This window comes from Nitrospiria bacterium, from assembly GCA_036397255.1.
GTDB lineage: Bacteria > Nitrospirota > Nitrospiria > DASWJH01 > DASWJH01 > DASWJH01.
In genome coordinates this window covers 1-47,103 of sequence record DASWJH010000054.1, presented here as the reverse complement: position 1 = coordinate 47,103, position 47,103 = coordinate 1, and the positions used below count along the sequence as shown (strand labels likewise).

Annotated in this window: 37 protein-coding genes; 11 read left to right on the top strand and 26 right to left on the bottom strand. The window is 44.1% G+C overall.

From position 1 onward, the window contains the following. A partial coding sequence (locus VGB26_07450; protein ID HEX9757623.1) for a hypothetical protein occupies positions 1-201 on the bottom strand: 201 nt, incomplete at its 3' end. 447 nt (positions 202-648) lie between these two features. Here VGB26_07450 and VGB26_07445 point away from each other — a divergent pair. Next, complete coding sequence (locus VGB26_07445) at positions 649-930, top strand: HNH endonuclease signature motif containing protein (protein ID HEX9757622.1); 282 nt, start codon at positions 649-651, stop codon at positions 928-930. Positions 931-968: 38 nt separating this feature from the next. On the opposite strand, the gene VGB26_07440 is transcribed toward VGB26_07445, so the two are convergent. From VGB26_07440 to VGB26_07325, 24 genes are all read right to left on the bottom strand, one after another. Continuing rightward, positions 969-1,700, bottom strand: a complete 732-nt coding sequence (locus VGB26_07440) for a sugar phosphate nucleotidyltransferase (GenBank protein ID HEX9757621.1) — start codon at positions 1,698-1,700, stop codon at positions 969-971. 241 nt (positions 1,701-1,941) lie between these two features. After that, positions 1,942-2,292, bottom strand: a complete 351-nt coding sequence (locus VGB26_07435) for a hypothetical protein (protein HEX9757620.1) — start codon at positions 2,290-2,292, stop codon at positions 1,942-1,944. 216 nt (positions 2,293-2,508) lie between these two features. Beyond that, a complete protein-coding gene (locus VGB26_07430) occupies positions 2,509-3,741 on the bottom strand; it encodes an NAD(P)/FAD-dependent oxidoreductase (protein ID HEX9757619.1) in 1,233 nt (410 codons plus the stop codon). Between the two features lie 165 nt (positions 3,742-3,906). Next, on the bottom strand, positions 3,907-4,602 hold the full coding sequence (locus VGB26_07425) for a hypothetical protein (GenBank protein HEX9757618.1): 696 nt from the start codon (positions 4,600-4,602) through the stop codon (positions 3,907-3,909). Positions 4,603-5,064: 462 nt separating this feature from the next. Then, positions 5,065-5,805 (bottom strand): RsmE family RNA methyltransferase, encoded by a 741-nt coding sequence (locus tag VGB26_07420; GenBank protein HEX9757617.1) that lies wholly within the window; start codon positions 5,803-5,805, stop codon positions 5,065-5,067. A gap of 139 nt (positions 5,806-5,944) precedes the next feature. Then, positions 5,945-7,063, bottom strand: coding sequence for a molecular chaperone DnaJ (gene dnaJ, locus VGB26_07415; GenBank protein ID HEX9757616.1), 1,119 nt, complete (start codon positions 7,061-7,063; stop codon positions 5,945-5,947). A gap of 251 nt (positions 7,064-7,314) precedes the next feature. Next, a complete protein-coding gene (gene dnaK / locus VGB26_07410; protein ID HEX9757615.1) occupies positions 7,315-9,243 on the bottom strand; it encodes a molecular chaperone DnaK in 1,929 nt (642 codons plus the stop codon). Between the two features lie 126 nt (positions 9,244-9,369). Beyond that, on the bottom strand, positions 9,370-9,969 hold the full coding sequence (grpE, locus tag VGB26_07405) for a nucleotide exchange factor GrpE (protein HEX9757614.1): 600 nt from the start codon (positions 9,967-9,969) through the stop codon (positions 9,370-9,372). A gap of 71 nt (positions 9,970-10,040) precedes the next feature. Next, positions 10,041-11,084, bottom strand: a complete 1,044-nt coding sequence (gene hrcA / locus VGB26_07400) for a heat-inducible transcriptional repressor HrcA (GenBank protein ID HEX9757613.1) — start codon at positions 11,082-11,084, stop codon at positions 10,041-10,043. Between the two features lie 160 nt (positions 11,085-11,244). Continuing rightward, entirely contained in the window at positions 11,245-12,009 is a 765-nt protein-coding gene (locus tag VGB26_07395; GenBank protein HEX9757612.1) for a type III pantothenate kinase, read from the bottom strand. Continuing rightward, entirely contained in the window at positions 12,006-12,821 is an 816-nt protein-coding gene (locus VGB26_07390) for a biotin--[acetyl-CoA-carboxylase] ligase (GenBank protein ID HEX9757611.1), read from the bottom strand. The genes VGB26_07395 and VGB26_07390 overlap by 4 nt, the downstream gene beginning before the upstream one ends. Positions 12,822-12,848: 27 nt before the next feature. Then, a complete protein-coding gene (gene nadC, locus VGB26_07385) occupies positions 12,849-13,691 on the bottom strand; it encodes a carboxylating nicotinate-nucleotide diphosphorylase (protein HEX9757610.1) in 843 nt (280 codons plus the stop codon). 5 nt (positions 13,692-13,696) lie between these two features. Then, complete coding sequence (locus VGB26_07380) at positions 13,697-16,531, bottom strand: valine--tRNA ligase (GenBank protein HEX9757609.1); 2,835 nt, start codon at positions 16,529-16,531, stop codon at positions 13,697-13,699. Positions 16,532-16,723: 192 nt separating this feature from the next. Continuing rightward, entirely contained in the window at positions 16,724-17,746 is a 1,023-nt protein-coding gene (locus VGB26_07375) for a response regulator (GenBank protein ID HEX9757608.1), read from the bottom strand. Between the two features lie 143 nt (positions 17,747-17,889). Beyond that, a complete protein-coding gene (locus tag VGB26_07370) occupies positions 17,890-18,678 on the bottom strand; it encodes an MBL fold metallo-hydrolase (GenBank protein ID HEX9757607.1) in 789 nt (262 codons plus the stop codon). Between the two features lie 43 nt (positions 18,679-18,721). Beyond that, positions 18,722-19,471 (bottom strand): hypothetical protein, encoded by a 750-nt coding sequence (locus VGB26_07365; GenBank protein HEX9757606.1) that lies wholly within the window; start codon positions 19,469-19,471, stop codon positions 18,722-18,724. A gap of 55 nt (positions 19,472-19,526) precedes the next feature. After that, positions 19,527-21,263 carry an adenosylcobalamin-dependent ribonucleoside-diphosphate reductase gene (locus VGB26_07360; protein ID HEX9757605.1) on the bottom strand — a complete coding sequence of 579 codons (1,737 nt, stop codon included), beginning with the start codon at positions 21,261-21,263 and terminating at the stop codon, positions 19,527-19,529. A 64-nt stretch (positions 21,264-21,327) separates the two neighbouring features. After that, positions 21,328-22,209, bottom strand: a complete 882-nt coding sequence (locus VGB26_07355) for an NAD-dependent epimerase/dehydratase family protein (protein ID HEX9757604.1) — start codon at positions 22,207-22,209, stop codon at positions 21,328-21,330. 1 nt (position 22,210) lies between these two features. Continuing rightward, positions 22,211-23,824: a GMC oxidoreductase gene (locus VGB26_07350; protein HEX9757603.1), complete on the bottom strand. Its 1,614-nt coding sequence runs from the start codon at positions 23,822-23,824 to the stop codon at positions 22,211-22,213. Further along, positions 23,821-24,261 carry a hypothetical protein gene (locus VGB26_07345; GenBank protein ID HEX9757602.1) on the bottom strand — a complete coding sequence of 147 codons (441 nt, stop codon included), beginning with the start codon at positions 24,259-24,261 and terminating at the stop codon, positions 23,821-23,823. Before VGB26_07345 ends, VGB26_07350 begins: the two co-directional genes overlap by 4 nt. A 14-nt stretch (positions 24,262-24,275) precedes the next feature. Further along, complete coding sequence (locus tag VGB26_07340; GenBank protein ID HEX9757601.1) at positions 24,276-24,965, bottom strand: glycosyltransferase family 2 protein; 690 nt, start codon at positions 24,963-24,965, stop codon at positions 24,276-24,278. A 187-nt stretch (positions 24,966-25,152) separates the two neighbouring features. Beyond that, complete coding sequence (locus VGB26_07335) at positions 25,153-27,837, bottom strand: 6-pyruvoyl-tetrahydropterin synthase-related protein (GenBank protein ID HEX9757600.1); 2,685 nt, start codon at positions 27,835-27,837, stop codon at positions 25,153-25,155. A 203-nt stretch (positions 27,838-28,040) separates the two neighbouring features. Next, on the bottom strand, positions 28,041-28,865 hold the full coding sequence (locus VGB26_07330) for a hypothetical protein (protein HEX9757599.1): 825 nt from the start codon (positions 28,863-28,865) through the stop codon (positions 28,041-28,043). Between the two features lie 143 nt (positions 28,866-29,008). After that, positions 29,009-30,250 (bottom strand): plastocyanin/azurin family copper-binding protein, encoded by a 1,242-nt coding sequence (locus tag VGB26_07325; GenBank protein ID HEX9757598.1) that lies wholly within the window; start codon positions 30,248-30,250, stop codon positions 29,009-29,011. Positions 30,251-30,744: 494 nt separating this feature from the next. On the opposite strand from VGB26_07325, the gene VGB26_07320 reads away from it, so the two are divergent. From VGB26_07320 to VGB26_07275, 10 genes are all read left to right on the top strand, one after another. Continuing rightward, complete coding sequence (locus VGB26_07320) at positions 30,745-31,719, top strand: lysylphosphatidylglycerol synthase transmembrane domain-containing protein (GenBank protein HEX9757597.1); 975 nt, start codon at positions 30,745-30,747, stop codon at positions 31,717-31,719. Between the two features lie 56 nt (positions 31,720-31,775). After that, a complete protein-coding gene (locus tag VGB26_07315) occupies positions 31,776-34,145 on the top strand; it encodes a PBP1A family penicillin-binding protein (GenBank protein HEX9757596.1) in 2,370 nt (789 codons plus the stop codon). Then, on the top strand, positions 34,146-34,676 hold the full coding sequence (locus VGB26_07310) for a hypothetical protein (GenBank protein ID HEX9757595.1): 531 nt from the start codon (positions 34,146-34,148) through the stop codon (positions 34,674-34,676). It abuts the gene before it with no gap. Beyond that, the gene (nth, locus tag VGB26_07305) at positions 34,663-35,313 is read left to right on the top strand and encodes an endonuclease III (protein HEX9757594.1); all 651 of its coding nucleotides are present in this window, start codon (positions 34,663-34,665) and stop codon (positions 35,311-35,313) included. The genes VGB26_07310 and nth overlap by 14 nt, the downstream gene beginning before the upstream one ends. Positions 35,314-35,559: 246 nt before the next feature. Then, a complete protein-coding gene (locus VGB26_07300; protein ID HEX9757593.1) occupies positions 35,560-37,473 on the top strand; it encodes an ATPase, T2SS/T4P/T4SS family in 1,914 nt (637 codons plus the stop codon). An 85-nt stretch (positions 37,474-37,558) separates the two neighbouring features. Beyond that, complete coding sequence (locus tag VGB26_07295; GenBank protein ID HEX9757592.1) at positions 37,559-41,890, top strand: DEAD/DEAH box helicase; 4,332 nt, start codon at positions 37,559-37,561, stop codon at positions 41,888-41,890. 18 nt (positions 41,891-41,908) lie between these two features. Beyond that, positions 41,909-42,211, top strand: a complete 303-nt coding sequence (locus VGB26_07290) for a Dabb family protein (protein HEX9757591.1) — start codon at positions 41,909-41,911, stop codon at positions 42,209-42,211. A 63-nt stretch (positions 42,212-42,274) separates the two neighbouring features. After that, entirely contained in the window at positions 42,275-42,925 is a 651-nt protein-coding gene (locus VGB26_07285) for a hypothetical protein (protein ID HEX9757590.1), read from the top strand. 321 nt (positions 42,926-43,246) lie between these two features. Continuing rightward, on the top strand, positions 43,247-44,515 hold the full coding sequence (locus tag VGB26_07280) for a dicarboxylate/amino acid:cation symporter (GenBank protein HEX9757589.1): 1,269 nt from the start codon (positions 43,247-43,249) through the stop codon (positions 44,513-44,515). Positions 44,516-44,567: 52 nt separating this feature from the next. Continuing rightward, a complete protein-coding gene (locus tag VGB26_07275; protein HEX9757588.1) occupies positions 44,568-45,602 on the top strand; it encodes a potassium channel family protein in 1,035 nt (344 codons plus the stop codon). A gap of 24 nt (positions 45,603-45,626) precedes the next feature. Here the strand turns inward: VGB26_07275 and VGB26_07270 are convergent, their stop codons facing one another. Next, positions 45,627-46,805 carry an aminotransferase class I/II-fold pyridoxal phosphate-dependent enzyme gene (locus VGB26_07270; protein ID HEX9757587.1) on the bottom strand — a complete coding sequence of 393 codons (1,179 nt, stop codon included), beginning with the start codon at positions 46,803-46,805 and terminating at the stop codon, positions 45,627-45,629. Between the last annotated feature and the right edge of the window lie 298 nt (positions 46,806-47,103).

Here is a 47,103-nt window from a genome sequence, read left to right as displayed (position 1 = left end):
AGGCCCGAGAATGCCCGGTCCGGGGGCTTTTATTTTCGCCTGAATTTGGGTGATGGACCCATCCGAGTTCTTAAACAGGAGCGCATAACGGTCGGTAGAATCAAATGGGTCCGGAGGAATGACTAGGGATTCACCGGATTTGGTTAAAGTGATTAAGAGAAGGAAAGGTAAAAATAGTAGAAACAGGTTTCTTTTTACCACGAAATTTCCTTTTTTATTTGAAAAAAAATAGGATAAAAAAACTAAAAAAAATTTTCTTGCTAATCCTTTTTTAAACAATATTATTTAAGTAAAATTATATTTTTAAACCTATCCTGTCAACAACTAAATATGGTGTAGGAAAGCCATTCTCACCCCAAAGTATTGTTTAACAATTTCTTGGAAAAAGAGGTTTTAATGTTTCATATCAATACAAAAACTTGAATTTAAAAGAGAATGGGGCTTTTGGTGGGATAAAGGTAAAAAAAAATCAAGTTTTGCTTTCCGGTGGAGAAAAAAAAGGAAACCTTTTGAAAAAAATATTTTTAATGAGGAATAAAATTTGGGTGACAAAATATTAATCTTATTCTTTCATTTTGTTCCAAACTTATCCTTTTTGAACCATTAAAAATTGCCTTTCAGGAGCCTGGATTTGTTATAATCCCCAATATGGATTCCCCCTTTTATCCCGAGGTTTCCGAGGAAGAAATCCAAAGGGAACGGCAAAAAGCCAGAGCACTAAGAAAAACCCCTTGGTGGAATCGAAAGCGGGGAAAAGGAATCTGTTTTTATTGTCAAAATAAATTTAAGACCACCGAGCTCACCATGGACCATAAGGTGCCCATCATCCGGGGGGGAAAAAGCGTAAAAGGAAACCTGGTTCCTTGCTGTAAGCCCTGCAATGACAAAAAAAAACACAAACTTGCTTTTGAATGGGAAGAGTATACCTAAGGAGGATAGAAAAAAGAAGAACCGAGGGAAAGAATTTTTTAACTTACATTGTTGGCCCCGGTTTTTGCCACCAAATTACAGGCTTGCAGGAGGGAATCGAAGGTTCCGGCATCGGTCCACCAACCCTCTAAATGATCCCAAGTCATTTGCCCCTTTTCAATATACATATTATTCACATCGGTAATTTCAAGCTCTCCCCGTTCGGAAGGTTTAAGGGTCTGGATCAATTTAAAAACGTCAGCATCATAAAAATAGTAACCCGTCACCGCATAGGGAGATTTTGGCACTTTGGGTTTTTCTTCGATACTCAATACCCGTTTTCCCTCCAAAATGGGAACCCCAAACCGCTGAGGGTCTTTGACCTCTTTGAGAAGGATTTTTGCCCCTTTTCCCTGCTCCTGAAACGCACGGGCGGCATGAATAATGTTCTTTTCAATGATGTTGTCTCCTAACACCACACAAACGGGATGGTCACCCACAAAAAATTCAGCCAGCCTTAAGGCATCAGCAATCCCCCCCTCACCCTCTTGATAGGTGTAATTAAGATGTTGGAGCCCAAACTCTTTTCCGTTCCCTAATAGTTTTAGAAAATCTCCCGCATTATTACCCCCTGTCACTATCAGGATATCGGTAATCCCAGCCGCCACCAGAGATTCAATAGGATAATAAATCATCGGACGGTTATATACCTGTAACAAATGTTTATTGGTCACCTTTGTAAGCGGATAAAGACGGGTGCCAAGACCACCCGCAAGAATCACTCCCTTCATCGCTCTTCCTTACGTTTTAAAGAATTCACAAAAATTTCATCATCCAAATTCATGAAAGCAGGTATTCAAGCCCACGGGTCAAAAACATTTAGAGCAAAAAATAAATATAACATTTTTAGACCATTATTAGCAAATGGACACGAGACAGATTCTTTAGAGAAGGGACTGTGTCGGATAAAAAAAATCCCCTTTATAAACTAAGGGGATTTTTAAAAAAACAACTTTTACCGAATTGGGCAGTTTATGTTTTATAAACCATCGAGGCATCCCGATAGGCGTCAAAAATACTCCAAACGGCAAATCCTAGAAGAACAACCAAGGCAATCACCACATAAAGGGAATAGGTTAACCCTGCGACAGAGGTAGCCCCTGTTTCAATCATTTCCCGTCTTAACCACCCACTAAAGAGCATGACAACGGCAATAAAAATTCCCCCCTTGACCCAATGGCGATTATATAACTGGCCCGCACCAGGTATTACTAAAGAGAGCAATGGAGCAACAATTCGTCCCGCCAGGGACTCCCTTTTCTGTTGGGGCGAGCGGGGCTCTCCAGTCTCAAAAACATGACCCTCTACTTCACCATCCATCATTTTTAAATCCTCCTTCGATCAGAGATTTAAAACCCTCAAAAAGCACCGTTCTATTCTCTTAAAATGATAGTTTGCATTTTACCTCAATTCAGGGGTTGTGTCCAGATTGAGAAAGGGTTTTCAAAAAAAACAGGAGTAAAAACGATGGCCAAGAAAAGGGGGGTGGATACTTAACCCATTGATAATTAACATTTTTAATTACAAATCCGGCCTCCTTTAGGAAGGGATCACACCCAACACCTTTAACCGATCCATGAATGAATAACGCTTTGAATGGATCCCTGCAACCGTTGCCAGGGTCTTATATAAAAGGTCAGGGTTTCCTTGGATTTTTCGAAAAATTCTTTCCCGCAACCATACCATCGGGGGGAACCCAGAATTCCAGACCAGGTTCAATTCATCGCCTAAACGCTGAAGGCATTCCGTTTGAGGTCTTCTGAAACGTTCATAAGACTGAAGTGCCTTTTTGGAGAAATCGCCTTTTTCAAAGCAATCCTGAATCACTTGGAACAAAACCAGGGCATCTTCCATGGCCTGATTTCTCCCTTGAGCCACATGAGGGTTCATGGCGTGAGCCGAATCTCCAATTAAAGCAACTCCTTTCTCAACCCAAGAAGATGCGTGAAGACGGCTACAGGGCATGATACCGATTTGATCCCAATCATTCACTTGAAGGAGGAATTCTTGAACAGAAGGATCAATGGAAAGTATGGAATGATGCAGATATTGAATCCCTTTGGATTGAAAAACCTCTCTTTTTTTTAAAGGAATTAAATAAAAAAGGTATAGCTGTTTTTCTGAAACGGGAAATAATGCTAATATTTTTTTTCTCCCGATATAATAACGTCCCTCCCCTTTAAATCCCCGGGGGCGCCTGATCATCATTGTCAGGTAGGCATCTTTATACCGATGGTAACGGCAGGAAATTCCTGCAAACTCTCTGACTTTCGAAAAAACCCCATCCCCACCAACCACCAAACGCGCATCCCATTCAACAACCCGATCCTTTTGACTCCCGGTTACTTTCCAGGAATTTCCATTCCGGACCATCCCTTTCAAACGCACCCCTAAACATAGGTCAATACGATCCAAACGGGAAATTTCCTTTAACAATACATCATGAATCACTTTGGGAAGGACAATTAGCGAATAGTTAAAAGGTTCTGGCAACAGGCGGTAATCGATACTAAGAAGGGGATATCCATCGGTATTGTAAAAATGGAAAAGGTGATTTTTATGCACATCTTGGGTCTCAATCTCCTTCAACAACCCCAAATCCTCCAAAACCCTCAAGCCGTTGGGCTGGATGATCTCACCACGCAACGGGTTGGAAAGAACGGACTGAGCATCTATTACACAAACCCGAAACCCTTTGCGTCCTAATGCAAGAGCGAGGACCAATCCTCCCACACCCGCCCCTACAATTAAAATGTCGGCTTGGTTACTCACGAATGCAACTTTATCGAAAATACCATTAGAGGGTCAAGGTGAATGATCACCTTTCTTTTTTGAGGGTTGAGAACAAATTTTTTTCTTGTAAAATTTTTAACACAGGAAGGCACCGAACCGGCCCAAACCGATGGAGAGAGAAGGTTTTCAGCGCTTTTAATCGAATCAGGGAAAGGATTGATTCACCCGAATTTCTGCCTTTGCCCTGAGTTTTGAAATATATTCTTTTCTTCTTTTTTTGGCTTTTTGTTGGATGAGTTTTTCTTCAATCACTTTCTGGATTTCATCGTCTATTTCCCGCAAACCAAATTCCTCTGGGTTGCTTTCATAATAACGGGTAACCTCTTCTGGAAGCACCAAAACAAAAAAATCAACTCTTTGATTTAAAAATCGGTTAATCCAAATTTGCCGTTGAATGCCACCTTTTAAAATTTCAGGGGTGGTTCCTTTTTTTCGGAGGAAATCTTGAAATGACGCCTCATTGGAAAACTTTTCTTTAAATTTCAATAAGGCGGTCAAAACCTCTTCCTCTGAAGGAGGTTTGATTTCAAAACGCTCAGCCTCTTTTACCAGAAGGGCTTCATCAATCAGGTGTTCAAGCAGTTCTTCCTTCGTTAATGGAGAGTCCTTGGAGTGAAGGATTTCAGTGGCTCGCAAATCGCTGGCTGTAATCACATCGCGATTGACCACAGCCAGGATTTGATCAATGACAAATGTAAAACCCGTAAATGGAAACAAAAATCCCAATGTCAAAAAAAGAAGAAAAAATAACTGCTTGATATTCATAAAAGGCGAACCACCCGGGTTCTGGATATCCAGTCGTGTAAGGACCGCCTCTTTGAGGAGAACAGGACAAGCCAAAAACCCCACCCTCCTGTCAGGAACGACAAGAAATATCCTAGTGAACGGCCCAAGGCTTGGATCGGGGAAATCTTCCCTCCGGATTGAGCGATAATCCTAAGACCAAATATCTTTTTCCCAGGGGTTTGGCCTCCCCAATACGTAAAAAATGAAAAATAAAAAAGAAAGAGAGCAGGCCAAAGCAAAAAAACTGTGAATAAAAAAGATTTTTGAAACGCCCCCATTTGGCCTGTAAGGTCTTGGCCAAAATAGGCCAAACGAACCGCAGAAATAGACAACCAGAGAAAAAAAAGACAAATAATAAAAACAACTGAAAGGTCAAGGAAAAAGGCACTACTTCTTCTGAAAAATCCCCCCAGAGTCAACCGGTTTGAAACCTGTTGACTGTTTTCGAGGCCAGGGGAAATCCCCTGTGAATTCATACCCTCTTGGGGAAAATGACCCTCTTCTTTACCAAGAGCTTTATGGAATATCGCCCCACTCATATTGCAACAACCCTACCAAAAATGGCCCCACGGTTTCCGTTCTTAAGACGCGTTCTCCCAAGGATACTGAAACAAACCCCTTGTTGACAACACCCTCAACCTCTTTTTCGGAAAACCCCCCTTCAGGCCCGATTAAAATCAAGACCTTTTTTTGAATTGGTTTTTTACGAAGATAGGAACGAATTCCGGTCTTTTTTTCTTTTTCATAAAGAAGCAACCCCAAATCAAAATCAAGATGGTTTTCCAGAAAAAGTTCCAAGGAACAAGGTTGCGATAAACTGGGAGGGGCCAAGCGCTGGGACTGTTGAGAAGCTTCGATGACAATATTTTGCCATCTTTGCATATCATGTTGGATACGTTTTTCTCGAAATTGAACAATGCTCCGCTCACAAAAAAGGGGAAAAATAGACCCCACTCCCAATTCGGTTGCTTTTTGTAAAACAGTCTCGAACTTTTTCCCCTTGGGAATTCCCTGGCCCAATAAAATCTCTACCCCGGGGTCCAAGGGGGGAGGGGTTACCTCTTCAACCTCCCCCCTAATTCCCCGGGGGGTCAAATGTGTAATGACCACACTGTATTTGTTCCGGGATGAGTCCACCACCGTAATTCTCTCCCCAATCCGGCAGCGCAGTGTCCTTCGCAGGTGAAAACCCAAAGGACCTTCAATATAAATTTCCCCATCACAGATTGCTTGCTGCTCAATATAAAAAAAAGCCATTTTGGGAATCTCTAATTTAGAAAATTAGGTTTGAGGAGAGTTAGCCAATGGGTAAGAATTTCCATCGAATCGGTCATGTAAGCTGAGAGAAGCGGTTTGAAGAACGTCGGAGGGGGCAACCATAAAAAGGCGGCCGCATTTATGTATCAAAAAAATTCTTTACTTTTCCCAAAATTCCTTCAGAATTTTGATCCACTTTTTCCCCCGTCTCTTGGGCAAATTCCTCAAGTAGTTCCCTTTGGCGTTGGGTTAATTTGGTAGGAATCTCAACTTCAACACGAACCAATTGATCCCCGGTGTGATGACCCCTGACATTGGAAACCCCCAAACCTTTAAGGCGAAAGATTTTGCCTGACGGAGTCCCCGGTGTTATTTTAAGTATCGCTTTATCCTTCAAAGTGGGGACTTCCACTTTTGCCCCCAAGGTGGCCTGTGCAAAGGAAATTTTAATTTCACAAAGAACATCATCCCCCTCACGAATAAAATAGGGATGTTCTCGAACGGATAAAAACACATAAAGATCTCCTGGAGGCCCACCATTGTTTCCGGGTTCTCCCTCGCCCATTAACCGCAAGCGAGACCCCGTTTCAACGCCGGGTGGAATTTTTAAAGAAAGCGTTCGCTCTTCCTGAAACCGCCCGGCACCTTGGCAGGAAGAACATGGTTTGGTAATAACCGTTCCCTGCCCCCCGCATTGGTTACAGGTTCGGCTCACGGTGAAAAAACCTTGTTGAAAACGAAGCTGCCCACTACCCTGGCAATTGGAACAGGTTTTGAGGCTGGTTCCTTGTTTCGCCCCATTTCCCCCGCATTCCGAGCAAGTCTTCCATCGGGGAATTTTTACTTTCGTCTCCTTACCTTGAATGGCCTCCTCAAAAGAGATTTCTAGATTAAACCGAAGGTCGGAACCCTGTTGTGCCCGGCTACGGGTTTTGGTTCCCGTTCCCCCTCCGAAAAAATCCTCAAAAATATCCCCAAAGATATCGCCAAAACCTCCTGCCCCAAAATCAGAACCTTGCCCCCCTCTTCCGCCATCTACACCCGCGTGCCCGAATAAGTCGTACTGCCGCCGCTTCTGGGAATCACTCAGAACTTCATGGGCTTCGGAGGCCTCTTTAAATTTTTCCTCCGCTGGTTTATTTCCTGGGTTACGGTCAGGGTGATATTTAAGAGCAAGCTTACGGTAGGCTTTTTTGATTTGATCGATGGAAGCGTTCTTCTCCACTTCCAAGACATCATAATAATCCCTTTTGCTCAATTTACTCTTCTCCTCAGAATATGAAAAATGCCGTAAATTAAGTGGGGTTTCAGGGTTAGTAAAAACCCCAAAACCGATAAACTCTCTAGTAATTTTATCAAGAACCAGTCCGGATGACAAATTATAAGTTTTTATTTGCCCCGTAAAAAAACCAAATGCTCCTCAATGGCCTCCGGAAAAAGAGACGGGCATAAAAAAAAGCCGACAGCTTTTAAAAAACTCTTTCTCTATTCAGCTGCCGGCGAAAGGGATTATTTCTTATCCTTATCCACTTCTTCAAAATCTGCATCGACCACATTATCATTGGACTTTGCGCCTTCCCCAGTTCCCTCCCCGCTAGCCTGAGCCCCGGCCTCCGGTCCTGCTTGTCCCTTGGATGTTTGTTTATACATTTCCTCCGCAAATTTATGAGAGGTCTTGTTCAACTCTTGGATCTTCCCGCGAATAACCTCTACATCCTCTCCCTCCAGGGCTTTTCGCGTTTCGGTAATACCTTCCTGAATGGTATTTCTCTCCGATTCGGAAACTTTATCACCCATTTCGGAAAGAGACTTTTCAATGCTGTAAATTAAGGTATCCGCCTCATTTCTAACCTCAGCCAACTCTTTCTTTTTTTTATCCTCATCGGAATGACTTTGGGCGTCCTTTACCATGCGATCAATTTCTTCTTTGCTGAGTCCACCGGATGCGGTAATTCGAATGGATTGCTCTTTCCCCGTAGCCATATCCTTGGCAGAAACGTGAACAATTCCATTGGCATCGATATCAAAGGAAACCTCGATTTGGGGAACACCACGGGGGGCAGGAGGAATTCCCACCAATTCAAACCGTCCCAGGGTTTTATTATAGGAAGCCATTTCGCGTTCCCCTTGGAGGACATGGATACTCACTGCTGTTTGGTTATCCGCCGCGGTAGAAAAGGTTTGGCTTTTTTTGGTTGGAATGGTAGTGTTTCGCTCGATAAGTTTTGTCGCCACACCGCCTAATGTTTCGATTCCAAGAGAGAGGGGGGTAACGTCCAAAAGGAGCACGTCTTTCACATCTCCCTTAAGAACACCACCTTGAATGGTTGCGCCCACCGCAACCACTTCATCTGGGTTCACTCCTTTGTGAGGTTCTTTTCCAAAAAACTCCCGAACCACTTTTTGAACCCTCGGCATCCGTGTTTGGCCACCCACCAACACCACCTCATCCATTTCCTTGGAACTTAATCCCGCATCACTCAAAGCTCTTTTACAAGGTTCAATGGTCCGTTGAACCAAGTCATCCACCAACTGCTCCAACTTTGCCCGGGACAATTTCAGGTTTAAATGTTTAGGACCCGAAGCATCTGCTGTGATAAAGGGAAGGTTAATATCGGTTTCCTGTGATGAAGAAAGTTCGATTTTTGCCTTCTCTGCGGCTTCCTTTAAACGTTGGAGAGCCATCTTATCATTTCTCAAATCGATCCCCTGGTCTCGTTTAAATTCATCGACCAACCAATCCATCACCTTTAAATCAAAATCATCTCCTCCCAAAAAGGTATCCCCATTGGTGGACTTAACTTCAAAAACCCCTTCCCCGATTTCGAGAATAGAGACATCAAATGTCCCCCCGCCCAAATCATAAACGACAATCCGTTCATCTTTTTTCTTATCCAATCCGTAGGCCAGGGAAGCGGCTGTGGGTTCGTTGATAATTCTTAATACATTCAGACCTGCAATCGCTCCCGCATCTTTTGTCGCCTGCCGTTGACTATCATCAAAATAAGCGGGAACCGTAACGACCGCTTCGGTCACCGTTTGACCTAAATAATCCTCTGCGGTCTGCTTCATTTTCTGAAGGATCATGGCAGAAACCTCTGCGGGGCTATAGGTTTTCCCTCGGATTTCTACATGAGCATCCCCATTGGACGATTCTACGATTTTATAAGGAAGCTTTTTAACCGCATCCGCTACCTGACTACTACTAAATTTCCTTCCAATTAAACGTTTAATGGAGAAAATCGTATTTTCCGGGTTGGTAATGGCCTGCCGTTTTGCGATCTGACCCACCAACCGTTCTCCTTTTTCGGTAATCGCAACCACTGAAGGGGTAATTCGACTTCCCTCTGAATTCGCGATCACTACGGGGTCACTACCTTCCATGACCGCCACGCAGGAGTTGGTCGTCCCCAAATCGATTCCAATAACTTTTCCCATTTCCTCCTCCTTCTTCAAAACCCCTTTTTTTCGCCTAGGGCTTTATTGGGGGTTACCATTTTTTTTATTTAAAGGGTTCAAAAACCAAAAGATAATGAGACAAATTTTTCGGTAAAAACGGAAAAACTATTCCTGTGGTTTTTGCTCCTCCGAACCGGAATTTTTTCTTTTAGCAACCGTAACCATAGCGGGCCTTAATACACGATCATGCAGCATATACCCTTTTTGATACTCTTCCACCACTGTATTGTCTTCATGGATTTCGGTTTCTACTTGGGCCATGGCCTGTTGTCGGTTAGGATCAAAAGGCAACCCCACGCATTGAATGGGCGTTACCCCCGATTTGGAAAGAATTTCCGAAAACTGTTTAAACGTTAACTCAACTCCCTCCACCCAACTTTTCAGGTCAGAGGACCCATCGGTATGTTGTAATGCCCGCTCCAGATTATCCAAGACGCCCAATAACTCTTTCAAAAGTTTTTCAGTTGCAAATTTGGTGTATTCATTTTGATCCCTGGAAACCCGTTTTCGATAATTTTCGAACTCGGCATAAACCCTCAAATATTTACCTTCAAAGGCTTTTTTCTCTCCTTCAAGTTGAGCCACCCGCTCTTTTAATTTCTCCATTTCGGATGATTGAATTTCCTCAACACCCCCGTTTCCTGTTGAAGACTCTCCCTCTATGGGGCCACCTTCCTGTTCTTGAATGTTCTCATCCTCTTTCATAATAATCCGGAAATTATTCTTGCTGGGAACCCTAATCTTTAATGGACAACCGGTTGGAAAAAATAAATAAATTAACCCGCTTTCAAGATACGGCTCAACAAATGTGCGGTATGTTTCACCAATGGAATCACCCTGGAATAATCCATACGGGTGGGACCTATTACTCCCAAACTGCCCAAGGTATGGTCTCCACTTTTAAAAGAGGAAACGACCAGGCTAATGTCTTGAAAAACCACGTTGACATTTTCAGACCCGATAAAAACCTGAACCCCCTCTTCCTCCATGCAACGATCCAACAGTTTAACAATTTGAAACTTTTCCTCAAAGGTTTTAAAAAGAGCTTTCATCCGGTCCACATCCGAATATTCCGGAAGGTCTAAAATATGGCTGGTCCCCCCTAAAAAAACTTCCCCTTCTTGAGATTGGCTAAAAACCCCTTTTTCTTTATCCAAAACTTTTTCCAAAAGCTCATCATAAATTTGTTTTTCAGCACGCATTTCAACCAATATTTTCCCGCGGACCTTTTGCAAATTTGATCCTTTCAGCCTTTCATTAAGCTTTTGGCTGATAAAATCCAGGCCTTTCTGATCGTACTCCTCTTCAACATCAAAAACCTTATTTTGAATCAACCCCCCTTGAGCAACAATCACTGCCAAGATTTGATTATTAACCAGCTTAATAAACTTGATATGGGTCAAATTCGTTTCCGAAAGCCGAGGGGCTAAAACAACGCCGGTTAATTGGGACTGCTCAGAAAGAAGATAAGAGGTCTCCTGTAATAGATCCTTTAAATTATCTTTTTTTTGAACAATAACCCTTTCCTGACCAAAATTCCCACTTTTCCATTTATTGGGTTCACTTTCTAAGAGAAAATCTACATAGAATCGATAACCCTTTTCGGTGGGAACCCGTCCGGCAGAGGTATGGGGTTGGGTCAAATAACCAAAATCCTCCAAATCCGCCATAATATTTCGGACGGTAGCCGCGCTAAACCCAAAATCAAAAATTTTAGTAATGTAACGGGAACCAACGGGAAATGCAGAACGGATATAAGAAAGCACAACGGCCTTTAGAATCCGCTGAGCCCGTTCATCTATATCAACTTTTTCCCCCATGCATTACCCCCTTTACAATGCTTAAACAAAGAGGAAAATTAGCACTCACTTGGCAAGAGTGCTAATAAATTAGCAATTCTCTGATTTAAAGTCAAGGGAAAAAGGCGATTTTATTCATTGAAAAAATTAAAAAAATAAGGGAGGGAGGAACCCTTCTTTTTTATAGGTTAAATTCATACAACTTTCTTAAACCCTCCAGGGTTAAAAAAGGCCTAATTTCTTGAATCATAAGAGATTCCTTAGAGATCAATGAAACCAACCCCCCCGTAGCAATCACTTTAGGAGTTCCCCCTAACTCGTTGATCATGCGTTTCACAAGTTCGTCCACTAAACCAGCAAACCCATAAATTAAACCGGACTGAATGCTGCTCACCGTGTTTTTTCCAATCACTTGGGGGGGTTTTAACAATTCCACTTTTGGAAGCTTTGAGGCTCGCTGAAAAAGGGCATCGGAAGAAACTTGAATACCGGGGGCAATAATTCCTCCCAAATATTCCCCATGCTCACTGACCGCACAAATGGTAATAGCGGTTCCAAAATCAACAATAATCACCGGCCCTCCGAACTCCTCAAAGGCCGCAACCGCATTCACCAAACGGTCCGCCCCAACTTCTTCGGGCGCCTTATATCCATTTCGGATAGGCATCTTCATCTCACTCGAAACCACCATCGCCTTTTGTTTAAAATAGAGGCTACTGACTTCTTCAAATACGGGAAGCAGGGGTGTGACTACGCAGGAGAGAATCACCCCCCTGATCTTTTTTGGATCGATCGATTGGCTATGGAGAAGTTCAAGGGTCAGAATACCGTGTTCATCGACAGTTCGGTGGGGATGGGTGCCAAGACGCCAATGACCCAAAAGATTTTTCCCATCATAAACACCTAAAACAACATTGGTATTTCCAACGTCAACCACCAAAATCATTTTTCCATATCACCCAATTCCGTTCTTATGTGAACGATGTCTCCCGAATGGATCGTTTGTTTTTCCCCATTGCTTTTTTCTAGGATTAAAGCCCCATCCCCTTCAAGATCCTTGGCGATTCCATAAAAACATCCCTGGGGAAGATAAACCTTTACCGTTTTACCCATGGTCTCTGAGGAATTTTTCCATTGCTCTAAAATGAAACTGGCCTGACCCTCTTGAAAACAATCATACCATTTTTCCAATTGATTGATTAAAACCGATAGAAAAGCCTCTCGCTGAACAGGAGTTCCCTTAACCATGCGAAGAGACGTTACGGTATGTTGTAGTTCAACCGGAAATTGCTCTTCCAACCCATTCACATTGACCCCCACCCCAAGAATAAATCCTTTCTGAAGATTTGGGGAAATAATCATCTCAGAAAGAATACCCGCAACTTTTCGGCCTTTCAACAAAATATCATTGGGCCATTTCACCTTTGCCTCAATCCCGAGAACTTGTTGAACGGCATTCACAATCGCATTGGCGAAGGCCAATGACAACAAGGGGTATTGATCGGGATTTTTTTTTGGAAATAGAAGAACCGAAAAGGTCAAACCCAAAAAAGGCGGAGAAACCCAAGAACGGCCTAAACGCCCTTTTCCCTCTGTTTGATGCTCCGCTATGACCAGGGTTCCCTCTGGAAGTCCCCGATGGACAAGGTCTTTGGCAAACCGGTTGGTAGAATCCAAGGTGGGAAAGGCATAGAGGGTTCTGCCAAAACATTGGGTCAATAAATCTTTTTGAACCTCCCTGACAGATAATGGTTTCAAAAACCCTTCGATCTGAAACAATGATTTTTAATTCCTTTTGGCCACTTCCAGGGAAAGGTCTAGGGAAGGAGGAGAATGAGTTAACGCTCCTACAGAAATATAATCCACCCCTGTACTGGCTATTTCACGAACATTCTCCAAGGTCACCCCCCCGGAAGCTTCTAAAAAGACACACCCCTTAGCCCAATCCACAACGGCTTTCATATCGGCCGGGGACATATTGTCCAGCAGTAGGACCTCTGCCCCGGAATGAATAGCCTCCTTTGCCTGCTCCAGGTTTTCCACCTCCACCTCAATTTTGAGAAAGTGCGGAGAATTTTTTTTCCCCCTCCGAACCGCTTCTTCCACGGTGATTAACGCCAGGTGATTATCTTTAATTAAAATACCGTCATCCAAACCAAACCGGTGATTGGAACCTCCCCCACACCGAACCGCGTATTTATCCAATAGCCGCCAACCGGGTAGGGTTTTGCGCGTATCAACAATTTGAACCTTTTGTCCCTTAGTTGCATTAACATACTCCCGGGTCATTGTGGCAATTCCACACAACCGCTGCAAAAAATTTAAGGCAACCCGTTCTCCCGAAAGAATGCCCCGGGCGTCCCCCCGGATCCACAAAAGGTCGGACTCTTCCCCGAAAGGGTTTCCTTCCGCGATGACGCACTTCACAGAACATCCAGGATTCAAGGTCTGAAACACCAGGGCGGCAACGGGACCTCCGGCCATGACCCCGCGGCAACGGGCCCGAATCACGCCTTCCCCCGGAACCGGATAGGGAAAGAGGAGGTTTGTCGTTATATCACCCCGTCCTATATCTTCCTTCAATGCCGCTTCGACAAACGGTTTATAAATTGAAAAGTCTTCGGTCATGATGTTTACTCACCAAGCATATTCTTAATTCGATCGTAATGCTCTGAAAGACTAACACGTTCTTCATTTAATTCCGCGCGTCGAAGCTCATTATTGAGTTTAACTTCTCCAGGAGCTTTCTGTTGAAATTCCTTATCCATAAATTTCTTATCTTCCTTGTCAAATTCCGCATGAATCGTTTTCAGTTTTTTCTCCAGCCTCGCTTTTTCTTTTTCAAGATACACATCTTCCACCACAACAAATCCTTTCCCAGAAGATGTGGAAATCGGAATGGACTTACTCGGGATGGCAATGTCCGGACCGAGTTCGAACTCGGAAAGTCCCGCCAATCTCCGGATGTCCGCCTCTCCGTGTTGCACAAGGTACTTGGCTGCTTCAAATCCGGATTTGATCCGGTGGGTCGGGGGGATGCTCAGTTCACTCCTCACGGCCCGTATCGCCTTGATGATTTCGATGATCTCTTCCATGATCCCTTCGTAGGCTTCATCCTCCACCGAGATCGATCCGCCCTGCGGATAAGGCGCGATCACGATGCTTTCACCCCGGTGCGGAAATTTCTGCCAGAGTTCTTCGGTGATAAAGGGCATAAAAGGATGGAGCATCCTCAGCAAGGTTTCAAAGGTACGAACCATCGTAGCGTGTGTTGCCGAAACATCAGGCATGGTGGATTCCGGTGACAAACGGGGTTTGATCAGTTCGAGATACCAATCGCAATATTCATGCCATATAAACTGATAAAGGGTGTTGGCCGCCTCGTCAAACCGGTAGGTATCCAGCTGCCGGTTTACCGAAGCAATACAGGATTGGAGCCGAATTTCAACCCAACGGTCCGCCAGGGCGTCGCTTTTCAACGAAAGGTCAACGGAATTTTCCGGAAGGCCCGCCTGTCCGGCAGGCAGGTTCATAAGAACAAACCGAGCCGCATTCCAAATTTTATTGGCAAAATTTCGGTATCCCTCAATCCGTTGCTCTGACAGCTTGATATCCCTTCCAGGGGATGCCATGGCCGCCAAGGTAAACCGGAGGGCGTCCGTACCATATTTTTCCATTACTCCCAAGGGATCAATCACGTTGCCTTTGGATTTACTCATTTTTTGTCCGTCCGCATCCCGAACCAGGGCATGGATATAAACATCGCGGAATGGAATTTCCCCCATGAATTTCAGCCCCATCATGATCATTCGGGCAACCCAAAAAAATAAAATATCAAAACTGGTCACCAGTGCGGAGGTGGGATAAAAGGTTTTCAGGTCGGGTGTCTTCTCCGGCCATCCCAAGGTGGAGAAGGGCCACAGAGCTGAGGAAAACCAGGTATCCAGTACATCCGGGTCTTGGACAAATTCACCTCCCCCACAAGTCGAACAGCGAGCAGGTTTTTCTCTATGGACGATGGGTTCCGCATCCGATGAAATCCATTGCCAGGTTTCTTTCTGATCTTTAGGGATGTCCGATTCTTCCGACTGACCTGTCAAAGGTTTTTGTGGAAGGCCTTTATTATATTCTATCCCGTCAAGCTTACCCTTATTGCACTTTTTGCAATACCAGGCAGGGATCTGATGTCCCCACCAGATCTGACGTGAAATACACCAATCTTTAATGTTTTCCATCCATCCAAAATAATTATTTTCCCACCCTTTGGGGAGAAGACGAATTTCCCCTGAACGAACGGCCTCAATGGCGGGATCCGCCAAAGGTTGAATTTTGACAAACCATTGTGTCGATAAAAACGGCTCTACAACCGATTTACAACGATAGCATCGTCCAATGCTATGCCTATGGTCTTCGATCTTTACCAAATTCCCGCGTTCTTTCAGCCAGTATTCTATCCGTCCTCGCGCCTCTGGAACATCCATTAACATAATATCGTTTAAGACAACATCGTCTACCCTTTCTTGGTCCAGGAACGGTTGAATCTTACCCTCTTCGTCCAAAATGGAAATCCGTGGCAGGCCGTGCCGCTCACCGGCTTCAAAATCATTAAAATCATGGGCAGGAGTAATCTTGACTGCTCCAGTCCCAAATTCTCGGTCTACCAAAATGGAATCACCCACGATGGGGATCTCCCTTCGGGTCAACGGCAATAAAACATTTTTCCCGATGAAGCGGTTGTACCGCGGATCATCGGGATGGACGGCAACGGCCGTATCCCCCAGCATTGTCTCCGGTCGTGTGGTGGCCACCAACAAAAAAATTTTTGAGTCTTCGGCCAGGGGATATTTAATAAAATACATTTTTCCCTTGGTCTCTTCATGTTCCACTTCAATATCGGATAAAGCGGTTCGGCATCGAGGGCACCAGTTAATAAGACGCTCCCCTCTATAGATCAGTCCTTCCTCATATAAACGGACAAAAACCTCCCTCACCGCAGCCGATAAACCTTCATCCATGGTAAACCGTTCTCTCTCCCAGTCACATGAAGCCCCCAGGCGTTTGAGTTGTTGAATGATGGTTCGGCCCGATTCTTCCCGCCATTGCCGTACCCTTTCGATAAATTTTTCCCGACCCAGAGTTTCCCGGGTTTTTCCTTCCGATTGAATCATCCGTTCAACGACATTCTGGGTTGCAATCCCGGCATGGTCCGTTCCCGGAAGCCAGAGGGTGCAAAATCCCTGCATTCTTTTCCACCGGGCGAGGATATCTTGAAGGGTATTATTGAGAGCATGACCCAGGTGAAGGGAACCGGTCACGTTGGGGGGAGGAATGACCATGGTGTAAGACTGTTTTTTACCGCCAGATCCTTCCACGGCATGAAAATAATTTTTCTCTAGCCACAGTCTGGACCATTTTTCCTCAACCTCCTGGGGCTGATACACTTTTTCTAATTCTTCTTTTTGTTGCACAGAGCCCACCTATACTTTAGAATTGATCCGGTTTTTTTGAAATATTTTGGGAATTATAACCCCTTATATCTCTTAAATAAAAGGGGGTTATCTTAACATGTCCCCCGCTTTAAGTAAAGAAACAGCCTTCTTGAAACAAGGGAAAACATACAATGAAAGATTAAGAGGAAAAGAAAAAAGAAGGGTCCAAAATTAGGAGGGATCCTCGGCTTTTAAACGTTCAATCTCTTTTTGAATGGCAATTTCTGCAAGAGAGGGAACAACTTCCCAAACCACCTTTTCGATTATTTCCCGAGAGATTTTTGATACCATGGCTTCAATCTGTTCCTGGCTTAACTCGGGAATACCTGCCGATCCCGGTGAGGAGACGGATGGACTCACCCCCTCGGTCAAAATGGGTTTTGATACGGACGAACCTTCGGGGAAAACTGAGGGGTCTGGTTCAACATGGTGGCCCTCCACTACCGTTTGTTCGGGTTCAGGAGAAGGGAGTTCCTGAGAGAGAATTTCGGATTCAATTTCTGATACAGGAGGGGGAACATCCTGTTTTTCTGAGTAAAGATCGGTAGGGGGGGAAACATCTACCTCTTCATCCAGAACAACCCCTCCCCCTTTTTCGGCTGATTCTCCTTTTACATCTTCCAATGGAAAACTCAAATCATCGGAGGATTTTTCTTCTTCTAATTCCGAAAAAGGAGATTTTTCATCCGATGACCAACCCAAAAGATCTTCAATCTTCATCATCTCATCCTCCCCCTGGGATGCAGAGGTGGGAAAATGAGGAGGGTCGTTGGAAAACGGGGCCACCATGGTCTCCTCGGGATCCCCAATGGGAGAAGTGCTTGGAACACTTTGCAAAATGTCCACCACTCTACTTCGTAGAAGCGCTGCTTCCAAGGGTTTTTCAATGCAACCCCAAACCCCCGAAGCCCGCAAAGCTTCCGGTTCTACTAGGTCTTCAGGTTGGGTTAAAAGAAGAACAGGTGGTTGATTCACTTTTATTCCCGCCTTCATTTTCTCTAAAAAGGTTTGGATATTCATCCCCTCTAATTGAGAATCAACCATTAAAAGATCGGGGGGAACCTTGGATAAAATATCAAGGGCAGATAAACCGTTGGTGACCGTAACCACCTCAATCGCCTCTTTGGAAAGAGCCAATTCAACCAATTTTTGAATAGCCAGGCTTCTCTCCACCAAGAGTAATTTCTTTGACATAAAACCTTCTCCAGGCCTTTTAAGAACAGTATTTTGAAACTAACATACAACCCCCCCTTTGTCAAGATTCTCAATAATCTAAAGGCTTTAGGGCTCTTCTGGCCGAAAAGGAAAAGATAGCCCATCCTTTTCTTTTGTAGCCCTCAAAAAACCAATTTGGGTCCAGCAAATTCCTGATGGGCCAAATAGAGCGGAAGATTTTCATAGGGAGGAAAGGACGTTACTTTTTTGGCGGATAAATAAGCCAATTCCGGATAATTATTGGTGTGACTCAAATGAGCAAGGATTACCCCCTTAAGATTGGGGTTTAAAAGCTCAAACAAAAGGTCGGATGAATCCTCATTAGAAAGATGGCCCCGTTCGCTTAAAATCCTGTCTTTTAAATGGGGAAGATAGGGTCCATGGTGAACCAACTGGACATCATGGTTAAATTCCAAAATAAGAAGGTCACAAAATGAAAGACCTCGGATTATAGGTTTTTCAACTTTTCCAAAATCTGTGGCCACCCCAATTTTGACCCTCTCGGTCATTATCCCAAAACATACCGGGTCAACCGCATCATGGGAAAGAGGAATCGGATCCAAATGAATTTCATCAATTGAAAAGCCTTCCCCGGCCTGAAACTCCTGAATATTAACCAGGGAATCAAAGGATTTACAAACCCTCCTTGTTTTTTCAGTGAGCCAAATCGGAATACCAAAGGTTTTACATAGTTTCTTTGCGGCTTGAATATGATCTCCATGTTCGTGGCTAATGACCACAGCGTTAATTTCTTGCAGGGAGACCCCCAATCCTTGAAGCCTTTGTTGGATCTGGGCCGGTGTCAGTCCAGCATCAATGAGAAGCCGGGTTCTTCCATTTCGAATGTAAACCGCATTGCCCTGGCTTCCACTGCCTAATACACAAACCTCGGTTTTAAGAGAATTCATCATTGATTTGAAGCATACCGCTTTTGTGGGGTTTTTTTCTTTGAAATCACGATTGGCGTTCACCGTGCAGATTTTTTCTCTGGATCCATTTGCTACCATCAGGGGTTAGAAGGAGAACATCAATTGCCCCACCCACATTTTTAGGACGCGCTTGAAACCGCATGGTTTCTATTGTGGTTCGCACAGCATGAATTGAAAAATCAATGGCATCCTGAATCGACATGGCATCCCAAAGGATCGGAGGTCGTTGAACCTTTTCCATTTGGCCATTCGGTAACAGGATTTGAACGGGTTGGAGAAGCGATGCCATAATATCTCCCTGCCCCCCCCATGAGCTTCCAAAAATAATCTCCTGTTTATCAGGGTTCAAATTGACACGTATCATTTCATTTCGGGATACCTGACAATGGAAAACATAAGGCACACTAGACCTTCCTTCCTTTCTAAAACCCGATACATGGAAAGCGGTATCTGCGTTGGGAAACCGTTTTTGGAAATAATCCAACAGTTTTCGAGGAACGTTTAACACATCATCCGTTTCATCTAAATCTTCTTCAGAAAAACGTTTAATATGGCTTTCCGTGGTTACTTTTCCCAAAAGAGATTCTCCGAACGCACTGATTCCGACTTGTTGATAGCTCAAATGAAAGGTCTTAAATACAAAATCAGATAAAATGGTTTCGATCCTGGAAACATCTTTTTCGGGTTGAGCCCGCTCTTCTATATTGACCGACTGCCGGCTATCCGACGCCATGACAATGGCTTCGGGAATGTGAACTGTAATGACAAAAGACATGCTTGACCTCAAAAAAAGGTTAAACCAAAAAATTAGAAAGGAACACCCTTCCGCATTAACAATACTGGACGTTACGGCAACTCAAAACCTGGCGTTCTCGGCTTCCACTTCGATAAACCGTAATTCCTTTACAGCCTTCCTCATAGGCCAAAAGGAAAGCCCCTGCCACATCTTTAGGCGTGGCTTTTTCGGGGAAATTGATGGTTTTTGAGACTGCGTTTTCCGTAAATTTCTGAAAGGCGGCCTGAACCCGAACATGAAATTCTGGTTTAATTTCATGCGCGGTAACAAATAGGGATTGGATCTCAGGGGGGACTTCTCGTACCCCCTGAACGGTTCCCTCTTTTGAAATTTTTTTCATCAGCGTTTGTGAATGAAAACCATGGCGCTTTGCCATCGCCACAAATAAGGGATTCACCTCATACAAAAAAGTGTCATCCAAGGCCAACCGGGTGTAGGAAACTCCATAGAGGGGTTCGATTCCACTGGAACACCCTGCAATCAGACTTAGGCTACCAGTCGGAGCAACCGTGGTGGTGGTGGCATTACGTATTTTTGGAACCCCCAATTTCTCCAGCCGGCTTCCTTTAAAATTCGGAAAGACCCCCCGTTCTTTTGCTAGTTGGATTGATTTTTCCTGTGCTTTCTCTTTGACATAAGACATGATCTGGGAAGCCACCTTCAGGGCTTTTTCACTATCATAAGGGATTCCCAATTGTATTAAAAGATCCGCGAAACCCATTACCCCCACACCGATTTTCCGGTTTCCCTTAGATATTTTTTCTATTTGGGAAAGGGGATACCGATTCACATCAATCACATTGTCTAAAAAATGAACCGCCCCTCGAACCGTTTTTTTTAGTTTTGAAAAGTCAATCTGCGCGGTTCCGAAAATGGTCGAAACCATCCGGGCCAGATTAATGGACCCCAGGGTACAAGCCTCATAGGGAAGTAACGGTTGTTCCCCGCAAGGATTGGTCGTTTCAATGGGCCCCAATTGGGGTGTCGGATGATCTGAATTTATCCGATCCAAGAATAAAAGGCCCGGGTCACCTGTTTTCCAGGCTTGCTTAACGATGAGATCAAAAAGGACAAGGGAACTAACCTTTCGAATTTGCCGGCGTGTTCTTGGATTAATCAAAGAAAAGGGTTTACGTGCTTTAAGCGCCTTCATAAAAAGGTCCGTCATCCCAACGGAAAGATTAAAGTTCGTCAACTCTCGGGGATCTTCTTTCACACAAATAAAATCCAAAATGTCAGGATGATCGACTCGTAATACACCCATATTGGCCCCACGTCGCGTTCCACCTTGTTTAATAACCTCAGTTGTCAAATTATAAACTTTCATAAAGGAAAGGGGCCCACTGGCAATTCCATTGGTACTCAAAACGCGATCATTTCGTGGGCGAATTCGGCTAAAAGAAAACCCAGTACCTCCCCCACTTTGGTGAATTAAAGCGGTATGCTTCACCGTTTGAAAAATAGATTCCAATGAATCCTCGATGGGTAAAACAAAACACGCAGATAACTGTTGAAGCTCACGCCCGGCATTCATTAAAGTAGGGGAATTGGGTAAAAACTCCAAATTTGACATCAACTGATAAAAGGTGCCTGCTGTTTTCCTTTTCGTAGAGGGAGATCCATAGAACCCTTCCGCCGAAGCCACATTCCAGGCCACCCTCCGGAACATTTGATCAACCGTTTCCTTTAAATGTCCTTCCCGGTTTCTTTTCAGGTACCGTTCCCGAAGAATCGTTAAAGCGTTTTTGGAAATTTTTACCTTTTTCCTCATTTTTGTTTTTAAAAGAAAACCTTTTTATTCATTTTTCAATGAGAGAAATTCATTTGGGTTAAAATTAAATGGATGCATCGATTGCCTGTTCAACGTTTTTCACCTCAATTCCGATTTTAGCCAGATCGTGTTGAGATGGCATATGTTTCATTGTCTTTAAACCCAGCAGGTTTTCCGAAGATAAAGGAAGGCGAATTCCCAGTTTCTCAAATATTTGAAGCAAAAATAGGGTAGCACCCATCGGAAAAGGAATAAGGGAGCATCGGGTTTTTAACCGCTGGGCCAATTTTTTAAAAAACTCTTTCATTTCAATACCATCTGGATCTGCCACAACCAATAACCCAGTCAGTCTTTTTTCAAGAGCGTTCTCAATCGCCTTACACAGATCATTGATCTCAATGACTTGAAGAATCTGATGTCCCCCTCCAAAAATAGGCACCACCCCCGATTGACGGATGGTATTCTTCATACGATTAAAGGACCCCAACTCCCCTGGCCCTAAAATAAGGCCTGGACGGATGACCAAATCTCTGGAAAAATCCATCTGCTGTTCCAATGCAAATTTGCTTTTTCCATAGTAAGATTCGGCCTTTTCATGGGCGCCAGTACTTGAAATAAAGACAAATTGATCCACTCCTGCTTTTTTGCTCAATTCATAAACCTTCATGGTACCCACGTGGTTTACCCGATAGGCTAGCTTCCGATCGGTAAGCTTAGTGGTATAGGCACAATGAACCACAGTCTGAGTGCCCTCAAAGGCCTTGGGATCGATTTCATCCGGCAAACTCCCTTTAAACACCTGAATTCCAGGTTGAGAAATGGGGTGATTTTCAGGTGAACGGACCAGGGCCCGGACGGAAAATCCCCTGGCCAAAAAAAACTGACAAAGAGCGCGTCCGAGAAAACCAGCTGCCCCAGTAATCAAAATGGTTTTGGGGGATCCCATTTTATCTATTAAACTCCTTTTTGATAAGCTCCCCAATACGATCTGCATTGGCCATCATCGTAAAGGTCATGGCTTTGGCGGGAAGGTAAGGGAATCCAGAACTGTCAACAATATATACTGATTGGGTTCCCCTGAGTAACCCATCCGCCGTTGTACTCAGCTCTTTTTCCTCATGGGTCATGGGAAGGGTTCCCCCATAATGAAGGGAAGTTCCGTAACCAGGCCAAACTCTCTTCAAGGCCATGCAGCCCAATCTCCTAAAATGACTCAGAATGACCTTCTCGAATTTGAGTTGCTTTTTTCTAACTTCATCCGATAAGGAATAGACAATTTGCATTCGGTCAGGGGACTCTGCGGAACCCGGATGAAGCATACAAAACTTCTCCGAATTGGGATGATCTTCATGATCCAAGGCTAAAATAGCCAAATTGGGAACAAGAATTTTCATGACCCGCATGGCTTCCCGATAAGGAAGCGGCATTTCCTTGATCACCTTAAAATTCAAGAGGGATCGATAAGAGTGAACCCGTCCATAGATCAGAGGTTCACCCCCAGAAGGTGGCCGATACAAAACCGTTAGCTGTGCAAGGCTATGAGTCCTCTTACTGGGTTCTTTTCCAAACATGTTGAAATTAATCATCGGATAATAGGTATAAGGATTACACACAAAGGGAACCCTGACCCCGAATTGATTCAATGAACGTAGGACAATGCGGGTGGTTCCTAAAACCCCCGCCCCCAAAACCAGTTTATGGGTATGATGAGATTGAATTTCGTTTGTTTCAATATTTTTGCTGGTTACCTCGGTAACGCCATCCTTGCCTTCCTTAAAAGAATGGACAAGAAAGGGCCGAAGATATTTAAAATTCGACTGGGTTTGAATCTCTTGGAGCGTATAGGCAGGCCGCCAAACACTTTGGTCCGAATCTCCCCAAAACGCCATATCCAGATATTGCTCAGGCCCTCGGTTTCGATAGGCCTGACTCAGGGCCGCTAATCTGGTTTTACCCATATAAAACCCCATACCGTTAGAGACTTTCTTCCCCTTCAGATATTTTTTAAATATTCCCTTCCCGTTTTCATCCAAATCCAACGGAGGCAACATCCCGTTTAGTTCCCCAATCATAGGGGATAAATCATCCTCCTCTCCGCTGATGCCGATTCGCTCGGCTACCCTTTGGTAAAAAGGGAAAAGGTCCTGATAAGAAATTGGAAATTGGTTAAGATCTTCTTGGGTATATGGAAACGCCCCGGCAGACCACCCACTTGCCATCCCTCCCAAAGCCAAACTCGACATAGGAGAAAAAGTTGTGGATTCAACGGGTGTCCATTGGTTTGTTCCCCGGGTAATATATTGCCGAGGGGGGGTCAATTGTGGACCCACCCGCAATTGATTCAAAGGAACTCCCTCAAACCGATCTCCTAGGAAATACCGGTGCTGTTGGTTGTCTGTTTTCCGAACATCTAAAAATGGAGCGGTAGGAACCAACCCCTTGTAAACCTGGTCCTGGTTTCCTACATCCAGCATTCCCACAGACAACCCCCCCTCCACCAACGGATAAGCGGCATTGACCGCACTGGCTCCAGAGCCAACAATCAACACATCGTAAATCATCTTCCTCTTACTGCAATAGGATAAAGAAAGACCCCCAAAACAACCTTGATCGCTGCCTGTAAACTGTAACGGGCCATTCCATAAAAAAACCCTGGTAGAGAAACCGCTTCCCCAATAAAAAAGGAGGTGTAACAGGGCGAAGCCTCAAGAATGGAAATCATTAACAGTATTTTTTTCCGAAGAAGAGAATTGGGCTGAAATAAACCACACCATGCATCCAGATAGGAAATCGACCAAGAAAACCGACAAACAAAATCCGTTAAGGCCAAATCTTTTTCCGAGTGTGATCCCTCCAAAAGAAAGGAATGACCATGGATATATCTTTGAATAATTTCCGAAGAAGGAACATCAAAAACCAAATAATGGGTAATTACACGACATTCAACCACAAGTTTTGGGTTGTCGTTAACTAAATCAATTGGGTCATCTTTTATCATCCTTTTTCCAATTCTTAACCTGGGGGATTAAGCCATAATCTGAATAATTTTCCAAAACGATAAAACCCCTCATTCAAAAGGTTAAACTTACTCCTGCGTTGATCATCACAGGGAGCGGGAATCTGAACAGTTGAAAAATTATGGCGAACCGCAAAATTTAAAACCTCAATGACATAAAAGGTTCCTCCCTCAATTCGATCTATACACCCTTCGAGTATTTTCTTTTTATAGGCCTTGGCAGCAAGTGAATAATCATCGAAACTCAACCCCAACAAAATCATGGCACAAAATATAAATGATGCACTGGCCACCTTTCTAAGAAGAGACCTTTTCTGGGCCCCCATTCTTTTAGACCCCACAACCAAATCAAAATCTGACAAAAGTTTATTGGCCATTTTTATAAAATTCAAATCCACCGAAAGGTCCATATCAACGGAAATGATATTGTGGTAAGAAGAAAGGGTAATTCCTTTTTTAAGTGCAGAACCAGGGCCTTTATCCTCAATGTGGAAAAATTTAACCTGGGGAAATTTTTCCTGTAACATTAACCCGATTTCCGGAGTCCGATCCGAGGAACCATTACTTCCAAGGATAATCTCATAAGGGGTATCTAATTTCTCAAGGAAATTCATTAATTTTTGAGTATTTTTTTCAAGAATTTCTTCCTCATTATATACAGGGATAAAAACGGTATAAGGGTCCATCTCCCAATCGCACCTTTTTTAAGAATTTTAAAATCCAAGATCAGACTTGATCATAACCATTCTTCAAGGGCAGAAACAACCCATAATGTATGGAGTAAGGCTGAAAGGGGGAAAACCATTCAACCCTTTATGCTTCCCCACAACATGAGGTTTTCCCTTTTATGTTTTTTCTTTCCAAGCCATGGGATTAGCGGGTTCCCTTTTCAGCCAACCGCTGCTGTGCATGTGTCACCCAGGGACTAGCGGGAAAATCGCGAATAATTCTTTGATAAACATCTTCCGCCTCTTCCCAACGGTTCAGGCGTGAATGACAAAGCCCGATATGATACAACGCCTCGGGAACCCAATGGCTCTCAGGATAGTTCTTGATTAAATTCTCAAATTCAACAATCGTCCGAGGATATTGGTTTTCTTTAAAAAAGGTGATTGCATAATAGTACCTCGCGCTTTGGGCGGTTGATGTTTCGGGATACGCTTGGATGATCTGTTCAAATAAAGACCGTGCTTCTCCAAAATTCTCTTTATTATAAGAACTCAAACCCCGTGTGTATAAAATATTGGGATCCGCCACCTTAGATTGCAAAACAAAACCGGTCACCCCCAAAATCAGAACAAAACAGATCGAGAAAAAAACCTTCCATTTATGGTGTTCTATGACCTTGGAAAAGGCCTGGATAAAAGCAAAACTCTGCAGGAAATGTAAAAAACCGGTTTGGCCTTCCCCCAGGCAACTCTGAAATCTTTTATTGAAACGGCTTTCCTTTAACAAGGGAATACTGAGCATTGAAAAAATTAGGCCAATCCCAGTAAGAAAAATCCCCGTTCGCTCCACCCACCCGTTTGAAAATCGCAAAATAATCTTTTCTTGTTCCGGGAAAACTAACATAAAAGACGGGGAAATTAGAAATACCTCAGAGGCCCCCTCTACCTCCCAATTGGGATGGTACGAAATTTTGATCAGATGAGGCTTTCCAATACACGTGGTTTTAAAAAAAATTTCTTCTTTTTTAATTTTCTCTTCAACCTCACAAGGCCCCGGTACCGGAGTTTTGGGTAACCCGTTTATTTCTCCGTCATATAGAATATTTTGAAAGTGCTGATAATGTTTTTTGTTAACCTGATCAGTGAAGACTAAATGAGGATGATCCAAATCATACTGTTTGAACCATCGATAGGAAACCATTTTCCATTTTTTCGTTTCATATAAAACCGGTTCAATCGAAAGGGAAACCACATACCGGTTTTCATTGGAGGTTAATTCATAAATTTCATATTGCCCAATTCTTTTATTTAAAGAAAACTCAGGGTATTTTTTAATTTGGGATTTAACCTCTTCACTTCGAACAATAAAATCTTTGACATTAAATAGTTTCAGGTGCTCGATTCCCTTTTCCAGGTTTAGCGTTGAACAACCATAATCGGGTAATGGGCAGGATTTTTCTTTTGAGATTTCCGATTGAATATAAAAAACAAAGGGAGACGTAATCGAAGACTGCATATAAATTCCCTCTAATGTAGAACGTCCAGAAAAAAGAGGGATCGATTCAAAAGCCCGAAGGGTCCCCATGCTGTTGTGAGCCGAAGCATGTTCATAGACAACTCTTGGATCAGAAACACCTCCCGCAATAAATTGGTTAATCCCGTTGAATACCGGCCAAGAGTGTTTTTTTTCGAATCCGGAATAATTCCAATTGACCCAATCTTTAACCTTTACAGAATGGTGGTCCACCCACAATAAAATGGCAATTAGAAGAACCGGGGCAAAAATCCAAGGGGCTCTTAACCTCTGTATGAATTTTCCAAATTCAATGGCAGCAAGGAGAACCAAAAATATTTGCAAAAAAGGTAAAAACCGAATGTCCACTACATTTACCCGATAGGCAATTAAATAGAAAACCGCACCCACCAAAACACAAAACCAAAAATAATAGATTCTGAGGTCCATTTTATCGATGAAGGATTGAAAAATGAGGTTCAGGGATTGGGAGGTACCTTTCAACCTCCAAAATAAAAAACCCCAATCCAACAACCTCCCGGAAACGGATATTACAACAAAAGGAATGAGGATGACGGGTAAAACCTCAAAGAGGGAATTGATGACCCATACAAAATTATAACGGGTGGTATTAGGCAGGTTAAAGAGTAACGGTAAAATCCATAAACCCATTAAACAAAAACCCAATGAATGGACTTTAATTAAATATCCTAACTTTTTAAAAAATTTCTCGGTCGTAATCAAAAAAAACAGAGAAGCCAACCCAGCAAAAAGGAGGGTATAGCCATGACTAAACCCCGTCAGAGCTATTAAAATGGCATTTCTCAGCACATGTTGTTGAGATTTAATGCCGTTATACATTGAACCGATAAACAATATGCTGAGCGAAAACCCCAGACTATAGGAAAACTCCCCGGCCAACGTACTGAGAATATTTCCACCCCACATGGAATTGGCTTCCATAAAAAGGAAGGGCAGGGTGACCAACGCCCCAAAAATGGGAATTGGAAAGGAAAATTTCATCAACTTAAATGAAAAATAAGCGGAAATGGGGAGCAGAAAAATTCCCAGGACAGTGGTTATTTTAAATGCAATCTCAAGGGATACAAAAAGAGACAGTATAACCGCGATAACAAAAGGAAGGGGGAAATAAAACTGAAAAAGGGGGAACCCAGCATAATTCCCAGGCAACCATCCAATTATTTTACCTTTGGGCAGGAGTTCTTCCCGTAAATACTGTGCCGTATAATAATGGGAAGCGGTGTCACCACCGGTTACAATGGTTTTCAGGAAAAGCAATTTTGGATCGAAGTAAGTAAATAGAAAGGCAAAAATAATCAGAAGGAAGGAGAGATCAATCAGCGGTTCTTTTTTCAAAAACCCAAAAGAGAATGTCCTGTCCCAACCGGACCCGGTCATATGAAAGCCCAGAAAGTATTTCCACCCACAAATAAACCCGGTCCATCCGGTGGGTCAAAAAAGTTGAAAACCCATTATTCCTTCAAAAAAAATAAGAACTAAAAAACTTAATTTTGGAAATTTACCCTCTCAAAACATCCTTTTTGGGGAAAAAAGGTGCCTCAGGGTTTTCGACGACCCTTTAGAAATTTTATGTTGAGGGCCACAAAAACCAAAGCCAGAAAAATGGCAATTCCGATTAAAATATTTTTGTTCTCTTTCAGCAAATCTTTTTTAACAATCTTTATGTTCCCCACCGCGTTTAAATTAAAATGTTTTTCCCCTAAATCATATTCCAAGACCGCATAAACCGTATATTGACTGCCGGGTAAAGCGGAAAAATTCTTTACCTCTAAAGGAATGGTTTCCTCGGCTTTGGGATCTAAATTAATTTCACGTTGAAGATCGCTTGAAGACAACTCCTTTGGAAGAACAAAAAGCATCCGGACGGTTTTGGGTATATCATCCAGGTTTTTTACAATTAATTCGGTATACCCCTTAGAGGAGATTTCCTGGCCTTTAAGAATTCCCAAAACCTTTGAGGAGGTGGCTTCTTGGTAGACAAACGCTGGAATACTTAAAGCAGAAAAAGGATATTGGTTCCCATCGGTATAACTAACAGTGACAACCGCAGGGTACCGCCCAGGGGTTTCCAATTTGAGGGGGGAGATCAGAACCTGTTTAAATGCTTCCTGGACCTTAAGTTCCGGTTTGATATCCGAGGTCAAAACTTTACCCAATATTTCACAGGTAAATTGGACGTTATAGGCTGATTCATCTCCTGTATTGCTTACTTCGATGGAAACCTCAAGGTTACTCCCTTCATATTTAAGGTCGGTTGTGGTGTTAATGGTGATATACCCCCCATGGACAATACCGCAGAATAAAAATATTACCCCAAAGGAAAAAAAGGAACTATTTAAAACTTTCCAAAACAAATTGCCCATCTAAAAATTTCCTAAAAAAAGTTCTCTATTATGGCAAAAATCCCTAGAAAAATAAAGAGCCCAGCTCACTTTGAAGAGCTGGGCTCCATTTTCGAACTCTCAATGATTAATTGAGAAGACTTTGGTTATTTTCAAAAATCCCTTTATGGAACCGTTGTTGTGGTGGTGGTGGTGGTTGTCGTGGTTGTGGTAGAAGTTGTGGTTGAAGTGGTGGTCGTCGTGGTCGTGGTAGAAGTTGTGGTTGAAGTGGTGGTCGTCGTGGTCGTGGTAGAAGTTGTGGTTGAAGTGGTGGTCGTCGTGGTCGTGGTAGAAGTTGTGGTTGAGGTTGTGGTCGTCGTGGTCGTGGTAGAAGTTGTGGTTGAGGTTGAGGTGGTTGTGGTGGTCGTGGTGGTGCTGGTTGTGGTAGTTGCTCCCGTGGTAGTTGTAGGCCCGCCTGTTGTGGTTGTGGTGGTTGTCGGGCCGGTGGTTCCTTGGAAGGTCCCATTACAATTACCGGACAGCACCACAGAGGTTCCTGTGGTACTGACCGCAAGGTCCATACAATTACTGATGTCATTGTCAAATTGGCCAGTGGCCAAAGTGGTTAATCCGGTAATCCCGTTCACCGTAAAGGGAGATGACGCCCCCGGCTCACTGAACCCACCGGTTCCATTCCCCAACAATATCGAAATATTGTCAGTACCCTGGTTGATTACAACGATATCATCATTATTATCGGTATTCGTGTTAAAGCTACCCGTCTTGACAGAAATCGGAGCGCTACCTACCGGCCGGCCTATGCTGGTCTGAAGGCTTAAATTCCCCGCTCCATCTCCCAACAGAATAATGATGTTATTATTGACGCTGTCGGCCACGACAAGATCTAAATTACCGTTATTATTGAAATCACCAGAATCGGAGGAATCCCCCCCATTTCCTGATGGAAGAGTGGTTGTGGTTGTGGTGGCGCTGGTCGTGGTGGTAGTTGCCCCTGTTGTGGTGGTTGTTGTTCCCGCACCTACGTTGACCACCCCATCCATAAACCCGAAATGGAGTTGGCAACGGTAATTACAAACCCCGGCGCTGGGGAAGGTTCTTTGAAAGGTTTGTCCAGCGTTTAGACTTCCTGAATTGAAGGCCGGAATAATAGTGCATGTTCCACCGGAAGAGCTTCCGCTTTGTATCGTATGGGGCGCTGATCCTCCTACAGTCCATAGGACTGTATCCCCCGGTGCAATATTAACGGGGCTTGGGGTAAAAGATAAAGGGCCCCCGGCGCTTCCTGCGGCCACGTTAAAGGTCGCCGCTTCAGAATCCATCGGAGCAAAGATCATGGCAGTTCCAACAACTAACAAACAAAGAATTAAGCCAAATTTTCCTTTTTGACTTTTTTTCCCCTCTCTCATGATCTCTCTCCCCTTTTAAATGACGAAAACCTCGGGCAATTATTTTGACCGATCGGTTTACAAAAGTGATTAGTCAGCTTATTAAAACGTCTAATTGCTAGAAAACCTAGCCCATCACACCTTTTTTAAATTAATGGTTCATAAAATACCCATTTCAAATATCAATGTCAAGAAAAATCATTCCCAAAATTACTTTTTTTTTAGATAGATAGAAGAATTTTGGCTATTTATTCTCTTTCACAAATAGAGAAAATTAATTCCCTCAAGAAGATTTTAATTTCATACAGAAGCTATTCATTTTCTCACCGGTTAACCCTTTTATTTTAAATAAAAAATTGACTCTTGATTCATTGCACCATTACAATTGGGTTCCTTTTAAAAAACATTCAATGGAAATTTTCCTTTTATTTTTAAAAAATTAAACCCCAATAAGTCAGCAATGATTGTTTAGGGTATTTTTTAGATTTTTACCGAATGTATTTTTGGAGAAAATAATGAGCCCAAAAAAATGGATTTTAAATGGACTTCGGATCGGTGCTGGGTTTGCTATTTTGGGGTTTCTTTTCTTTAAAATCGATATCTCTGAATTCATTGAAATCATAAAGAAAGCCAATCTTTCCCTTTTCTTGATTACTCTAATTTCCTATATCCTCGTCCAAATCATTTTTTCTTTTCGGTGGCAACTCCTGTTAAAGGTCTTTCAACTATTTATCCCTTTAATTAGCCTCTTGAAGGCTTACCTGATTGGGCTGTTTTGGACAAACTTAATTCCAACGGCCATTGGGGGAGACGTGGTAAGGGGGTATTATATGTACCGTTATACAAAAAAGGGGAAGGAGGTGGCCATCTCAGTTATTGTTGAACGATTCACAGGGTTTACCGCCCAGGTGTTAATTGGGTTGGTTGCGCTTGCCATTATTTTTAGGTCTCTCCCGGACCCCATGGTTGCATGGGTTATTATCGGGACGACTCTAATCTACATAGTCTCTCTATTTATACTTTTTAATCAAACCATATTCATACTTTCTGAACGTTTACTTCAAAAAATTAATGCCGAGAAGCTTGGCCAAATGGTCCTAAAAATCTATGATGCCATCTCCCTTTACAAATCCGCTCCCATGGTTCTAATTCAAACCGTTTTTATTTCTCTTATGGTTCAAGCAATTACAATTGTTATCTATTATATCCTGTCCCTTTCACTGCATCTATCAATTCCCTTATTCTATTTTTTCCTTTTTCTTCCTATTATCAATATCATATCAATGATTCCCATTACGCCGGGCGGGTTTGGTTTGCGTGAAGGGGTTAGCGTTACCTTGTTTGGCACCATCGGGGTCAGCCAAGCCCATGCCCTTGGCCTTTCCTTGGCTTGGTTTCTGGTAATTGTCCTAACCAGTTTGATAGGAGGGGTCCTCTATTTTCTGAAAGGAACCTCTCCCCCGCCCATCACCCCCCAAAAGCCATTTTAAAAAAATATTATCAACATCTCTTGACACCCTTTATTAGCTGAAGTATCTTAATCGAAATGGCCTTAAATCTTAGTTTTTTCAAAGGAATGTGGGAAAAAAAAGGTAAAAGAAAAAACAGAAATAAAAAGGTAAAACTTTTTATTTATTTAACGTTTTTTCTTGGATTGATTACAACTTCCCTCTATGCCATTCACTTAAACAAAGTCATTACAGACCGTTTTGAAGGAAAACGGTGGCACCTCCCTTCAAAGGTTTATTCCGACACCTTCCCCATCTATCCCGGTATAAACGTTTACCATCCCTCTCTTTTAAACAAACTCAAGCGTCTCAACTACAAACAGGGAACCCTTCCACTCCAACAAAAAGGGGATTTTATATGGAATGAAAGGTGGATCGACGTCTATCTGCATGACTTTGAATATCCGGACACATCTTTTACAGGTTTTCCGGTACGCCTTTCCCTGGAAGGAGATGAGATTCATTCCATCTCCAACCTGAATACGAATGAAAATCTTTACATGGTGGATTTTGAACCTGAACTGCTTTCAGGGTTTTTTAACCAAACCTGGGAAGAACGGGATCTGGTTCAGCTCTCCCAAGTTCCTTCCCATCTAACGGATGCCATTATTACGATTGAGGATTCCCGTTTTTACGAACATGGAGGACTTGATCTTCGTTCAATACTGAGGGCGTTTCTCGCAAACCTCAAGGAAGGGGAGGTTGTTCAGGGAGGAAGCACATTAACCCAGCAATTGGTTAAAAATTTCTTTTTAACCCAAGATCGGACTTGGAGTAGGAAACTAAATGAAGCCCTAATGGCTTATATTCTGGAAGCCAAGTACTCCAAAAATGAAATTCTTGAGGCCTATCTGAACGAAATTTATATGGGACAACAGGGGAATATGTCCATTCATGGAATTGGAAAAGCGGCCCAGTTCTTTTTCGGAAAGGAAGTTGGGAATTTAACTTTAGAAGAATCAGCCCTATTGGCCGGATTGATCAAATCCCCCAATTCCCTTTCCCCCTATCACAATCCAGAACGGGCGGAAAAAAGAAGGAATTGGGTCCTTCTCAAGATGATGGAACAGGGAAAGATTCAAGAAGCTTCCTATCAAAAGGCTCTCAACCGAAAAACGACTCCCCGAGGTTTTGTTGGGAGTTTTCATCAAGCCCCTTACTTCATTGATTTTGTGAAACAACAACTCCAAGAATACTATCCTCCAGAGATACTGCATTCTGATGGACTCCGCATTTTTACAACCCTCGATACTGATATTCAACGGGAAGCGGAAGCCAGCCTCCAGAAAGGGTTAAAAAATCTGGAGGAAGATTTCCCCAGCCTTAAACGGGAGAATCCTTTAGACCAGATTCAAGGGTCCCTCGTGGTCGTTCAACCTCAAACCGGATATGTCAAAGCCATGGTGGGGGGAAGAAACTATTCCGTGAGCCAATTTAACCGGGTGACTCAAGCAAAGCGGCAACCGGGCTCTCTATTTAAACCTTTCGTTTACCTCACGGGAATTTCCCAAAACCGTTCCGGAATGAAAGATTCCATTACCGGGGCCACCCTTGTAGAAGATACCCCCATTTCGATTCCGGTGGTTGAAAAAGGTCAAAAAAAAGAATGGGCCCCTGAAAATTATGACCACACCTTTCACGGGAGTGTTACCCTACGCACCGCCCTTGAAAGTTCTTTAAATGCTGCAACGGTCCGACTTGCCCAAACGGTTGGGATTAACGAAATCACCAAAACCGCCACAGCCATTGGGATTTCCAGCCCCCTGGACCAGGTCCCTTCATTGGCATTGGGAACTTCCGAGGTTTCCCCTCTTGAAATGGCAACCGCCTATACCACACTGGCAAACCAAGGAATTAAAACCACGCTTCTGTCCATTAAACAGGTTCTGGACAAAGGCGGAAAAATTCTTCAAAATCGGGAAATTCAGGTTGAAAAAGTGATAACCCCTCAAAATGCCTATTTGATGACCTACCTTCTTCAAGGGGTAGTGGAGCATGGAACCGCATCCGGGGTCCGGGCATTGGGATATAAGGGACCGGTGGCGGCAAAAACAGGGACCACAAGTGATTATCGGGATGCCTGGTTTGTTGGATATACTCCGGAGCTGTTGGGTTTAGTTTGGGTGGGGTTTGACCGAAACGATTCAACCTATTTAACCGGATCCAGGGCAGCGCTCCCCATTTGGGTTGATTTAATGAAACGAATTTCCAGTGGGGTAAACCCCGATTTCCTTTCCCCCTCCAACATTATTTTCAGAAAAATTGATCCTAAAACAGGGCTTTTGACCTCCTTTCAATGTCCAGACGGTGTTCAGGAAGCCTTCGTTGAAGGAACGGAACCTAAAAATCGTTGCGGTGAAGGGAAAAAAGGTATAATGGATTGGTTTAGAAATTTATGGAATCCTTAGATGAACCTAAAACACCTAACCTGCTTTCTATTATTTTTTTTCCTTCTCTCTTGCCAAACCCTGGTCCCCCCGCCCAGTGAAGAAATAGAGGAAAAATTCTCCCCAACCCTGTCCCAAAGCCTAACGCCAAAACAAACCGTATCCCTTCGCTTGACCCAGGAAGGCGAGGAGGCCCTCCTTCGGGGATCGATGATCGAAGCCTCCAACACATTTGCAAAGGCCATCGACTTGGACCCTTCAAATGGTTTCGCCTATTATTTTTTGGGAGAGATTAATTTTCAGAAGGGAAAATACCACCAATCTTTAACCTTTCTTGAAAAAGCCGAGGGAATTTTACAAAAACGCTCTCATTGGCTTTCCAAAATTTATTCTCTTATGGGCATCAACTATGAGACCATGATTCATTTGAAAAAGGCCCAACAGTTTTTTGAACTGGCCCTCATTGAGGATAAAAAGAATATTATCGCTCGGGAAGGACTCTCCCGAATTCTGAAGCGGGATCAAAATACCGAAAAAAATGAAATCCATTGACTGGGCAATCCAAATCCTGAAACAAGAGATCATGCAATGGAAGGAACCCATTGTCGGTGTGGTGGCCAACCAAACCCGGGACCCTTTCCAGGTATTGATCTCCTGTGTGTTGAGTCTCCGAACCAAGGATGAAACCACGGCAGGGGCATCGGAGCGCCTTTTTAAACTCGCGTCTACCCCTCAAACCATGGGGAGGTTGCGAAATTCAAAAATTGAAAAAACCATTTATCCTGTCGGGTTTTACCGAACCAAGGCCAAAAGCATAAAAGAGATTTGCAAAAGGTTGGTCCATCAATACGCAGGGAAGGTTCCTGATGAAATCGAAGAGTTGGTGAAACTACCCGGTGTGGGGAGAAAAACGGCGAATTTGGTGGTCACACTGGGTTATCAAAAATATGGAATTTGTGTAGATACCCATGTTCACCGGATCTCAAACCGCTGGGGTTATGTCAAAACCAAAACACCCGAGGACACCGAAGTATCCCTCCGAAAAAAACTCCCAAAAAAATATTGGATGATTTTTAACGATCTTTTGGTTCCCTACGGACAGAACCTTTGCCGTCCCATCTCCCCATTTTGTAGTTTGTGTAAAATTTCGTCCTTCTGCTGTAAAGTGGGTGTTAATTCCAGCCGATAAAAAATGTCACAGGCTTCTTCCCATTCATTCTGCCAGTGGGGGGACGTGTTTCATTAGGGGGTAAAACTTCGACGGTATTAAGGCCCTGCAATCACCTTAGGAGTCTTCTGATAAAAAAATTATCCACCTGCTCATTATGGATGTAAATCCCTCTCTTTCATCATGAAATCCCCGTTGCGGTTTGACAAGACCCTGAAGGTCAAGTACCTTTAAAAAAGCTTTTTAAACCCCGAAAAAAAACAAAAAATGGAAACCGGAAAAAGAAATTATTTAAAAAAACGCCTTGGAAATTTCCTGGTTGAAAACGGTTTATTGGAACCCGCCGACTTGGAAAAAGCCCTCGAAGAACAAAAGAGGACCGGGAAAAAACTTGGGGAAATTTTGATCGATTTAAATTTGATCACGGAGGAGCAAGTCAAAAAATCCTTGGCGTTTCAATTGGGCTATCAAGTGGTTGAAATGGACAGGATTTCCTTCGACCCCGAAGTAGTTTTTTTGATATCGGAGCATTTGGCCCGGAAACACAACATCATTCCGCTGAAACTCGAAAACAGAGTGTTAACGGTGGCCATGGTGGACCCCCTCGACTACGACTGTATCCGAGACCTTTCGTTTTATTGCGGCTATGCCATTGAACCGGTTCTGGCCTCTAAACAAGAAATTGTTGAAGCCAACAATCGCCAATATAAAGAAAAAACCTCCGATCAATCCAAATCCGTTGAAGATATTGTCAAAGAATCAGCAAAGGATTTTAACGATGAAACACTGATTCAGGTTGTCCCTGAAATTCGAACGGATAAAATTGAAAACCAATCATTGGAGGAAAAAAGTCAACTGGCCCCAATTATTCGTTTGGCCAATGTGATTATCAGCAGCGGGATAAAAAATAAAGCCAGCGACATCCATATTGAACCTGGAAAGCAGGATTGCCGTATTCGGTATCGCGTGGACGGGTTGTTAAGAGAGGGAATGCGAGTTCCGCGATGGGTGCAAGGGGCGTTGGCCTCCAGAATCAAAATTTTAGCCAACCTGGATATTGCAGATAGAAGACAACCCCAAGATGGCGCCGTGCGAATCAAAGTTGAAAACCGGGAAATTGATTTGAGGGTATCCGTCATCCCTGCCCAACACGGGGAAAAAGTAGTCATCCGAATATTGGATCAATCCAATTTATTAACCACATTGGAATCCCTGGGGTTGCTTCCAGAGCAGTTTTCATTGGTAGAATCGCTTTGTACTCATCGAAAGGGAATTATTCTGGTCACCGGCCCTACAGGCAGCGGAAAAACAACCACCCTGTACGCCATGATCAACCGTTTAAGATCTGAGAGCACGAATTTAATGACGGTGGAAGATCCTATTGAATACACCATCGATGGGGTGAATCAGATTCAAATCAATACCAGTATTGACCTTTCATTCGCCAAATGTCTACGGGCTATCCTTAGACAGGACCCGAATGTGATTTTGATTGGGGAAATCCGGGATTCTGAAACTGCCGAAATTGCATTTAGGGCAGCGATGACCGGCCACCTGGTCCTTTCGACCCTACACACCAATGACGCCCCTTCCACCATTGGCCGTCTTTTGGAAATTGGGATTCCCCGCCACCTCATCGCATCTCAAGTGGTCGGAATCATGGCAAAACGGTTGGTCCGTACCCTTTGCACCCATTGCAAAGAACCCATTCCCACGCCTGAGGAAGAATTGTCGCTTTTAAATATTCCTCCTCAAGCGGTTAAAGAAATTACCTTTTTCCAGGCTAAAGGATGTTCTAATTGTTCCCAAACGGGATATCAAGGGCGAACCGGAATCCACGAAATCATGGGGTTCAAACCCGCCCTTCGGGATTCTATTTCCGCCAATGCCCCGGAACAGCAAATTCGGTCAGAGGCACTTTCCATGGGAATGATTGGCCTTCGGGAATCCGGCCTTCAAAAAATACGAGAGGGTTTAACATCAGTCTCGGAATTGGCAAGAGTCATTGAGGTGGAAGATCAGCTTCAAACCTTTTGCCAAAACTGTTCAAAATCCCTTACCATCGATTTTCTTATCTGCCCTTACTGCGGGGAAGAAGTCCTTCACCGCTGTCAAACCTGTAAAAAAGCCCTGCAACCCGAATGGGCATTCTGTCCTTATTGCCGTGAAAAGAAACCTTAAACAGGTTAGTCCCTTTTTAAACCCAAAATCCATGAAATTAGAAAACCTGATTTCCTTATCCTTTGGTCTTTAGAACAAAGGGTAAATGGTTTATAATTTCCCCATGGCTTTAACCTTTTTTCATCCCCTAGTCCAAAAATGGTTTGCCACCCGCTTTGGAACCCCTACGGAAGCCCAGCAGGAGGGATGGCCTCCCATTTTAAAGGAGCAAGATACACTGATTGCAGCCCCCACCGGGTCGGGGAAAACACTTTCCGCATTTCTGGCCTGTCTGAACGATTTAGTTCATCAAGGCGCTTCGGGAGACCTTCCGGATCATACACAAGCTATTTATGTCTCTCCTTTAAAAGCACTGAGCAATGATATTCAACGAAATCTCCAGGGCCCTTTAACCGAAATCATGGCCTTGGCTTTTCAAGAGGGCCTTTTACTTCCTCATATTCGAGTGCTTGTCCGAACAGGGGATACCCCGGCATCTGAGCGTCAAGCCATGCTTAAAAAACCGCCCCATATCATCGTGACCACACCCGAATCATTTTATTTGTTGCTCACTGCCGAAAAAAGCCGGCAACTGCTTAAAACCGTTAAAACCATTATTATCGATGAAATTCATTCGGTGGCCCGGGACAAACGTGGCTCACACCTGGCCTTGTCTTTGGAACGCCTCGACCATCTCTGCCTGAAGCGTCCAGTACGCATTGGTTTATCGGCCACCCAACGGCCCATGGAAGAAATTGCGCGCTTCCTCGTGGGAACCAATCGGGTGGCTCCAAAAGGGAAACCACAATGCACGATTGTTGATGTGGGACACAAAAGAAAAATGGACCTTTCTATTGAAATCCCCCCTTCCCCCTTATCCGCCATCTGCTCCAATGAACAATGGAAAGAGATATACAACCGCTTGGCAGAACTGGTGCAAACACACAGAAGCACATTAATTTTCGTCAATACCCGAAGACTCGCTGAGCGAATCACACACAATCTGACCGAACTGTTAGGTCCCGAGGCCGTCTCTTCTCATCACGGATCTCTTTCAAAAAAAATCCGTCTTCGGGCGGAACAACGCCTTAAAGATGGAGAGCTCAAAGCAGTGGTTGCAACCGCATCTTTAGAATTAGGGATTGATGTGGGGTTTATTGATTTAGTGATCCAGATGGGTTCTCCCCGCGCTATCGCCACCTTTCTTCAACGGGTCGGCCGCTCGGGACACGCATTGGGTCTTGTTCCAAAAGGTCGGCTCTTTGCTTTAACACGGGATGAACTGATTGAATGCACTGCCCTTCTTCGGGCCGTCCAATCGGGGCATCTGGATCGGATCGAGATCCCGGAAGCCCCCTTGGATATTCTCGCTCAGCAAATCGTTGCCGAAGTAGCCACGCGGGAAATGGATGAGACAGAACTATATCAACTCTGCACCGGGGCCTGGCCATTCCGGAACCTCACACGTAAAACCTTTGCTGATGTCATCCACATGCTAAATGAGGGCTTCTCTACCGGTTTGGGAAAAGGAAATACGTTCATCCACTTGGACCGGGTACATCAAAAGATTCGCCCCAGGAGAGGCAGTCGATTGGCCGCATTAACCTCAGGGGGCGCCATTCCTGAATTGGCAGACTACCGGGTGGTGGCTTATCCGGAAAAAATCCACGTCGGCTCAGTGGATGAGGATTTTGCCATTGAAAGCATGTCCGGTGATATTTTCCTGTTAGGCAACACCTCGTGGCAAATTCTCCATGTTCGAGGAGGTGAGGTTGGGGTCCAGGATGCCCACGGAGCTCCCCCTACCATTCCCTTTTGGCGTGGGGAAGCTCCCGCCCGAACAATTGAATTATCAGAAGAAATATCTAAGCTTCGGGAAGAGATCTTCAAACGACTCCATTCCCCGCAAAAAGCACAGGACTGGCTTAAAAAAGAAATTGATATTCCCGAGAGTGCCGCCCACCAAATGGTGGACTATTTTCAAGCCCAGAAAGCCGCCATTGGTGTTCTTCCCTCACAGGGACATATCGTCTTTGAACGGTTTTTTGATGAATCAGGGGGAATGCAATTAGTGATTCACTCCCCCTTTGGAGGCCGAATCAACCGAGCGTGGGGTCTTTCTTTAAGGAAATCCTTTTGCCGGACCTTTGATTTTGAACTTCAATCCAGTGCCGATGATAACGGCATTGTAATCTCTCTTGGCCCTCAGCAAAGCTTTCCCTTGGAAAGCATTTCTAAAATGGTCACCCCGAACAATGGAAAAACAATATTGGAACAAGCGTTATTGGCAGCCCCCATGTTTATGACACGGTGGCGGTGGAATGCCAACCGTTCGTTAGCCATTCTACGGCAGCGGGGAGGAAAAAGGGTTCCCCCACCTATACAAAGAATGCGGGCGGATGACCTCATGGTCAAACTCTTTCCCCAGCAGATGGCCTGTCGTGAAAACCTTCCTCAAGGAGACGTTCCCATTCCCGATCATCCACTTGTATTTCAAACTGTCTTTGATTGCCTCCACGAAGCCATGGATGTTGACGGCTGGCTCAACCTGCTTAAAAAAATTGAAGGAGGTCAAATTTCCATTACAGCGGTAGACACACGGGAACCCTCTCCCTTCTCCTATGAAATTTTAAACGCCAACCCCTACGCTTTCCTGGACGATGCCCCATTGGAAGAACGAAGGGCGCGTGCCGTTTCCACACGAAGAACACTGACCATCGAATCCGTCCGGGACATCGGAAAACTCGATCCCCATGCCATCGAACAGGTCAAAAAAGAAGCCTGGCCTCTGGTTCGAACACCGGATGAACTTCATGAAGCCTTAAGCCAGGTGGGGATGTTTCCTTTCTCTGATGGAACTCAATGGGAAGAATATTATAAAACCCTCCATAAAGAAGGGAGAGCCCTTGAGGTTTCCGGAAAAGAACAAAAACCTTTTTGGGTTGCAACCGAATTGTGGCCTCTGGTCAAAATTGCTCGGCCGGATTTTTCCCTTGATATTGAACCCCTGGTCCCACAAGGAGTCCGTACGGATTGGTCAGCATCGGAGGCGTGGACCTTTCTCGTTCATGGCCGACTGGAACTATTGGGACCAACCACTGTAGACAAGCTTTCTTCTGATCTGGGTTTGGACCCATCTAAAGTCGATTCAGCGCTTTCAGCACTAGAGAGTCAGGGATTGGTTTTACGGGGCCATTTTAATCCGAATGCAACCGAACCCGAATGGTGCTCCCGTCATCTGTTAACCCGTATCCATCGGCTAACATTAGATCGACTCCGCCGCCAGGTGGAACCTGTCACCGTAGAGCAGTTCTTTCAATTTCTTTTTCGCTGGCATCACCTGGAAACCGGAACACAACTCAACGGCCCTCAGGGAGTGGCTTCGGTTATTGAAAAGCTTCAGGGGTTTGAGATTCCAGCAATGGCATGGGAGCAGATTATTTTACCTCAACGGGTTAAAAAGTATGAAACCCGATGGTTGGACGAACTCTGCTTAAATGGAGAGGTCACATGGGCCCGAATCTCCCAGCCTTTTGCTAAAACCGATGACCTTCCCAACCGGATCCGAATGGCTACTAAAATTCTTCCCATTTCATTAATGATCCGGGAAGACCTTTGGTGGCTTTGTCCTTCTACTCCAAACATTCCCCCTTATATTTTAAGCCATGGTGCCCAATCCACATTGGAACTGCTCCAAAAACAGGGGGCCACCTTTTTCCCGGATCTTTTGAAAGGAACCGGTCTCCTTCCCACGCAACAGGAGGAAGCCTTGTGGGAATTGGTCGCCGCAGGTTTAATAACCGGGGACGGATTTGCCGGTATCCGGTCGTTAACGAACCCATTAAAAAAACATCAGGAATCCGTCATCCGGCGATTAAAAAGAAGGGGGCGTGCCGTGCATGCCGTTAGGCGGGGTGCAGGCCGGTGGACGATTTTTCAGACAAACCATAGTGAAAAACAAGAACAAGAAGAACAGACGGAGGCTTGGGCTCACCAACTTTTGGAACGTTATGGCATCCTATTCCGTGATCTTCTTTCCAGAGATGATTGTGCCCCTCCCTGGTATTCCCTTCGCCCTATTCTCAGAAGGATGGAAGCAAGAGGTGAAGTTCACGGAGGACGTTTTGTATCAGGTGTCAGCGGGGAGCAATATGGTCTTCCCGATGCAGTAGAAATGCTCCGTCACATTCGAAAGGAATCCCCCGAACCCGCCATCACCTATGTCAGCGGGGTGGATCCTTTGAACCTTATTGGGATCATCACTCCAGGATCTCGTTTGCCGGCCCTTTCTTTTAATATTGCCGCTTTTTATGGAGGCTCTTTGGTTGGATCAACAAAAGGGGGCGAAGTTTGGGTATCTGAAAATTTAAAAACAGAACTAACAAGTAAGGTTTTCCAGATCTTGAAATCAGGAAGACTATTAAATCCTTATTCATAGAAGATAGGGGAAAAAAAATTGATCAAACACATTGTGTTGTGGCGATTAAAGGAGACGTCGGGAGATCAAACAAAAGAGAAAAACGCTTCCAAGCTCAAAACCATTCTGGAAGATTTAAAAGGAAAAATTCCCGAAATAAAGTCTTTAGAGGTCGGGATTGATTTTAACCGATCCGAAGCCGCTTCCGATGTGGCTCTCTACTCTGAATTTGAAAATAAAGAAGCCTTGGAAAGATACCAAAAACATTCGGAGCATATGAAAGTCGTGGCGTTTGTTAAGGAGATCAGTGCTGAGAGAAGGGTAGTGGATTACATCTCATAAACAGAAAAAATCTTTAGAGGTTTTATTGACAGACCATGACTCCAAAGCTATGCTTCACCTATTATGAATGGCCGGGAAATTTCGGGTGAGGAAAAATACAGGCTGGAGCAGCAGTTTCAAGCCCTTCGGGATAAGGTCCTCCGGACCCATTTTATATTCCTATTCCTCTTTTTCGCCCCCCTTTTGCTTTTTCTATTCGAACCGGATCAAAAACTTTTAATCGGAGTCCCCGTTCTCTGGATCTTGGGAGGGGTTGTTCTTTTCTGGTATAACCGGAAATACTGGAGATGCCCCCACTGCTCACAACGGTGGAATGTTCCACATATCATCACCAGTGGCAATTGGGAGTTCTGCCCAAAATGCGGGGTTTCCTTAAAAAGGATTTCAAACAGACCCCATTTAAAATTTATGGACCCCCATCGGCTGGAGGAAATTCAAACCAAATTCGAGAGAAATCAGAAATTCCGGAATATGCTGGCTTCAACAGGTTTTCCTTTGATTTTTATCTTTTGGGCTAGCCTCCAACGACAAAACCTCTCACACACAGAACTGGGAATTATCGTCATTGCCGTGGGAGTTATTTTTATTGGAACCTACGTCTTTTTATCAAGATGCACCAACTGCCAAAAAGGGATCATCCTTCACAAGGACAGGTTTTGTGCAAGGTGCGGGATAAATCTAAAGAAAACCGTTGAGCCATCGGGAGGTGGTTGAGCAAAAAGTTTTTGTATCTCAGGGTCTAATTCCTGCAACAAACCGTCATTCCCGCGCAAGCGGGAATCTAGATGTTGTTGATTTTAAAGAGCCTGGATTCCCGATTAAACCTTCGGGAATGACGGGCTTGATTGATTCAAAAATTTTCGGGGACCCAACACTCGGAGGGTTTTTTATTTCAAATCCCCCCATACCCATTAATAAGGGGGGGAACAATTTCCCCTCTTTAGTAAAGAGGGGCCAGGGGAGATTTTATAATTATTAAATCCCCCTGTTTCCCCCTTTTTCTAAGGGGGGAAAATAAAGGAAACTAGGATATAAATGCTGAAAAAATTTCCATTACACTGGCAAATATTGGCGGCCATTGCTCTTGCGGTGGTTGCCGGTACCCTGACCGGACAATCCACCGGTGGTTTTGCCAAACTCTCCCTTCGCTTTTATGAAATCATCGGGGTCCTGTTTTTAAACGCCCTCAAAATGCTGATCGTTCCCCTCGTTATCTCCTCTATGATCACCGGTGTCTCCAACATCGGTTCCGAAAAGGCATTGGGACGGATGGGGGGAAAAACCATTTTGTATTATGCAACCACTACACTTTTTGCCATTCTGATCGGGCTCTTGCTGGTTAATCTAATGGCCCCCGGAGTCATTGATGGAAAACCCGCCAAAGACCTCATCGGTTTAAGCGCTGATACAGGAACCGTTCAGGAGAAAGTGTCTAAAGGAAAAGAGCAGGGGTTATCTGAATTTTTCCTTCGGATGATTCCCACCAACGTCATTTCCGCCGCTGCACAAGGCCAACTGCTCGGGTTAATCTTCTTTTCCATTTTGTTTGGATATTTTATGACCAAAATTGAGGGAAAAAGTTTTGAAATTCTCAATGGGTTTTGGAACGGCGTATTTGATGTTCTCATTAAACTCACCGAATGGATCATGATCTTCTCTCCCATCGGCGTTTTTGGACTGGTTGCAAAAGTGGTTGCCACTACCGGTTTTTCAGCGATTCAGCCTTTACTGCTATTTATGCTGACGGTTTTGGTTGCTTTGGCCATTCATTTTGCAATTCTGCTCCCGATTCTCATCCGCTTTCTGGGTGGGATTAATCCGCTGGATCATTATCGGGGAATGGCTCCTGCATTGCTGACCGCTTTTTCAACCAGTTCTTCCGCAGCCACTATCCCGATTACCACGGATTGTCTTGAAAAAAACGCCAAATTATCCAACCGGACCACCAGCTTTGTCATCCCCCTGGGGGCAACGGTCAACATGGACGGAACCGCCCTTTATGAATGTGTCGCAGCCATGTTTATCGCCCAAGCCTATGGGATCGATCTGAGCTTTACCACCCAAATCATGGTGGTTACCCTAGCCTTGCTGACCTCCATCGGGGTGGCCGGAATTCCCGCTGCGAGTTTGGTAGCGATTCTGATTATTATCGAGGCCATCGGCTTACCCGCAGAAGGCATTGGTTTAATTTTAGCCGTGGATCGTGTTTTGGATATGTGCCGAACGGCGGTCAATGTCTTTAGTGACAGTTGCGGCGCGGTCATTATCGCCCGTTCGGAAGGAGAAACACCCTATGCAAAATAGAAAGAACCCCCGATAGAAAAACCAGCCGCAATTTAAAACCAGGAAATGGTTCATGGCAAAACCCTATCGAATTTTATTTACAAAAGCGGAAGCCTCACCGGAAAAAACCCTTCTCTTTAGAATTTTTATTGTCCTCGCATTGATTTTCCTGGTAATGGGAATTCTTTGGTTGGACCGGGACGGTTTAAAGGATCAAAAAGATAATCACATCTCCTTTCCGGATGTGATCTATTTCGCCATGGTCACGATCACGACGGTTGGATACGGGGACATCGTTCCTGTAACGGAAAGAGCGCGACTCATTGATGCTTTGTTGATTACCCCAATCCGTCTTTTTATCTTTTTTATCTTTCTGGGAACAGCCTATCAGTTTGTTTTCCAAAAACTTGTGGAGGATATCCGCATGGCTAAACTTCAACGAACACTATCCGATCACATTATCATTTGTGGTTTCGGCCATACCGGGCGGATCGCAGCCCAGGAAATAGTTAACCAGGGACGGCCCCCGGATCAAATTGTCGTGGTCGATTCGTCAAATGCGGTTGTTCAGGAGGCCGCCGATATGGGTTTCATTGCCATCCGGGGAGATGCAACCGAGGAAGCGACCCTTCAAAAAGCGGGAATTGATAAAGCCCAGGCGATCATCATTTCTCCTGGAAGGGACGATACCAACGCCCTGATGGTACTGACCGCTCGAAATTTAAACCGGTCTATCCGAATTATCTCCAGTTTAAAAAAAGAGGAAAATCGGAAAATCCTAAAGCAGGCGGGAGCCAATATGATCGTCTCTCCCTCTACGGTAGGAGGCTATCTTTTAGCCGATGCGGTGGACCGTACTTATACCGTGGACTATCTTTATGATCTCATGACGGCTGGAGGACGGGTAAATTTCATTGAACGGCCTGTAAATAAGGATGAGATTGGGAGAAACCAGATTCAAACCCAGGATGGTCTCATTGTACGGGTCCACCGGGGAAAAACCATTATCGGTTTTTGGGAATTAGAGGGAAACCCCCTCCAGATGGGGGACACCGTACTGCTTATTTCCAGGCACAACAACGGGGAAAAGAAGAATACTAACACCTAATTGGACTAAAAGGGAAATTCACATTCAATTCAATGCCTGCTTAAAATCCTCTATTAAATCTTCCGTGGATTCGATTCCTACGGATACTCTAATTAATCCATCGGATATTCCCAACTTTATCCGATCTTCAACGCTCATCCCTCCATGAGAGGTTTTCGCTGGCCGTGTGATTAAAGTTTCGATCCCTCCTAAACTGGGAGCCTGAATAGGCAGGGTTGTTTTTTGAATAAACCGTTCCGCGGAGTTTGGCCCGCCCTTTAATTCAAAGCTCAAAACCCCGCTAAATCCAGAAAATAATTCCTTTGCCCTTTGATGATAAGGGTTTTCTTCAAGTCCCGGGTAATGGACCACGGACACAGCAGGGTGTCCTTTTAGAAATTGAGCCATTTTTAAAGCGCTTTCATTTTGGGCTTTCATTCGAATCGCCAAGGTTTTGAGCCCCCGATGCAGCAGAAAAGCAGCGTGGGGATCTAAAGATCCGCCCAGGTGGTTACATTTTCTTGTAATTTTGTGAATAAGATTCTTATTTCCTAAAACAGCCCCTGCCACAATATCCGAATGTCCGTTGAGGTATTTCGTTCCGCTATGTATGGAAAGATCAAAACCCCATTCTATGGGCCGGAAATTAACAGGACTGGCAATGGTATTATCGATGATCGAAATGAGATGATGGGCCTTTGCAAATAGAACAATCCCCTTGAGATCCGCCACCTGGAGAAGTGGGTTGGTCATGGTTTCGACAAAAATGGCTTTGGTATTCTTTTTCAGTTTTTTTTCCAGACCACTCAAATCATCTCCGGTGAAGAAATCAAAAGATAGACCGAAGCCGGGAAAATCCTGTGTTAAAAAATTATGGGTTCCGCCATAAAGGCATTCCTGGGCCAGTAAATGATCCCCGGAAGATAATACCGTTAAAAGGGCGGTAGAAATGGCCGCCATTCCACTGGCAGTGACCAGAGCGTCTTCAGCATTTTCCAGGTCTCTCAGTTTCTCATGCAGGGCTCGATGATTCGGAGTATTATTCAACCGAATGTACTGAATGTCATGATAGTTTAACTCCTCCGAGCATTCATACATGGTGGACTGAAAAATCGGCATCATCACCGACCCTAGTATACGAGGCTTCGGCTCACCCGAATGGATGAGTTTGGTTTCAAGTTTTTGTTTCGAATTGCCCATGGTCACCCCTCTTTCAAATCCCACCGTTCACGGCTTTCACCCCTAATGGGGAATGTATTTTTTTAGATCTTTTTCAAAGCTTGGAAAATAGTTAGAAATGACGGTCACATCAAAGCGGGAAAGAATGGCTTCTTTCGGTTCACGTTCCAGAAGGAACTCAAAGGCCGCTTGAATACATCGACTAGTATAATGACACGTTAATTAAGAAACATAATGCTGACCCAGTTTCAGATCCGCATCTTGGCGAGTGAAGCTCCATGCGATGCCGCAACGGTCGGTGTTGCGTCGTTGCTGCCAGGCAGCCACTTCAAGCGTGATCGTT

Coding starts and splice junctions, on each gene's coding strand:
- VGB26_07445 (HEX9757622.1), top strand. CDS start 649: ATGGATTCCCCCTTTTATCCCGAGGTTTCCGAGGAAGAAATCCAAAGG.
- VGB26_07440 (HEX9757621.1), bottom strand. CDS start 1,700: ATGAAGGGAGTGATTCTTGCGGGTGGTCTTGGCACCCGTCTTTATCCG.
- VGB26_07435 (HEX9757620.1), bottom strand. CDS start 2,292: ATGATGGATGGTGAAGTAGAGGGTCATGTTTTTGAGACTGGAGAGCCC.
- VGB26_07420 (HEX9757617.1), bottom strand. CDS start 5,805: ATGGCTTTTTTTTATATTGAGCAGCAAGCAATCTGTGATGGGGAAATT.
- dnaK (HEX9757615.1), bottom strand. CDS start 9,243: ATGGGAAAAGTTATTGGAATCGATTTGGGGACGACCAACTCCTGCGTG.
- grpE (HEX9757614.1), bottom strand. CDS start 9,969: ATGAAAGAGGATGAGAACATTCAAGAACAGGAAGGTGGCCCCATAGAG.
- hrcA (HEX9757613.1), bottom strand. CDS start 11,084: ATGGGGGAAAAAGTTGATATAGATGAACGGGCTCAGCGGATTCTAAAG.
- VGB26_07395 (HEX9757612.1), bottom strand. CDS start 12,009: ATGATTTTGGTGGTTGACGTTGGAAATACCAATGTTGTTTTAGGTGTT.
- nadC (HEX9757610.1), bottom strand. CDS start 13,691: ATGACCGAAGACTTTTCAATTTATAAACCGTTTGTCGAAGCGGCATTG.
- VGB26_07375 (HEX9757608.1), bottom strand. CDS start 17,746: ATGTCAAAGAAATTACTCTTGGTGGAGAGAAGCCTGGCTATTCAAAAA.
- VGB26_07370 (HEX9757607.1), bottom strand. CDS start 18,678: ATGATGAATTCTCTTAAAACCGAGGTTTGTGTATTAGGCAGTGGAAGC.
- VGB26_07365 (HEX9757606.1), bottom strand. CDS start 19,471: ATGTCTTTTGTCATTACAGTTCACATTCCCGAAGCCATTGTCATGGCG.
- VGB26_07360 (HEX9757605.1), bottom strand. CDS start 21,263: ATGAGGAAAAAGGTAAAAATTTCCAAAAACGCTTTAACGATTCTTCGG.
- VGB26_07355 (HEX9757604.1), bottom strand. CDS start 22,209: ATGGGATCCCCCAAAACCATTTTGATTACTGGGGCAGCTGGTTTTCTC.
- VGB26_07350 (HEX9757603.1), bottom strand. CDS start 23,824: ATGATTTACGATGTGTTGATTGTTGGCTCTGGAGCCAGTGCGGTCAAT.
- VGB26_07345 (HEX9757602.1), bottom strand. CDS start 24,261: ATGATAAAAGATGACCCAATTGATTTAGTTAACGACAACCCAAAACTT.
- VGB26_07340 (HEX9757601.1), bottom strand. CDS start 24,965: ATGGACCCTTATACCGTTTTTATCCCTGTATATAATGAGGAAGAAATT.
- VGB26_07330 (HEX9757599.1), bottom strand. CDS start 28,865: ATGGGCAATTTGTTTTGGAAAGTTTTAAATAGTTCCTTTTTTTCCTTT.
- VGB26_07325 (HEX9757598.1), bottom strand. CDS start 30,250: ATGAGAGAGGGGAAAAAAAGTCAAAAAGGAAAATTTGGCTTAATTCTT.
- VGB26_07320 (HEX9757597.1), top strand. CDS start 30,745: ATGAGCCCAAAAAAATGGATTTTAAATGGACTTCGGATCGGTGCTGGG.
- VGB26_07315 (HEX9757596.1), top strand. CDS start 31,776: ATGGCCTTAAATCTTAGTTTTTTCAAAGGAATGTGGGAAAAAAAAGGT.
- VGB26_07310 (HEX9757595.1), top strand. CDS start 34,146: ATGAACCTAAAACACCTAACCTGCTTTCTATTATTTTTTTTCCTTCTC.
- nth (HEX9757594.1), top strand. CDS start 34,663: ATGAAATCCATTGACTGGGCAATCCAAATCCTGAAACAAGAGATCATG.
- VGB26_07300 (HEX9757593.1), top strand. CDS start 35,560: ATGGAAACCGGAAAAAGAAATTATTTAAAAAAACGCCTTGGAAATTTC.
- VGB26_07295 (HEX9757592.1), top strand. CDS start 37,559: ATGGTTTATAATTTCCCCATGGCTTTAACCTTTTTTCATCCCCTAGTC.
- VGB26_07285 (HEX9757590.1), top strand. CDS start 42,275: ATGAATGGCCGGGAAATTTCGGGTGAGGAAAAATACAGGCTGGAGCAG.
- VGB26_07280 (HEX9757589.1), top strand. CDS start 43,247: ATGCTGAAAAAATTTCCATTACACTGGCAAATATTGGCGGCCATTGCT.
- VGB26_07275 (HEX9757588.1), top strand. CDS start 44,568: ATGGCAAAACCCTATCGAATTTTATTTACAAAAGCGGAAGCCTCACCG.